The organism is Enterococcus sp. 12F9_DIV0723, from assembly GCF_002174375.1.
Lineage (GTDB): Bacteria > Bacillota > Bacilli > Lactobacillales > Enterococcaceae > Enterococcus_A > Enterococcus_A gilvus.
In genome coordinates this window covers 1,134,916-1,192,586 of sequence record NZ_NIBK01000001.1, presented here as the reverse complement: position 1 = coordinate 1,192,586, position 57,671 = coordinate 1,134,916, and the positions used below count along the sequence as shown (strand labels likewise).

The 57,671-nt window shown below is 42.7% G+C and carries 57 protein-coding genes and 1 tRNA gene; 11 read left to right on the top strand and 47 right to left on the bottom strand.

Features of this window, described 5'->3' with window-relative positions; genetic code table 11:
- Window positions 1-207 precede the first annotated feature (207 nt).
- From trxA to zapA, 4 genes are all read right to left on the bottom strand, one after another.
- Window positions 208-522 (bottom strand): thioredoxin, encoded by a 315-nt coding sequence (gene trxA, locus A5868_RS05795; RefSeq protein ID WP_010781148.1) that lies wholly within the window; start codon window positions 520-522, stop codon window positions 208-210.
- Window positions 523-636: 114 nt separating this feature from the next.
- Window positions 637-2,997: an endonuclease MutS2 gene (locus A5868_RS05790; protein ID WP_086305751.1), complete on the bottom strand. Its 2,361-nt coding sequence runs from the start codon at window positions 2,995-2,997 to the stop codon at window positions 637-639.
- A gap of 59 nt (window positions 2,998-3,056) precedes the next feature.
- Window positions 3,057-3,605, bottom strand: coding sequence for a CvpA family protein (locus tag A5868_RS05785; RefSeq protein WP_086305750.1), 549 nt, complete (start codon window positions 3,603-3,605; stop codon window positions 3,057-3,059).
- 12 nt (window positions 3,606-3,617) lie between these two features.
- Entirely contained in the window at window positions 3,618-4,052 is a 435-nt protein-coding gene (zapA, locus tag A5868_RS05780) for a cell division protein ZapA (protein ID WP_010781151.1), read from the bottom strand.
- 135 nt (window positions 4,053-4,187) lie between these two features.
- On the opposite strand from zapA, the gene rnhC reads away from it, so the two are divergent.
- Entirely contained in the window at window positions 4,188-5,090 is a 903-nt protein-coding gene (gene rnhC, locus A5868_RS05775; protein WP_010781152.1) for a ribonuclease HIII, read from the top strand.
- Window positions 5,091-5,190: 100 nt separating this feature from the next.
- On the opposite strand, the gene A5868_RS05770 is transcribed toward rnhC, so the two are convergent.
- The 6 genes from A5868_RS05770 to A5868_RS05745 form a co-directional block, all read right to left on the bottom strand.
- Window positions 5,191-6,381, bottom strand: a complete 1,191-nt coding sequence (locus tag A5868_RS05770; RefSeq protein WP_086305749.1) for an amidohydrolase family protein — start codon at window positions 6,379-6,381, stop codon at window positions 5,191-5,193.
- 101 nt (window positions 6,382-6,482) lie between these two features.
- Entirely contained in the window at window positions 6,483-7,949 is a 1,467-nt protein-coding gene (locus A5868_RS05765) for an amidase (protein ID WP_086305748.1), read from the bottom strand.
- 241 nt (window positions 7,950-8,190) lie between these two features.
- Window positions 8,191-8,850 (bottom strand): amino acid ABC transporter permease, encoded by a 660-nt coding sequence (locus A5868_RS05760; protein ID WP_086305747.1) that lies wholly within the window; start codon window positions 8,848-8,850, stop codon window positions 8,191-8,193.
- The gene (locus A5868_RS05755; protein ID WP_086305746.1) at window positions 8,850-9,692 is read right to left on the bottom strand and encodes a transporter substrate-binding domain-containing protein; all 843 of its coding nucleotides are present in this window, start codon (window positions 9,690-9,692) and stop codon (window positions 8,850-8,852) included. Before A5868_RS05755 ends, A5868_RS05760 begins: the two co-directional genes overlap by 1 nt.
- A gap of 164 nt (window positions 9,693-9,856) precedes the next feature.
- The gene (abc-f, locus tag A5868_RS05750; protein WP_086305745.1) at window positions 9,857-11,329 is read right to left on the bottom strand and encodes a ribosomal protection-like ABC-F family protein; all 1,473 of its coding nucleotides are present in this window, start codon (window positions 11,327-11,329) and stop codon (window positions 9,857-9,859) included.
- Between the two features lie 261 nt (window positions 11,330-11,590).
- On the bottom strand, window positions 11,591-12,694 hold the full coding sequence (locus A5868_RS05745; protein WP_086305744.1) for an alpha-hydroxy-acid oxidizing protein: 1,104 nt from the start codon (window positions 12,692-12,694) through the stop codon (window positions 11,591-11,593).
- 291 nt (window positions 12,695-12,985) lie between these two features.
- Here A5868_RS05745 and A5868_RS18945 point away from each other — a divergent pair, with 291 nt between their 5' ends.
- Window positions 12,986-13,162, top strand: a complete 177-nt coding sequence (locus A5868_RS18945) for a hypothetical protein (RefSeq protein WP_010781159.1) — start codon at window positions 12,986-12,988, stop codon at window positions 13,160-13,162.
- 68 nt (window positions 13,163-13,230) lie between these two features.
- On the opposite strand, the gene brnQ is transcribed toward A5868_RS18945, so the two are convergent.
- From brnQ to A5868_RS05720, 4 genes are all read right to left on the bottom strand, one after another.
- The gene (gene brnQ, locus A5868_RS05740; RefSeq protein ID WP_086305743.1) at window positions 13,231-14,583 is read right to left on the bottom strand and encodes a branched-chain amino acid transport system II carrier protein; all 1,353 of its coding nucleotides are present in this window, start codon (window positions 14,581-14,583) and stop codon (window positions 13,231-13,233) included.
- Window positions 14,584-15,230: 647 nt separating this feature from the next.
- Window positions 15,231-15,554, bottom strand: coding sequence for a DUF1292 domain-containing protein (locus tag A5868_RS05730; protein WP_086305741.1), 324 nt, complete (start codon window positions 15,552-15,554; stop codon window positions 15,231-15,233).
- Between the two features lie 15 nt (window positions 15,555-15,569).
- On the bottom strand, window positions 15,570-15,998 hold the full coding sequence (gene ruvX, locus A5868_RS05725; RefSeq protein ID WP_010781173.1) for a Holliday junction resolvase RuvX: 429 nt from the start codon (window positions 15,996-15,998) through the stop codon (window positions 15,570-15,572).
- Window positions 15,995-16,264: an IreB family regulatory phosphoprotein gene (locus tag A5868_RS05720; protein WP_010739601.1), complete on the bottom strand. Its 270-nt coding sequence runs from the start codon at window positions 16,262-16,264 to the stop codon at window positions 15,995-15,997. Before A5868_RS05720 ends, ruvX begins: the two co-directional genes overlap by 4 nt.
- 250 nt (window positions 16,265-16,514) lie before the next feature.
- On the opposite strand from A5868_RS05720, the gene A5868_RS05715 reads away from it, so the two are divergent.
- Window positions 16,515-16,982, top strand: a complete 468-nt coding sequence (locus A5868_RS05715) for a TspO/MBR family protein (protein ID WP_086305740.1) — start codon at window positions 16,515-16,517, stop codon at window positions 16,980-16,982.
- 223 nt (window positions 16,983-17,205) lie between these two features.
- On the opposite strand, the gene A5868_RS05710 is transcribed toward A5868_RS05715, so the two are convergent.
- The 4 genes from A5868_RS05710 to A5868_RS05695 form a co-directional block, all read right to left on the bottom strand.
- Entirely contained in the window at window positions 17,206-18,156 is a 951-nt protein-coding gene (locus tag A5868_RS05710) for a DUF2922 domain-containing protein (RefSeq protein WP_086305739.1), read from the bottom strand.
- Between the two features lie 49 nt (window positions 18,157-18,205).
- Window positions 18,206-18,595 (bottom strand): hypothetical protein, encoded by a 390-nt coding sequence (locus tag A5868_RS05705; protein WP_086305738.1) that lies wholly within the window; start codon window positions 18,593-18,595, stop codon window positions 18,206-18,208.
- A gap of 301 nt (window positions 18,596-18,896) precedes the next feature.
- Window positions 18,897-20,237 carry a type I glutamate--ammonia ligase gene (glnA, locus tag A5868_RS05700; protein ID WP_010781177.1) on the bottom strand — a complete coding sequence of 447 codons (1,341 nt, stop codon included), beginning with the start codon at window positions 20,235-20,237 and terminating at the stop codon, window positions 18,897-18,899.
- A 46-nt stretch (window positions 20,238-20,283) separates the two neighbouring features.
- On the bottom strand, window positions 20,284-20,664 hold the full coding sequence (locus A5868_RS05695; RefSeq protein ID WP_010744471.1) for a MerR family transcriptional regulator: 381 nt from the start codon (window positions 20,662-20,664) through the stop codon (window positions 20,284-20,286).
- A 191-nt stretch (window positions 20,665-20,855) separates the two neighbouring features.
- On the opposite strand from A5868_RS05695, the gene A5868_RS18940 reads away from it, so the two are divergent.
- On the top strand, window positions 20,856-21,029 hold the full coding sequence (locus A5868_RS18940) for a hypothetical protein (protein ID WP_176281368.1): 174 nt from the start codon (window positions 20,856-20,858) through the stop codon (window positions 21,027-21,029).
- Window positions 21,030-21,057: 28 nt separating this feature from the next.
- On the opposite strand, the gene A5868_RS05690 is transcribed toward A5868_RS18940, so the two are convergent.
- The 5 genes from A5868_RS05690 to A5868_RS05670 all read right to left on the bottom strand — a co-directional run bounded on the left by A5868_RS05690 (window position 21,058) and on the right by A5868_RS05670 (window position 25,868).
- A complete protein-coding gene (locus A5868_RS05690; protein ID WP_086305737.1) occupies window positions 21,058-22,311 on the bottom strand; it encodes a methionine gamma-lyase family protein in 1,254 nt (417 codons plus the stop codon).
- Window positions 22,295-23,539, bottom strand: a complete 1,245-nt coding sequence (gene hflX / locus A5868_RS05685; RefSeq protein ID WP_086305736.1) for a GTPase HflX — start codon at window positions 23,537-23,539, stop codon at window positions 22,295-22,297. Before hflX ends, A5868_RS05690 begins: the two co-directional genes overlap by 17 nt.
- Before the next feature lie 79 nt (window positions 23,540-23,618).
- Window positions 23,619-24,542: a tRNA (adenosine(37)-N6)-dimethylallyltransferase MiaA gene (miaA, locus tag A5868_RS05680; protein WP_086305735.1), complete on the bottom strand. Its 924-nt coding sequence runs from the start codon at window positions 24,540-24,542 to the stop codon at window positions 23,619-23,621.
- The gene (locus tag A5868_RS05675) at window positions 24,539-25,273 is read right to left on the bottom strand and encodes a glycerophosphodiester phosphodiesterase (protein ID WP_086305734.1); all 735 of its coding nucleotides are present in this window, start codon (window positions 25,271-25,273) and stop codon (window positions 24,539-24,541) included. The genes miaA and A5868_RS05675 overlap by 4 nt, the downstream gene beginning before the upstream one ends.
- Window positions 25,274-25,352: 79 nt before the next feature.
- The gene (locus A5868_RS05670; protein WP_010781183.1) at window positions 25,353-25,868 is read right to left on the bottom strand and encodes a hypothetical protein; all 516 of its coding nucleotides are present in this window, start codon (window positions 25,866-25,868) and stop codon (window positions 25,353-25,355) included.
- Between the two features lie 391 nt (window positions 25,869-26,259).
- Between A5868_RS05670 and clpP the strand changes: the two genes are divergently transcribed.
- Window positions 26,260-26,853, top strand: coding sequence for an ATP-dependent Clp endopeptidase proteolytic subunit ClpP (clpP, locus tag A5868_RS05665; RefSeq protein WP_010739616.1), 594 nt, complete (start codon window positions 26,260-26,262; stop codon window positions 26,851-26,853).
- A 58-nt stretch (window positions 26,854-26,911) separates the two neighbouring features.
- Here the strand turns inward: clpP and A5868_RS05660 are convergent, their stop codons facing one another.
- The 4 genes from A5868_RS05660 to A5868_RS05645 all read right to left on the bottom strand — a co-directional run bounded on the left by A5868_RS05660 (window position 26,912) and on the right by A5868_RS05645 (window position 29,572).
- Window positions 26,912-27,553 carry a lactate utilization protein gene (locus tag A5868_RS05660; protein WP_086305733.1) on the bottom strand — a complete coding sequence of 214 codons (642 nt, stop codon included), beginning with the start codon at window positions 27,551-27,553 and terminating at the stop codon, window positions 26,912-26,914.
- A gap of 112 nt (window positions 27,554-27,665) precedes the next feature.
- Window positions 27,666-28,382, bottom strand: a complete 717-nt coding sequence (locus A5868_RS05655) for a DNA/RNA non-specific endonuclease (RefSeq protein ID WP_086305732.1) — start codon at window positions 28,380-28,382, stop codon at window positions 27,666-27,668.
- Between the two features lie 43 nt (window positions 28,383-28,425).
- Window positions 28,426-29,370, bottom strand: coding sequence for an SPFH domain-containing protein (locus A5868_RS05650; protein ID WP_087654083.1), 945 nt, complete (start codon window positions 29,368-29,370; stop codon window positions 28,426-28,428).
- Window positions 29,357-29,572 carry a hypothetical protein gene (locus tag A5868_RS05645; protein ID WP_010781187.1) on the bottom strand — a complete coding sequence of 72 codons (216 nt, stop codon included), beginning with the start codon at window positions 29,570-29,572 and terminating at the stop codon, window positions 29,357-29,359. The genes A5868_RS05650 and A5868_RS05645 overlap by 14 nt, the downstream gene beginning before the upstream one ends.
- 299 nt (window positions 29,573-29,871) lie before the next feature.
- On the opposite strand from A5868_RS05645, the gene A5868_RS05640 reads away from it, so the two are divergent.
- On the top strand, window positions 29,872-30,408 hold the full coding sequence (locus A5868_RS05640; RefSeq protein WP_254911043.1) for a CPBP family intramembrane glutamic endopeptidase: 537 nt from the start codon (window positions 29,872-29,874) through the stop codon (window positions 30,406-30,408).
- Window positions 30,409-30,809: 401 nt separating this feature from the next.
- On the opposite strand, the gene A5868_RS05635 is transcribed toward A5868_RS05640, so the two are convergent.
- Window positions 30,810-30,880: transfer RNA gene (locus A5868_RS05635), tRNA-Gly, on the bottom strand.
- A 129-nt stretch (window positions 30,881-31,009) separates the two neighbouring features.
- Between A5868_RS05635 and A5868_RS05630 the strand changes: the two genes are divergently transcribed.
- A complete protein-coding gene (locus tag A5868_RS05630) occupies window positions 31,010-31,354 on the top strand; it encodes a thioredoxin family protein (protein WP_086305730.1) in 345 nt (114 codons plus the stop codon).
- 70 nt (window positions 31,355-31,424) lie between these two features.
- Here the strand turns inward: A5868_RS05630 and A5868_RS05625 are convergent, their stop codons facing one another.
- Window positions 31,425-32,063 carry a redox-sensing transcriptional repressor Rex gene (locus A5868_RS05625; protein WP_010781253.1) on the bottom strand — a complete coding sequence of 213 codons (639 nt, stop codon included), beginning with the start codon at window positions 32,061-32,063 and terminating at the stop codon, window positions 31,425-31,427.
- Between the two features lie 202 nt (window positions 32,064-32,265).
- On the opposite strand from A5868_RS05625, the gene A5868_RS05620 reads away from it, so the two are divergent.
- The 3 genes from A5868_RS05620 to A5868_RS05610 all read left to right on the top strand — a co-directional run bounded on the left by A5868_RS05620 (window position 32,266) and on the right by A5868_RS05610 (window position 37,735).
- Window positions 32,266-34,185: an ABC-F family ATP-binding cassette domain-containing protein gene (locus A5868_RS05620; RefSeq protein WP_086305729.1), complete on the top strand. Its 1,920-nt coding sequence runs from the start codon at window positions 32,266-32,268 to the stop codon at window positions 34,183-34,185.
- 66 nt (window positions 34,186-34,251) lie between these two features.
- Entirely contained in the window at window positions 34,252-34,914 is a 663-nt protein-coding gene (locus tag A5868_RS05615) for a C39 family peptidase (protein ID WP_086305728.1), read from the top strand.
- A gap of 457 nt (window positions 34,915-35,371) precedes the next feature.
- Entirely contained in the window at window positions 35,372-37,735 is a 2,364-nt protein-coding gene (locus A5868_RS05610; RefSeq protein ID WP_086305727.1) for a phosphoketolase family protein, read from the top strand.
- A gap of 48 nt (window positions 37,736-37,783) precedes the next feature.
- Here A5868_RS05610 and A5868_RS05605 read toward each other — a convergent pair whose 3' ends face one another.
- Genes A5868_RS05605 through A5868_RS05565 form a run of 9 tightly spaced genes read right to left on the bottom strand, consistent with a single transcriptional unit; the run spans window position 37,784 to window position 45,271 of the window.
- Window positions 37,784-38,419 carry a bifunctional 4-hydroxy-2-oxoglutarate aldolase/2-dehydro-3-deoxy-phosphogluconate aldolase gene (locus tag A5868_RS05605; RefSeq protein WP_086305726.1) on the bottom strand — a complete coding sequence of 212 codons (636 nt, stop codon included), beginning with the start codon at window positions 38,417-38,419 and terminating at the stop codon, window positions 37,784-37,786.
- 25 nt (window positions 38,420-38,444) lie between these two features.
- Window positions 38,445-39,512, bottom strand: coding sequence for a mannonate dehydratase (gene uxuA, locus A5868_RS05600; RefSeq protein ID WP_086305725.1), 1,068 nt, complete (start codon window positions 39,510-39,512; stop codon window positions 38,445-38,447).
- A 22-nt stretch (window positions 39,513-39,534) separates the two neighbouring features.
- A complete protein-coding gene (locus A5868_RS05595) occupies window positions 39,535-39,978 on the bottom strand; it encodes a PTS sugar transporter subunit IIA (protein WP_086305724.1) in 444 nt (147 codons plus the stop codon).
- 17 nt (window positions 39,979-39,995) lie between these two features.
- Window positions 39,996-40,868, bottom strand: a complete 873-nt coding sequence (locus A5868_RS05590; protein ID WP_086305723.1) for a hypothetical protein — start codon at window positions 40,866-40,868, stop codon at window positions 39,996-39,998.
- Between the two features lie 28 nt (window positions 40,869-40,896).
- Window positions 40,897-41,403 carry a PTS system mannose/fructose/N-acetylgalactosamine-transporter subunit IIB gene (locus tag A5868_RS05585; RefSeq protein WP_086305722.1) on the bottom strand — a complete coding sequence of 169 codons (507 nt, stop codon included), beginning with the start codon at window positions 41,401-41,403 and terminating at the stop codon, window positions 40,897-40,899.
- 22 nt (window positions 41,404-41,425) lie between these two features.
- On the bottom strand, window positions 41,426-42,283 hold the full coding sequence (locus A5868_RS05580) for a PTS system mannose/fructose/sorbose family transporter subunit IID (RefSeq protein ID WP_086305721.1): 858 nt from the start codon (window positions 42,281-42,283) through the stop codon (window positions 41,426-41,428).
- Window positions 42,284-42,299: 16 nt separating this feature from the next.
- A complete protein-coding gene (locus tag A5868_RS05575) occupies window positions 42,300-43,142 on the bottom strand; it encodes a PTS mannose/fructose/sorbose/N-acetylgalactosamine transporter subunit IIC (protein WP_010781263.1) in 843 nt (280 codons plus the stop codon).
- Between the two features lie 15 nt (window positions 43,143-43,157).
- Window positions 43,158-44,258, bottom strand: coding sequence for an iron-containing alcohol dehydrogenase family protein (locus tag A5868_RS05570; protein ID WP_086305720.1), 1,101 nt, complete (start codon window positions 44,256-44,258; stop codon window positions 43,158-43,160).
- Between the two features lie 14 nt (window positions 44,259-44,272).
- Window positions 44,273-45,271, bottom strand: a complete 999-nt coding sequence (locus A5868_RS05565) for a D-isomer specific 2-hydroxyacid dehydrogenase family protein (RefSeq protein ID WP_086305719.1) — start codon at window positions 45,269-45,271, stop codon at window positions 44,273-44,275.
- Between the two features lie 211 nt (window positions 45,272-45,482).
- On the opposite strand from A5868_RS05565, the gene A5868_RS05560 reads away from it, so the two are divergent.
- Entirely contained in the window at window positions 45,483-46,343 is an 861-nt protein-coding gene (locus A5868_RS05560) for a MurR/RpiR family transcriptional regulator (protein WP_086305718.1), read from the top strand.
- Window positions 46,344-46,534: 191 nt separating this feature from the next.
- On the opposite strand, the gene A5868_RS05555 is transcribed toward A5868_RS05560, so the two are convergent.
- The 9 genes from A5868_RS05555 to A5868_RS05515 form a co-directional block, all read right to left on the bottom strand.
- On the bottom strand, window positions 46,535-47,569 hold the full coding sequence (locus A5868_RS05555; protein WP_086305717.1) for a proline racemase family protein: 1,035 nt from the start codon (window positions 47,567-47,569) through the stop codon (window positions 46,535-46,537).
- 133 nt (window positions 47,570-47,702) lie between these two features.
- A complete protein-coding gene (locus A5868_RS05550) occupies window positions 47,703-50,363 on the bottom strand; it encodes an HAD-IC family P-type ATPase (protein ID WP_086305716.1) in 2,661 nt (886 codons plus the stop codon).
- 289 nt (window positions 50,364-50,652) lie between these two features.
- Window positions 50,653-51,774: an aminotransferase gene (locus tag A5868_RS05545; RefSeq protein ID WP_086305715.1), complete on the bottom strand. Its 1,122-nt coding sequence runs from the start codon at window positions 51,772-51,774 to the stop codon at window positions 50,653-50,655.
- Between the two features lie 128 nt (window positions 51,775-51,902).
- On the bottom strand, window positions 51,903-52,556 hold the full coding sequence (locus A5868_RS05540) for an HAD family hydrolase (RefSeq protein WP_086305714.1): 654 nt from the start codon (window positions 52,554-52,556) through the stop codon (window positions 51,903-51,905).
- 181 nt (window positions 52,557-52,737) lie between these two features.
- The gene (locus tag A5868_RS05535; RefSeq protein ID WP_086305713.1) at window positions 52,738-53,277 is read right to left on the bottom strand and encodes a DUF4428 domain-containing protein; all 540 of its coding nucleotides are present in this window, start codon (window positions 53,275-53,277) and stop codon (window positions 52,738-52,740) included.
- A complete protein-coding gene (locus A5868_RS05530) occupies window positions 53,274-54,743 on the bottom strand; it encodes a xylulokinase (protein WP_086305712.1) in 1,470 nt (489 codons plus the stop codon). Before A5868_RS05530 ends, A5868_RS05535 begins: the two co-directional genes overlap by 4 nt.
- Window positions 54,744-54,760: 17 nt before the next feature.
- On the bottom strand, window positions 54,761-55,804 hold the full coding sequence (locus A5868_RS05525) for a zinc-dependent alcohol dehydrogenase (RefSeq protein WP_086305711.1): 1,044 nt from the start codon (window positions 55,802-55,804) through the stop codon (window positions 54,761-54,763).
- An 89-nt stretch (window positions 55,805-55,893) separates the two neighbouring features.
- A complete protein-coding gene (locus A5868_RS05520; protein WP_086305710.1) occupies window positions 55,894-56,724 on the bottom strand; it encodes a PTS system mannose/fructose/sorbose family transporter subunit IID in 831 nt (276 codons plus the stop codon).
- Entirely contained in the window at window positions 56,717-57,481 is a 765-nt protein-coding gene (locus A5868_RS05515; protein WP_086305709.1) for a PTS mannose/fructose/sorbose/N-acetylgalactosamine transporter subunit IIC, read from the bottom strand. The genes A5868_RS05520 and A5868_RS05515 overlap by 8 nt, the downstream gene beginning before the upstream one ends.
- Window positions 57,482-57,671: the final 190 nt, after the last annotated feature.

Genomic DNA, 57,671 nt, shown 5'->3' with positions numbered 1-57,671 from the left:
GTGAAAACTTAGACTGACAGCTATCTTTTATTAAAGGATTCATTTTTCCAAAATCGGAAAAATGAGTCCTATTTTCGTTTCGCATACGATTAGGCTAAACAGCCTGTCCATGAATTGGCTAAAAATCCATAACTACTTTTCAAACTTGGTAAACTGCCAAAAGCCTAACTCGCAAAAAAAGCTGGACAAAATGCCCAGCTCATTTTCTTACATGTGAGCTTGGATAAGCTCTTTTAATTGATCCTTTGTATGAACACCGATTACTTTATCAACGACTTGTCCATCTTTTTTCAAAACAAGTGTTGGGATGCTCATGATCCCGAATGATGCAGGTGTTTCTGGATTTTCATCGACATCCATTTTTACGATTCTGAATTCATCTTCGTCGTATTCTTCGGATAATTGATCTAAGATCGGTGCTTGCATCCGACAAGGGCCACACCAAGTTGCCCAAAAGTCGATCAAAACAAGCCCGTTATCTGTTTCTTCGCTAAATGTTTTATCAGTAACTACTTGTGACATTTGAATTCCTCCTATTATAAAATGGATACTTAATAAGTAGGTACCCTTTTTCTTACTAAAAGTAGTATATCACGGTCGCGTGGTCTAGGCTACTGTTCTGCTTACACTTGTAAACTATTTAAAGGTAACCACCGTCGCACCGCTCCCGCCTTGATTTGCTGGAGCAAATTCAAAGCTTTTGACGTTACGATGGTTTTTTAAATAATCTGTGATCCCCTTACGCAACGCACCCGTTCCTTTTCCGTGAATGATCCGAACCTGAGCGAAATTCGCTAACAACGCCGCATCGATATAGTGATCGACTTCGGCGAGGGCCTCTTCATAACGTTTCCCACGTAAATCTAACTCTGGTTTTACTTGCGCACCTGCTCCACGTTGGATTCCGGTTATGACCTGTTGTTTCGGCTCTTCGATTGGCGTCGTCAGTGTCATGTCTTCCTCTGAGACCGTCATTTTCAGAATCCCTAATTGGACTTGCCAATCATTATTGCCCACTTTTTGGATCAAGGTTCCCCGCTGTCCATAGGTTTCTACGATGACTTCATCATTTGGTTTAAACTGTTTCTTCGCCTTCGCTTTTTGCAGCACTTTATTTTTCTTTAACTGCTCGTCTTGTTTTAAATCAGCTAATTGCGATCGTGCATCGATCAATTGATGCTCTTTTACACTGCCTTGGCCTTCTAATTGCATCTGGCGAATGTCTTTGATGATTTTCTCCGCATTCTCCTCAGCTTCGCCAATGATTTTATTCGCTTCTTTGCGTGCTTTCTCCATTTCTTTTTCACGTTCATCAAAGAAATAAGAATAGGCATTTTTTAGATCACGATACAGTTTTTCCGATTCATCCACATAATGACGAATTTCTAAGTATTCAGTTTCTGTTGCTTTACGTTGATTTTCCAAATCTGAGATCATATCATTTAAGTCTTGACTTTCTTCATCAATGATCTGTTTGGCACTGTCGATGACGGTCGAATCCAACCCTAATCGTCTAGAGATCTCAAAGGCATTGCTTCGTCCTGGTACACCAATCAACAAACGATAGGTGGGGCTTAAGGTGTCCACATCGAATTCCATGCTGGCATTGATGGTATTCGGACGATTATAGCCATAAATCTTCAGCTCTGGGTAGTGGGTCGTCGCCATGACGTAAGAAGATTTTGCACCCACTGCATCTAAGATCGCGATCGCTAATGCGGCCCCTTCTTGAGGGTCCGTCCCGGCACCTAGTTCATCAAACAAAACCAAGCTGTGTTCATCAATTTTATCTAAAATAGAGACGATATTGGTCATGTGAGAAGAAAAGGTCGAGAGACTTTGCTCTATCGATTGTTCATCTCCGATATCAGCAAAAACTTCATCGAAGATCCCCATCTCACTTTCTTCTCCCACCGGTAACGGAAAACCTGCTTGTCCCATTAATTGGAGCAATCCCAATGTTTTTAAAGAGATCGTCTTACCACCGGTGTTTGGTCCCGTGATAACGACCGCTTGAAAGTCTTGACCGATCATCAAATCATTCGCCACTGCCTTGTCTTGATCCAAGAGAGGGTGGCGTGCTTGTTTGAAATAAACATGATTGTCTTGATTGATCGCAGGTACCACAGCTTTTAAATTTTTAGCAAACCGTGCTTTGGCATTCATTAAATCAAAACGTCCTAGTACGTAGGCGTTATGCAAAATGTCTTTTCTAGGTGCGACTAATTCCGCTGATAATTCTGCCAAGATGCGTTCAATTTCTGTACGCTCTGCGATTTGCTGCTGACGTAACCGGTTATTTAATTCTACGATCTGTTTGGGCTCCATAAATAGAGTCTGCCCCGAGGCACTCTGGTCATGGACCACACCACCGAAAATACCACGGTATTCTTGCTTCACGGGAATCACATAACGGTCATTTCTCATTGTAATGAGACTGTCGCTCAAATATTTTGCATTCTTTCCGCGAATCAAGCCATCTAATTGTTCTCTGATCGTTTGCTCGCTGCGTCGGATTTGACTGCGAATGGTCCTCAATTCTGTAGAAGCTTCATCTCGCACTCGCCCGTCTTCTTCGACTGAGCGACGAAGTTTGCCGCTTAATTCAGGCAACGTCGTCAATTGCTCCTCCCAGAAATACAAACGTTGAAATTCCAGTTCGCTATCTTTCAGATCCTCAATGAAACGAACCAGCTCACTTGTCGTGGATAGAACACGCGAGACTTCCGCCAATTCAAGTCCGTTCAAGTTTGCACCAATCTCGATCCGCTTCATGTGTGGTTTGATATTGTTTAATTTAGGGATTGGAAGACCGCCACGCAAACGTTGGACTTTCATTCCATCTTCGGTTTCATCCAGCCACGCTTGAATCGTATCTTCGTCGTTAGAAGGTGTCAATTGGCGAATCTCTTCTTCCCCTTGCTCGGTTGTCAAATGTTGCTGAATCATTGTTTTTACTTGTTCAAATTCCAATGTTTTTAAAATACGTTCATTCATTATTTCACCTTCTATACATAAATAAACCGAAACCTGTCAAACAGCGTCCCGGTTTTTCTTTATCCAATAATTTTTGTGACCCACAGATTATTAAATTGCGAGCTCAGGAACAAAGAATGTTCGATCATAAAGCGCGCATACCAGCTGCCTTCTATTTGGTTTTGAACAACAGCCATTGGAACGAAGCTTACTAGCTTCAGGATCAGGAAAATCCCGACGTAGCATACGATCAATTGCAGTATTCCGGCAACGATGCCATCGTATTGAGGGATCATCACCTTGTACAATAAATCCTTAAAGAAAATGGCTATCAGATGCGTCACTAACCATCCGGCGATCAAGATCATGACAAACGCCACACCCGCGTAAAATGCTTTGTCCAAATTGAACGCTTGCTCCACTGAGTAATACAGCATCTTAGAATCGTTCGTAACGGATGGATACGGCACAAATAATTCCAAGTGGGAACCGAGTCTCTGATAAAACATTCGTGCAACGATAAAGGATAGAAGATAACCCACTACAAAAACGATCTGGTAAGCTAGTCCTCGTCGATACCCTCCATAAAAAGATAGCAGTAGTGCAAATAAAATTACCAATGTTAACATAGTATCCCTCACTTATTTATTTGCCGCTCTTTTTTGAATCTCACGTTTACGGTTCTCATTAACGATTTGTTGCGCTTCTACGTGATTTCGGATCGGAACGTTTTCTTTTCCGTTCTTCCGCATGATTTCCTTTGCTTCGGCTTCGATTGCTTCGATTTTCTTGATACGATTCTCTAATTCGAGATTATGGGCGGCTTGCCCTTCAAGCGTATAACGCTGCTTTTCTAACTGCATTAAGGCTTCTTGCTTCTTTAATTGATCTGAGACTGCATTAATCGCCAATAACATCGCGGCTTTCTCTTGCGTGATCTCAGGTGATAACGACATGATCTCATTTAACTGCTCATTGACTAAGGCTGTAACCATATCCATATGTTGCTTGGTTTCCTGTCCAATGATAGTATAAGTCTGACCGGCAACGATTGCCTTATAGCGATTTTGCGCCATATCGATCAACCTTCCTAAAACGATTTTTTTAATAGTCCAGTAACAAAAACACTAACATATTATATGCTAAAACCTTTCATATGTACAACTTTCATCAATTAAAAGCGAATTAACTTAAAGAAAAGAGAAAAAATTATGAGTTCTGCTGTATTAAAATTAACCAAACCCGAGATTCAAAAGCTAAAAAACTACTATGCCGATTACCTATTACTTAAAAAAGTGCCGTATAGCGAATTTTCTGCCAAAAAAAATGGTGTGAGCATCACTGCCTATACCTCTGGAAAGGTCCTCTTCCAAGGGAACAACGCGGAACAAGAAGCGGCTCGTTGGGGAAAAACGGCGCCTGCTTCCGCTAAAAAAAGCAGTCGTCTGCCTAGCGATTTTGCTTCCCTTGCCGTTCTTGGCAGCGATGAAGTTGGAAATGGCAGCTATTTTGGCCCCTTATGTGTCTGTGCTGCTTATGCAGACAAAGAACACTTGGACGCACTAAAAACATTAGGTGTAAAAGATTCAAAAATGCTGACAGATGACCAAATCAGAAAAATGGCAACGGCGATCAAGGAGATGATCCCCTTTCGCCTGCTGGTAGTCACGCCTGAGAAATATAACGATATCCAGCCAAAATACAATGCTGTACGCATGAAGGTCGCGTTGCATAATCAAGCGATCCGATTATTATTAGAGGACATCGCACCCACAAAACCTGATGCTATCTTGATTGATCAATTCACTCCCGAAGCCAATTACATGAACTATGTAAAAAAAGAAGCTAAGAGGGTCGAACAAAAAATTTATTTCGTGACTAAAGGAGAACAATACCACCTGGCTGTCGCAGCCGCGTCTATCATCAGCCGGGCGAGCTTTCTTGACGAACTAGACCAGGCTTCACAGGAGCTTGGCATGAAGGTCCCTTCTGGCGCTGGCAAGCCGTCTGACGAATTGGCGGCCAAGTTATTGCAAAAAGGCGGTATTGATCTACTACGCAAGTATGTGAAGCTGCACTTTGCGAATACGGAAAAAGCAAAAAAAATGATTTGAGTTACCAAGCGTAATCCCCTATCAGAAAAGTGTTCCTCCTTGAGTACCGATGCCTGATCGAATCTTTTGAGAGGCACGCCTTTGCTGACAGGGGGTATTTTTACATCTCTGCTCCTGATAGATACACACGCTGGACATTTCTTAACGCTTCAATGTCTGCTGTAACGTCTCCTTCTACCACCAAAATATCCGCCTGTAAGCCGGCCTTTAATTCGCCAGTGGTGTCAGCCAAATCAAAGACTTTTGCCGGATTTTGGGTGGCTGTTTGGATTGCTTGGACGGGGGTCAGACCATAGCGGACCATCAACCCAAGCTCCTCCACGATCGGCACACTCGGCGCTTCCAGCATGACCATATCTGTACCCGCTAAAATCGTTAGCCCCTCATCATAAATCGCTTTGAAATTTTTCGAATACGCTTCAACAGAACGCTCAAAGAAACCTAAATGATGGGAGTAGGTTTCAGTCGACTGATTTGAATGATCGATCCCTGTTTCTTGGACCTTTTGATTGTACTCTGCCAAGAAATGATAGGCGAACATCGTAGGCGTCCATGATTGTTGCTGTTGAATCATTTGTTTCGCTTGCTCGACTGTTAAGAAATTGCCATGTTCGATCGTATCAAAGCCTGCGTCAATACACATTTGGATTCCTGGCTGTGTTCCTGAATGGACAACACATTTCATACCGAGTCGGTGAGCCTCTTCCACCCCCGCCGTTAATTCTTCCTGAGTAAACTCGCAAATGTCATCACGATTCGTTGTTAACAGCTTGATCCAATCAGCGCCATCCTTCTTTTGACGTCGGATCGTGTGGCGGATATTTTCCACACCGTCTACTTCTTCGATACCATCCTCGTGTCCATGGCCTCCGGTGATACAGATTCCCCGATCCGTATGCAAAATACGTGGTGCCTTGACGTAGCCTTTTTCAGCAGCTAAGCGCAAAGTCTCTAATAGAAATTGCGGCCCGCAGCAATCTCGAATCGTCGTTACTCCTTTGGCTAAACACATTTCTGCTTGTTTCTGTGCATAGTAGGCGATCATAAAGTCATTGTAGCGATGCAGATCCGGCTGCGTCCAATAATAGCCTAAATGAATGTGCGCATCCATCAGGCCTGGTAAGATCGTGCCGTCGCTATACTCGTGAACCTCTGCCTGAGGGTACTCAGAAGCTAGTCTTTGGGCTTCTCCTACAGCCACTATTGTACCCTCTGAAAAAACTACACCGCCCTTCTCGATCACCGTTTCACCGTCACCAGTAATTACTTTTCTTGCTTTCAATAAAATCATTTCTATCCTCCTGTTAAACGTTTTCAATAACTAGTTTAAGTGTACCAAAAGAACCGCCAAAATTGGTAACCAATTTTGGCGGTTCGAATCAAGGATCAGCGTTACTTGTTTGCTTGATAATATTCAGGTAATTTGAAGCCGTATTCTGTCTCAAATAATCGTCCGATTTGCAGAAGCAAGTCTTCTCTTCCCCGTGCAGCAGTGAATTGAATACCCAAAGGCAGTCCTTTTTGCGTCAAGTAGGTGGGCAAGCTAATTGCGGGTTGCCCTGTGAGATTGGCTAATTGCGTGTAGGGGGTGATCTCCAGGCTTCGTTCAAACATGCGATCAATGACATGATGCAGCTCATTTTCCGAAAGACTGGCGGCAGCTTCTAATGCATCTCGAATTTCATCGCTTTGTAGATCATCGTCTATTTTAGGCGCTGTCGTTGCGGCCGTCGGGGTCAACAGAAGGTCATATTCTGTAAAAAGCTGCTCCATCTTAAACGCCGCATCATCCCAAAAGTTCAACGCGCGAATATAATGACTGGCAGGGATTTTCTTCCCATATTGATAGATTCCCCAGGTCATCAACTCCATGTCGTTCTTCTCCACTGGGCGGCGCAGTCCTTGCTCAATTCCAGAGAACATCGCTGCCGTTTCCGCGCCATTCATCAAATAATAGCTAGCGATCAATTCCTTCCCATCCACCGGATAATCGATGATCTCGACTTGATGTCCTTGCTTTAAAAGAAAATCATGCGCTTTTTCTACTGCGCTGGCGGCTTCTGGGGAAACCGTGGAATCAATCGGCGAATCAATAATGACTGCGATCTTCAGCTGCTTTTTTTGGGCGGCTTTATGGTGTTGCCAAGCAGAGGCAGGTGCTTGATAAGGAGCCGCACTAGAGATATCTCGCATCCCATAAAACAGCTTTTCCGTATCCCGCATCGAAACCGTTAAAGCGAAGTCGATCGCTGCTCCCTGCCAACCACGCCATCCACTCGGGCCAACGGGCATCACTCCCCGTGTGGGCTTGAGGCCAATCAATCCACTAAAAGAAGCCGGTATTCGAATCGAGCCTCCGCCATCGCTAGCACCTGCAATAGGGACGATACCTGCAGCTACAGCACTTGCCGCGCCGCCGCTTGAACCGCCGGAGTAATAATCAAGGTTCCATGGATTTCTAGCCGGTCCATAAATTTTCGCATCTGTAATGTTTTTAAACCCAAATTCAGGCGTATTCGTCTGTGCAAATGGAATAAGACCGTTTGCGAGCAGCTTGTTCGTATAATAACTATCACTGTTGGCGCGATGTGCCATCAACAATTTTGATCCTGACGTACTCAGCCAGCCTTTTTTTTCCTGTCCCAGCATTTTTAACGGAATCGGCAATCCGGCAAAGGGGCGCGTTAAGACCTCTTCTTGCTGCTGATATTCCGTTAATGCTTCTTGATCCATCACGGTGACAAATGCATTCAACAGTGAATTTTGTTTCCGAGCTTTTTCTTCAAACAAATGCAACAACTCTTGAAAAGTGATTTCTTTTCTGCGTAATTTTTCTGCCCAGTAAAGACCATCTTTCATCCCTAACACCTCAATAACTTTTTTATTTATTATCACAAATTTTTTTTCATAATACTAGCAACAGACTCGATAGAACCCTCGAAAGGAAAAAGGTCTGATAGAAAAGAGTTCCTTCCTTTCTATCAGACCCAGCTCTCGTGCTATACAGATCATTTTCTATTTTTTCTTTTTGAAGCCTCTGATCGTCGGAATGATTTTTCACATGACACGAAAATCCAGACTCTCATCCATTCCAACATTCTTATACATATTTTTGCTGAAAATACTTCTCTAATCGATGCTGCAGGTGGCCGATCCCTATACACAGCAGCCAATAAATCAATGCAACTAAAATGTACATTGATAAATAGTCAAATGTTCGCCCACCAATGATCTTTGCTTTTTGAAAGATATCGGGCACGGTGATCATTGCCGCTAGCGATGTTCCTTTAAGCAGGTCCATTGCGACGTTGCCCAACGCTGGGATCGAAATACGAACCGCTTGAGGCAAGATAATGTAACGCATGGTGGGGAAAAATCGATTGCCTAAAGCGTAGGCTGCATCCCACTGACCACCATTGACACCCGCAATTGATCCACGATAGATTTCTCCAATAAACGCACTACTGGTTAGACTAAAGCAAATAACTGCTGCGACCACTGCATTTAATTGATAGGGTAAGCCAAAATAGAGTAAAAACAACAGAACCAGTGCAGGGGTGCCCCGTAAAAAGGATAAATAAAATCGCACGAACAGTTTGATCGGCAGCCATGGAACGAAGCCTAAAATAGTTAATAAAATACCCAAAAGATTTCCGAAGAAGAATGCCGCCAGACTGATCCCTAATGTATACCCCAATCCACTCAGTAGAAAGGGGACAGATTCGATCATCAAAGGGATATCGATCGTAGGGATGTACATTAGTCCGCTGACACTTTCTCAGTGACTTCTTGTTTAGGCTTCACCGAAACGTCCGTTCCGAAATATTGTTCTGATATTTTCTTCAGCGTGCCCTCTTCTTTCAACTCTTGAAGCGCCGTATCAATTTTTGATTTTAGTGCTTCGTTTTTCTTATCGAATAAGAAGCCGGTCTCGTTTGCATTAAAATAGACATCTTCCAAAATTTTCACCGGAATATCAGGCAACGCTGCGACAGACATTTTCTGCAAATAGTAGTCATTTAAGATCACATCGGTCCGACCATTCGCCACGTCCGTTAAATACTGATCGTTGGTGGCATTGTCATACGTAACAGCTTTCGCTCCATACTTCTCAGCAATCTTCATATAGCTTGTGTTCGGTTCTCCCGCTGCTTTTTTCCCTTTCAAATCCTCTAAGGAATGAATGCCGGAATCATCACTTTTCCGAACGATCATGCTGTCAAAGGAATGTTTGATTGGTGACGATAAGGCAAATTTCTTGCTGCGTTCTTCTGACATTCCAAAATCATTCGCAGCAAAATCTGCTTCTCCACGATTGACTGCGGTTACCTGACCATCCACATTGTATTCCTTAAAATTAATTTTCAAATCTAATTTTTTAGCGACTGCTTTCGCCACGTCTACGTCATAGCCAATCAACTGATTGTCCTCGTTGTAATACGAAGATGGAAAAAGTGTGCCTGATGTTGCGACTGTCAGTTCCTTTTTCTCTTCTACCTTTTTCCAACTCGTATCTTCACTTGTTTGACCTTGCCCATTCCCGCAAGCAGTAAAAAGCAGTCCTGCCACCACAAGTGCTAAACCCACAAATCCTTTTTTCATTGTTCTCGTCTCCATTCATTTGCTGATAAATTCTACTCACTCATTTTGTTATAGCATATAAAAAACAGAGATTGATAGAAAACTGCTCATGAAAAACAGCTTATAATACAGATTAATCAGAGGAATAAGTGTCATAGCACACCCATTTAAATAACTACCATCATTTAAAACTGAGTATTTTTCAGTTTAAAATCACTTATTTCAAAAATTTCATCAGCAATTTTTTCTACAAAATAGGGATCGTGGGAAGTAACTATCACTGTCCCTTGATAGGACAAAAGCAAGCGTTCGAGGGCTTCCACTGTGGTCAAATCAATAAAATTTGTAGGTTCGTCTAGAATTAGTACATTGGATGGCTTCACAAATAGCAACGCGATTTGAAGCCGCGTAGCTTCACCGCCACTCAAGTTTTTGATCGGCTTAGTCATCTCCAATTGAGAAAACCCCAGATTATGCAAAATACTGCGAACGAGAGCTTCCTTATAGCTTGTATGCTTCATTGAAAATTCTAAAAGTGACTGACTGTCCATCATTTTATAGGACATTTGTTGGTAGGTGGCAAACAAAACTTTCGGCGATACTACGATTCCCTCTTCATTATTCAGGATACTTTGAAGCAGTGAGGTTTTTCCACTGCCGTTTTCTCCAACAATCGCAATCCGCTTCCCCAGAGGAAATTGAAAATCACAGGATTCAATCAGCAATTTCCCACCCCGCTCTAGTTGAAATGCTTCTCCTCGGATTGGAAATTTATTATGAACGGCTTGTATTTTTGAAGGTGGAAACACGATCTCTCGTCGTTTCTCAAACCTCTCGACTTTTTCCAATTGCGCTAAGCGGCTTTCCATCGCGGTCACGGACTTTTGTAAATTTTTTTGAACCGTATCTTTCTGTTTCGACGAGGACAAGCGATCTGGTCGGATGTTCTGCTGACTCTTTTTCGTTGAAACCTTGGTGCTTCTTTCTGCTTGCTCCTTCTTTTTACTGACTGCTGATTCCAATCGTTTCTTTTCCTTTATATATTGTGCCGCTTCTCTTTGATTCACGAGATTTTTTAATTCTTTCTGCTTACAGTAATCTTCGTAATTTCCAACGTATTCCTTGACCTCGCCAGCATCTATCTCCCAGATTTTCGTCGCCAGTTGATTTAAAAAATGACGGTCATGGCTAACGAACAACAGCGTTCCGTAGTAATAACGCAGCTCTTCAATCAACGTCTGTATACTTTTGCGATCAAGGTGTGTTGTGGGTTCGTCCAGAAGCAAGCCCGGTTTGTAACCGGAGAGCGTTTGCGCCAGACGGTATTTATTTTCCTCCCCGCCACTCAACGTACTGGCAGGATTCTTAGGGACAGAGAGTCGGGCTACCAATTCCCAGTCAATCTCTTCGAAATTGGTCCATTCATTTATTTCTTCGATTTGAGTAAAGAAATTAAAGTCGATTTCTCTCTGGACCTTACCGCTATCTGGATTCATCTCCCCTTTGATCAGTTTTAAAAGAGTCGATTTCCCTTGACCGTTTGCTCCGATGATCCCGATACGATCTCCCTCATAGGCGGATAATGAGTCGATTGAAAAAATTTTTTTGGCACCAAAACGGTGTTCTATTTTTGTTAATTTTACAGATAAATGTTCCATTCGTTTTCTTCTCCTTTTCGCTAGGAAAAGGAAAAAGTGTACAAAAAAGGGCCCAGTCTCAGACTAGGCCTCTTTCGTTCTTTTTAGAAAAGTATACACTGATCCCTTGAAATTGCCGTACCTAGACTTTTGAATTCATCGTTCATTAGTTATTCAAAAAGTTTTTACGCAATTTCATTGAAGCAGTCATTTCTTTTCCTCCTCGTGTTCGGTTAATAACAAGATAGCATCCACAAAATAGAAAGTAAAGAATAATACGTTTTACAAATAGCGATTTTCTCTTAAAACAATGCCTTTAATGTCTTCAACCGTTTGTGTTCCAGCTAGCTGCATGACCATTTCCAGTTCTTTTTTGAAGAAATCGAAGACCTGCTGAACGCCTGTTGTTCCGCCCAATGCCAAGCCATAGATTGCCGGACGGCCAATAGCAACCAGATCTGCTCCAGAAGAAAGAGCTTTAAAAACATGCTGCCCGCGACGAACCCCGCTGTCAAAAACGATGGGGGCCCTGCCTGCTACGGCCTCCGCCACATATTGCAGGGAATCAAAGGAAGCCGGACCGCCATCTAGTTGGCGCCCACCGTGATTCGATACCCAGATACCTGAAGCGCCGGAGCCAAGAGCGCGTTCTACGTCTTCTTCTGACTGGACGCCTTTAACATATACCGGCAGATCTGAATAGCCTGCGATAAATTCAACATCTTTTGGACTTAATTTTTGTTTCGAAGAGCCATAAACGGCATCCATTGTTTGACCGATCCCTGATTGATAGGCTTGAACGATCGGCATGGCTAACGGAAATGTAAATCCGTTTCGACGATCGGTTTCACGATTGCCTCCTACTGTCGCATCCGCGGTCAAAACGATGGCTTTTGCGCCGTTACGTTTCGCCATATCGATGATATCGCGGTTGATCCCATCATCTTTACTCATATAGAACTGAAACCATTGAGGTGCCTTTGCCCCGCCAGCCTCGCGTATTTCTTCTAATGTACAGGAAGCGTACGAGCTCGCGGTATAAATCGTCCCGAATCTAGCGACCCCCTTCGCGGACGCCCGCTCGGCTGCCACATTGGCTAACCCGTGGGCAGCGACCGGAGCCATAATGATTGGTGCCGTCAGCTCTTCGCCTTCAAAGGTTACTCGCGTATCTGGTAACTCAACATCTCGTAGTACGTGAGGAATGATCAGTTTATGATTGAATGCCTTTTCATTTTCTTGATAAGTAAAGACATCCCCTGCACCACTGCTGATATACCCGTAGCCGCCTTTAGGAATGACTTCTTTAGCCCCTTCTTCTAAATCATTCATATTAATAAAATCAATTGCACCCTCTGCTGTGCTTGCTTGATAAATCTTTTCCATCAAAATCCCCGCCTTCAATTTGATAACGTTTACAAAATAATGGTACGCCTCTCTAGAAACGTTGACAAATGATTTGTTCGCCCGCTTATTTTGATTGATTCTCAAAAAAATAATTTGATATTTTGCTCATTATCCCGCTTTTTATTCAAATTGTCGTTTTCGTTCACGAGTCTTTTTTGACCTTTTAAGACAAAAAAATAGTTTTAACGATTCGTTCGTTTAAACTTGAAGGGGTAAAAGGACACCTTCAAGAACGGCCACTCGTGAAAATCCAAGAAAGTGAGGATGCTTATGAAAAAAACTATCCATGATGCTGTCGCTATCGGAATTGTATGCTTTCTTGCATCGCTAAGCAGCTATATCGCAAAAGGAGAATTAACTTTTGCTACGTTTATTTATTTGATCCTCCCCTCCTTTTTTATCGTTACCTTTGGCTCGATGCTCTTGATGACCTTATCCAAAAAGTAACCGACGATCAAAAAAAGCCTTCCATACATAAGAAGGCTTCTTTGTTTTTGATTCTTTTATCTTGAAGATCACTCCGCTAGTTTTCTCTCCTTGATCAGAGCGTACATTCCCCCAATTAGAAAGCCGACAAAGGCTGGCAACACCCATCCCATACCTATCGTAAAGAAGGGTAAATAGTGACTGACAAACTTAAGAATGGACACAACGATCGGATTCGTTGAAATGGCTGCCGGACTCGCTGCTAAGGCATCAAAAATCGCTGCGATAGCTGTTAAAGCTGTTGTTGCCTGATACACAGGTTTTCTATCCTTGAACAATGGACTCAAAATAGCAAGCAGGATCAGCGTCATGGCCAAGGGATAAATGAACATTAAAACAGGCAGAGAGATCTCGATTATTTTTGTTAAGCCAACGTTGGCAAAAAGGCAAGGAAGAACACTGGCAAGAACAATAAAAAAGCGATAACTGAACTTAGGGAACAGTTTGACAAAGGTCTCCGAAAAAGCTGTTACAAGCCCTATGGATGTTTTTAAACAGGCTAAGATAACAATCGCTGCGAGTAAAATACTCCCCACCGTACCGAGATAATGATTGGCGATCTGTGCTAATGCGATCCCGCCGTTTTCACTTATAGCAAATTTTCCTAAGCTCATGGCTCCTAAGTAGGATAGCAGTGTATAGATGATTCCCATTAATACGATACTGATCGCACCCGATTTGATCGTTCCTTTAGCGATCTGATTCGGCTTTGTTACTCCCATGGATCGTATCGTAGTAACGATGATGATTCCGAATGCTAAAGAAGCCAAGGCATCTAACGTATTGTACCCTTCGGTAAAGCCCTTTAAGAAAGTCGCCGTTTGATACGCTGGTTGGACAGGTGCCGTTTCAATGGCGCCTAATGGATGAAGAAATCCTAGAAATAGCAACCCGCCGAGTAGAATAAGAAAAATGGGATTCAAGAATTTACCGACATAATCTAATATTTTTGATGGCTTACGAGAGAACAACCAGGTTATTACAAAAAACAATACGCTGAACAGCGCCAAGCCAATCCCGAGATGATCGTTTGAAACAAACGGAGCGATTCCAATTTCAAAGGACGTCGTCGCCAAGCGGGGCAGGGCGAAAAAGGGTCCGATCACTAAGTAAATCAGAAAAGTAAAAATAAATGCATAGTTCCTACCAACCTTTGAAGCCAAATCTAGAACGCCCTCACTTTGAGAAAGTCCGATCGCTATGATCCCTAAAAATGGCAACCCAATTCCTGTAACTAAAAAGCCGAGATTGGCTAAAAAGATATTGCTCCCCGCTGATTGCCCCATGTTGACCGGGAAAATTAAATTGCCGGCACCAAAGAAAAGCCCAAAAAGCATTGACCCTATATAAATATATTGCTTAAACGAAAGTTTTTTCTCCATAATTTCTCCTCACTGTGACCGTAAATAATGATGCCATTCATTTTACACAACTATCTCATTACTGACAAAAATTTTGAATAGGTATACCCGTTCCTCGATTCCCCTTCGATTCAAAAAGCATGAGCCCGATTCCCTAAAAAAGAAGATACCTAGATTGGTGAATTTAAAAAAGCAGCGTTCGAATTTTCCCATAAAAAAAAGAGTCCCTTTTAAAAAAAGGAACTCTGAACGTTCGATGCTCGATAAAAGCTATTTTACGTATAGCTACGAGATGATGGATCACGCTTCCTTCCCCCGACTGGCTCGGTTAGTAGGAACCTTTATCCATCCATCTGGCGGTTTTTTGCTATTTCTCATCATTGTTAACATCAAATGGATTAACTTTGTGCTTTTGTGATTATTTCTCATTACACACACATCCTTTTCTGTTAGCCTAGCAATATTTTTAGGAAGGTTTCTTCCCTACTTTTATTTTACACCATCTAGATAAGGCATCCCTCAAAGCAACTCAAACTTTACGTAACCTATACAAAGACTTTACATTACTGACCGGATTTTTCTCAAATTTATGCGCGATTGAGCCTTCCTCGTTTTTTGCTCAAAAAAAAGAGAAACCTTTTGTATCAAGGTTTCTCCTAGTATTATGCTTATTCTTCTTCTTCTGTCATGAACGTATTGAAAACTTCTTCAATCATATCCCATTCAGCATCTGTTTCGATTTGTTGCAATTCGCCTTCACTGCCGTCTTCATTTTCAACGTATGCGTAAGCTTGCAATTCAACGTCTTCATCTTCAGGTGCGCCTGCTGGATAAAGCAATACATAATTGCGGTTAAATTCTTCTTGACCATCGATCGTCAATAAGATTTCATACAGCGTTTCATTTCCTTCATCATCCACTAAAGTGATGACTTCATGTTCGTGGTCGTGATCATGTTCATGATCGTGGTCGTGTGTGTGTTCGTGTGCCATAGTTATTCCTCTTTTCTAAAGTTTATTGCTGTTGCGATCAAGATAATTTTGTAAAATCATGACTGCTGCAAGTTTATCGATAACTTTTTTTCTTTTCGAACGAGAAACATCTGCTTGTTCTACTAGCATCCGTTCTGCTTGAACAGTAGTTAATCGCTCGTCTTGATACTCAATCGGCAAGTCAAAGAGTTCTTTGATTTTCTCAGCATACGCCATGGAGGCTTCTGCTCGAGGACCGATTGAATTGTTCATATTTTTAGGAAGTCCCACAACAAATTTAGTGACTTGGTACTGCTTCACTAATTCGCCTAGCCGTTCAAAGCCGAACTTCCCCTTTTCTTCGTCGATTCGGATGATCTCGACTCCTTGAGCCGTCCAGCCAAATGGATCACTCACCGCGATCCCGACAGTTTTCGAGCCGACATCAAGTCCCATCACTCTCATCGAATATCTATACCGTGATCTTTCAAGTAATATTTTACCAAAACTTCCATAACTTCATCGCGTTCATGACGACGAATCAAGTTTCGTGCGTCTTGATAACGAGGAATATACGCAGGATCTCCTGATAATAAATAGCCGACGATTTGGTTAATCGGGTTGTAGCCTTTTTCAGCCAACGCGTTATAGACGATCGTTAATGTCTCGCTGATCTCTTTCTTACGATTGTCATCAAAATCAAAACGGACTGTTTCATCTGTGTATCCCATTTTCTCACACCTCTCCTTGGAATTATCAACAATTATATTTTACTAAAAGAAGACAAAACTTACAAATTTTGCAAGTTGCCAATCTCTTGGCTTTAGAAAATCTTCCGAATTATTATAACACGCTTTTGCTTTGTTTAGGTCAGTTTTCTTAAGCATCTTTTTTTCTTTTAAATAGAATGCTCGTTATACTGAAATAGTACTAGCTTTTATGAAGGAATGATTCGTAAAAAAAGGACAAAGGAGGATTATTATGTTAAATAGATTTTTTAAACTACTCGCATGTATCATCGGAGTTGAATTGATCGGATCATTGTCCGGTTTTTTTGCGGGAGATATTCCCGCAGTCTACGCACAATTGAACAAGCCCTTCCTGGCACCACCTGGAAATATCGTGGGAATTATTTGGACAGTTCTCTATGCATTGATCGGTTTAGCTTTATTTTTAGTGATCGACAGCAAAGAACCAAAAAAAAAGACGCGCTCGTATATTCTTTTTGGAGTGCAGCTCGCACTCAACTTCATATGGAGCATCTTATTTTTTGGCGGCTCTCATTTTTGGATCGCGTCATTTATCAGCTTGTTCCTTTGGTTTTCAATCATTTTCAGTATTCGAGAGTTTCGAGGGATTTCTAAAGGCGCGGCGATTTGTTTTGTCCCGTATCTTGTATGGATCACTTATGCGACCTATCTTTCTTTTGGATTAGCACTCTTGAATTAACACTCAAAAAGACATCGGATTTCGTTCCGATGTCTTTTTACTGTTCAAAATAGGAAACGGCATTGTTTTCCCACTCTAAATAAATGCCTACTTTGACTAGGAATATATTGAAAAAACACCATGACAAATAACCCCACTACGAGTGAGCACATTCCCCTTTTTCCTTCTAACGACACTCTCTTTTATCCCAACGTTGGTTTTTTGATCAAGTATCAGAAATTCGTTATTCTCGCTTCCGAATACGCTTTAGCAGGCGATGACGGGTACGACTGACGATTTGCTTACCTTGAATCGGCAAAGAGTCTCCCTCTATTTTTCTTGGTGTGGCCCCACAAGAATAGGGTACAGGCTCCTTCTCCATATGCTCCTCTGAACGTACAGGCGTTTTTGGCGCATTATCAATGACTAGCTCATCCAATGCCGCATTTATCGGTAAAGAGGCCATGGTTACCCAATTCGTTTGTTCCTTTGTCTGCTCCAGCGGATCGATTTCTGGATCTATTCGTTCTTTTGTAGTTGTTTCTTTCATTACTTTCGTTTCCTTCATTTCTTCAGAGAAACTACTACCTGATAACGTATGGGCGGAATCCGGCACTCCCTCCTCTTCCTCCGACAATGAAGAGACGACCAATAATTTCGCTGGTGTTGTTTCACTATCGATGAAACATTCCTTCAGTGTGGCCTTTGCAGGAAGACACGAGGTCACCACTCGGTAGTTTTGTTTCTCGGACAACGTCGTCGGATCGATCCCATCCGGCAGTGCGATCAATTGGATCAACGTTCTCGGATCAGGTTGCTCTTCAATGATCGTCAAGTCTTGTGGGAGTGTGAGCGTTTCCAAAACATCGGCTGGTTCCTCCATCGTATACCCCATTGCTGCTGCCATTTCGGAGAGCTGCGCAAAGAAATCTTTTTCCTCTGTTTTTTGTTCCTTTTTTCTTTCTTCTTTAAACAGCACCGTATCTGTCCGTTGGATCATTTTTGCTTCTAGGAGTTCTTTATATAGACCGATGCCGTCTTTTTCAAAAATATCCAGCTTGGTCAGCTTCGTTAGTGCAGCCTTCACTTTTTCAGCCGGCTTATTTGGATCAAAGCCCTTCATACGAAAATGATGTTTTTTCCCCTCACTGTTCGCAAAGAGAGCATCTAATGTAATCGTTGTTGTCGTAAACATTTCCTTCCCCTCCTTTGTATTTTTTAGTCTCTTCTTGTGAAGGCACCCCTCATGATTCTGCGCATCCAATAATTTCTTCATCACACATTTGTGCTTTGACCACTTCTGGATCTTCTTCGTTATACGTAAGCACAGGAAATAATTTTGCCGTTAGTAATTGCCAATCTTTCCCGCTGAAATAATCAATAAAATATAAATAAAATCGACGCATGATCTTTGTTGTTCGTGTCCGTAAAAAGATGCGATACACCACGCTTGTCAACATTCTAGAGAAATCAAAAGCTTCCCCAGTCAGTTCGTCCCGCACTTGTAGTGCAATCAGCATTTCAATCGTTGTCTTTTCATCATGAGTCTGATAATAGAACGCATGCAATCGTTTTTCTAATGTCCGTCGCTGCAAGGTGAAAAGCTTTTGTCTCGCTAACCCATAATCTTCCATCCTTCACTCGACCTCCTTTTTGTCCATTTTTCCTTTTCGTAAGATATCTTCACGAAAAAGGTACTGCTATTTTTTGAAAACGTCAACACCAAATTATTTATTGGAAGTAACTTATAACGAGCATCTGAACCTTGCCTCCAATGTTCCTTTAACATGCGTTGGATAAAAAGGACGCAATTATTTTTTTCTTTCTTTTTTCTTAATCCGCAACAATCAAATTCAGTCATTTTTCTTTGAAATCGTTATTTTTTGGTCAAAAAAAGACCCTTGAGGATGTCCTCAAAGGTCTTGCGAGTTTGGATTAGTAAAGCTCTAGATATTGATCGCGTTCCCACTCAGAAACAGTTTGACGGAAGGCTGCCCATTCCATACGTTTTGCTTCATTGAAGTTTGTGTAAATATGGTTTCCAAGGGCATCCACCATGATTTGATCTTCACGCAATGCTTTGATTGCATTGTGGATCGTTGATGGCAAATCATAGATTTCTGCTTCTTTACGTTCTTCTTCCGTCATCACATAGATGTTGCGGTCAACTGCTGCTGGCGGTGTTAATTCGTTACGGATTCCGTCTAAACCAGCTTCCAACAGAACAGCCATAGTCAAATATGGATTAGCTGCAGGGTCGACTGAACGTAATTCTAAACGAGTAGACAAGCCGCGAGATTCAGGGATACGAATCAATGGCGAACGGTTGCGCCCGCTCCATGCTACATATACGGGGGCTTCAAAGCCGGGAACTAAACGTTTGTAAGAGTTTACGATCGGGTTACATACTGCCGTGTATGCACGCGCGTGTTTCAATAATCCTGCTAAGAAGTGATAAGCAGTTTTACTTAATTTCATTGGGCCGTCTTCGTCATAGAAAACATTGCCGTCTTCATTGAATAAGGACATGTTGCAGTGCATACCAGAACCATTGATGCCGTATAAAGGTTTCGGCATGAAGGTCGCGTGAAGACCATGCTTGCGGGCAATTGTTTTCACTACTAATTTGAAGGTTTGGATGTTATCACACGCTTCGATCGCATCGGCATATTTAAAGTCGATTTCATGTTGTCCTGGTGCAACTTCATGGTGAGAGGCTTCGACTTCAAACCCTAAGCTTTCAAGCTCTAACACGATATCGCGACGGCAATTTTCACCTAAGTCAGTCGGTGCAAAATCGAAGTAGCCGCCTTTGTCGTTCAAATCTAATGTAGGATCGCCATTTTCATCCATTTTAAATAGGAAAAATTCTGGTTCTGGTCCTAAGTTGAATGATGTAAAACCAAATTCATCCATTCCCTTTAAAATGCGTTTCAAGTTCCCGCGAGGGTCCCCTGGAAACGGCGTGCCATCTGGACTGTAAATGTCGCAAATCAAACGTCCCACTTTGCCGTGATCACTTTCCCATGGGAAAATCATCCAAGTAGACAAATCTGGATACAAGTACATATCGCTTTCTTCGATCCGAACAAAGCCTTCGATAGATGAACCGTCGAACATCATTTTATCATCTAGGACTTTATCCATTTGGCTCACAGGTACTTCAACGTTTTTGATCGTCCCCATAATATCTGTGAACATCAAGCGTAAAAATCGGACGTTCTCTTCTTCAACAATTCGTTTAATATCCTCTTTACTTAGATCTTTTTTCGGCATAATATCTAATCCCTTCCTCGCACTTCATTTTTTTATTCCACAACCGCTACAGCTTAGGCCCTTGCGATTGGTATGGATTTTGTTGTTGAAAACCGCCTTGCGTCAGCATCTCATCGTAGAAAATACGACGAACATCTTTATCAGTCAATGGTGGTTTCTCTTTGGCCGCTTTGACCTCTTCTTGGCGCATTTGATAGACACGCTTGATTCCCGCCATATTTAACCCATCGGATAAATAATCCTTGATTTCAAGCAGCACATCAATGTCATTTAGAGAATACATTCTACGGTTGCCTTCACTTCGTTCCGGATGAATCAATTCTTGCTCCTCATAGTACCGGATTTGCCTTGCGGTCAAATCTGTCAGTTTCATAACTGTACCAATTGGAAAAACTGCAAGCGAACGACGCAATTCTTTTTCCCGCATACCATCTCCTCCTTGTATTTTGATGTTGAAAAAAGGATACCATCCGACGAACCAATCGTCAAGGCATAATGTTAGATTTTCTTACATAGAAATTAAAAACGTTCGGATTTAGAGAGAAAAGCTTGTATTATCAAGGTTTCTGTTTTATAAAAGTATCGTATACTCATTAAAAAGAAAAGGACGTGAACGCTTTGGCTCGTTTCCAAAACGGTGAGACCGTTAAAATAAAAAAAGACCAACCGATGGCTGGCTATTTAGGGATCATCATAAATTACAACAAAGAGACCCATACCTATCTTGTAAGATTCAACCACGAACAGCAGCTTTCCTTTCCTGAAACTGCTTTAGATAGAAAACAGGCCTAAAAAAAAGAGCTCAAGGTTGAGCTCCTTTTTACTGATGGTAGACTTCATTCACAGCGTTCGTTACTGCAACTTTGACGTGTTCAAATGTCAGACCGCCTTGAAGATATAACGAATAGGGTTCACGCAAAGGACCATCTGCACTCAATTCGATGCTCGCTCCTTGAATGAATGTCCCCGCCGCCATAATGATGTCATCCTCATAGCCTGCCATATAAGAAGGAATAGGGGCAACATAGGCATCAATGGGCGAATATTTCTGAATCGCTTGGCAAAACTGGATCATTTTTTCGCGATCCCGAAAATCGATCAGTTGGATCAAATCCGTACGCGGCTGATCCCACTTAGGGGTGGAGGCCAAATCGTATTCTTCCAATAACGCGGCAGAAAAAACAGCGCCTTGAATCGCTTGGCTCACCACATGAGGTGCCAGGAAAAATCCCTGTAACATATCAAAGACACTGCCAAGCATCGCACCGCCTTCAGCACCTACACCTGGTGTTGTTAAGCGATAGGCACAACGCTCGATCAATTCCTGTTTCCCAGCGATATAGCCGCCTGTTTTAGCGATTCCGCCACCAGGATTTTTGATCAATGACCCCGCCATCAAATCGGCACCCACTTGTGTCGGTTCCAATAATTCAGCAAACTCTCCATAACAATTATCGACAAAGATCACGACATTCGGCGCGATCGTTTTGACAAAATCACACATTTCTTTGATTTTTTTTATCGTAAATGAGGGCCGTGAGGCATAGCCTCGTGAACGCTGGATCGCAATCACTTTTGTTTTATCCGTGATCTTCGCTTTGATCCCTTCAAAATCAACAGCACCGTCTTCCAATAAGTCAACTTCGTCGTAACCGATGTTGTATTCCTTAAACGACCCGATTCCATTGCCTTGTACGCCGATAACTTCAAGTAATGTGTCGTAGGGTGTTCCGGTAATATAAAGCAGATCATCCCCAGGACGCAGCACACCAAATAACGAGGTGGCGATCGCGTGTGTCCCAGAAACGATTTGAGGGCGTACGAGTGCAGCTTCCGCGCCAAAAGTTTGTGCGTACACGGCTTCCAAAACATCCCGTCCCTGATCGTCATTCCCATACCCAGTAGAAGGTAAAAAATGGCTTTCCGAAACATGATTCTCTCGAAACGCGGCCAAGACTTTCGCCTGATTTGATAACGCGACCTCCCGCACTTCTTGCAATCGACCAGCGATTTTTTGATCGACTCGGTCGACTTTTTCAACTAACTCTGGTGCTAGATCAGTTGTCCAATTCATCATCCATTCTCCTAATCCAGAGAGAATTTTTCTTAGCAAACCCACGGACAACATAGTGTTCGTTTTCTTCATCAAAGGTTTCACTCAAGACAAGGGTCTCTCGTTTCATTTCACTTAATGCCTGGCCTTCATCCGCATTCAACGTTACTATATAAGGCTCTAATAAATTCATGATCTCCTGCTTGATGGAATCCTCAAGTAATTCCTTGCCTCTGTTGGTCTTTGCTGAAATCAACACACTTGGAAACAAGGTCGGAGTAAATGTAAATTCATCAATACGGTCGGCTTTATTGTAGATCGTCAGCATAGGGATAGTCTCCATGTGTAGATCCTTCAATAAGTCATTTACTGTCTTTTCTTGTTGCTGACGGTCCTCAGCACTAGCATCAACGACATGGAGCAGCAAGTCCATGCCGCGGCTTTCTTCCAGCGTGGACTGAAACGCATCCACTAATTGCGTCGGCAAATCTTGAATAAAGCCAACAGTATCCGTGATCGTCGTTTCCATTCCTTGAGGAAGATGCCAACGCTTTGTCAAAGGGTCCAACGTCGCAAACAGCTGATCCTCAGAATACGTATCTGCATTCGTCAGCAGATTTAGAATAGTCGATTTCCCGGCATTCGTATAGCCAATCAACCCCATCTGGAAAACGCTGGATTGCTGCCGTTTTTGCCGGCTTCGTTCCCGATGCGCTTCGACTTCCTTCACTTCTTTTTTGATAGCAGAGACCCGACGACGAATATGACGGCGATCGGTTTCTAGTTTTGTTTCCCCGGGTCCACGTGTCCCGATCCCACCACCGAGCCGCGACAAGCTTTGCCCTTGTCCAGTCAGTCGAGGCAATAAATACTCTAACTGTGCCAATTCTACTTGCAGCTTTCCTTCTTTAGAACGTGCTCTTTGGGCAAAAATATCTAAAATCAGCTGAATACGATCAATCACAGGAACACCAACCCGCTCCTCGATGGTTTGGCTTTGACGCGGCGTCAATGCATGGTTGAAGATGACCAGCTCTGCTTCATGGGCGTCTACCAATTGTGCCAGTTCTTCTACTTTTCCTTTACCGATGATCGTTTGACGATCGATTCTTGGACGTTTTTGGGTCAATGAAAAAACTATTTCGCCATGAGCCGTTTTGGTTAGTCCAGCCAACTCATGCATCGATTCCAAAAAGTTATACTTGGTCTCATCTGTTTCGACGCCGACTAAAATGACTCTTTCTGACAATTCGTTTCCTCCTAAGTAATGCTGCTTTATTTTTTAAAATAAAAAAAGACTCTTTCTGCTTCTTAACGGTCGATTTCTTCTATTGTTCCTCGCTAGACAACCATTTTTCTATAGCTGCTTCGACCTCGTCAATTGCTTCTGGATGTTGAACCAGATCATACCAATGAACCGACATCCGATTTCGAAACCAGGTCAATTGACGTTTTGCATATCTTCGTGAATGTAATTTTACTTCCTCGATCGCGCTGTCCAATGAACACTCGCCTGAAAAATAGGGGAAGAATTCTTTATAGCCGATTCCCTGTGCCGCCTGAACTTCTGGAGTCTTTGCTAGTTGCCTTGCTTCTTCAAGCACGCCTTGCTCCACCATTAAATCCACACGTTCATTGATTCGGCGATACAAGCGCGTACGCTCCGTGTTCAAGCCGATCAAAAAGCTGTCATAAAGTTCTTTCGGTTGTTCTTTCGGTTCTAAAATAGAATGGCCCGTCAATTCAAACACTTCCAGTGCTCGAATCATTTTTTTTCGATTATTGTAATGGATTTTTTCCGCAGCCAATGGATCTTTCGCCTGCAGGAGCTTCCACAGGGCTTCATTCCCTTCAGCTTCAGCGATCGCTTCGTATTTTTCTCTTAATGACTCGTCCGTTCGTTCGCCTTCACTTCCAAGTTTGTAGTCCCATAACAACGATTGGATATAAAGTCCTGTTCCGCCGACAACAATGGGGACTTTTCCTCGATCAGTGATTTCTTGAATCACTTCTCTAGCCGCCTGTTGGAAGTCGGCTGCAGAATAGCTTTGGTCTATATCTCGCACATCTATCAAATGGTGCAAAACGCCAGCCTGTTCTTCTAAAGTCACTTTTGCAGTCCCGATATCGAGGCCGCGGTAGACTTGCATGGAATCGCCGCTGATGATCTCTCCGTTAAACCGTTTGGCAAGGTCGATGCTCAAGCTCGTCTTGCCAACTGCTGTCGGTCCCACGATTGCAATTACTTTCATTGCTTATACCTGCTTCTCGCACGAATCGCTTTTTCCGGAAAATCAGTGATGATTCCAGCGAGGTTCTTTTCATAACAAGTCATCATCGTCTCGTACAGATTTGGCGTCCACGGACGGATGGTTTTCTCATAGTTTTTGGCGATTTCCGGATTCTGTTTGACCCAATCATAACTAGGATGCAAGCCCTCAATAAAATCAGTATCTAGAACGATTTGGCTTTTTTCTAAGTCATTTTTTTGAATCAGATCATATTGAGCATCCGGTTCAAATTGATGCATGATGTGCAGCGAATCAATATTGAAACTTGCATACCAATACGTAAATGGCCACTCTTTACTAGTCATGACCGCCGATATTTTTTCTTCGATCCCAGGATAATGGAATTTATTTGTTTTGATCTCAATACACAAAAAACCGCGAAAGCGCATTTGCAGCAATAGGTTCAAGACTTCCTGCAAGGTCGAAATCTTCGTTGCTTGGTATTTTTCATCAAACCAGCTTCCAGCATCTAGTTTTTTTATTTCCTTTAATGTCAACTCACGGATCAAGCCCTTTCCGTCAGTCGTTCGATCAACGCTCTCATCATGAATCACGACTAACTGCTGATCCGCAGTTAATTGAACATCCAGTTCGATCCCGTCTGCACCGGCTCGCACTGCTTCCATAAACGCAGGCAATGTATTCTCTGGATGAGTTCCAGCACTCCCGCGATGAGCAATAATTACTGTCATCTATAGTCACCTCGTCCGTAGTCAACGATCATTTTTCAATAACCTGATATAAGTCTGCTCACGAGTATTCGTGAATGTATTATTGTACGTTAAAATAGCGTAATGGTTGTTTTGTTGACCGAGATAATTTTTGTTTTTTCTCGTTCAATATTTCTAAAAGTTGTTCAGAGAAGGTCTCCATGACAATGCGCCCGCCTTTATAAGTATAGCCGCCGATTTTGACCGTTTCTTCAGGGGATAAAATAACTTTTCGATGGGAAATATTTTTGAAGAATTCTTCAATTAAATAATTTGGCAAATAAAAATTATTTTGCGCTGTGAATGAGTTCAAGTAGATAAAGTCATCAATCGTAATGTAGCAATCATCAAATGAATTAAAGGATACATATTCTTGCATCATCACATTGCGCTTTGATAAAACCTCATTGATTTTCTTGTTTAAAAGGTTGATTGTTTCGATTTCTTTGACCTGATGTTCCAGTTCTCTTTCACGAATATGGCGCGAATCAATATATCTAAAAACAAAGTAGACGGCGATCCCCGTCAAGCCTGCCCCGATCAATACACCGATTAGTCCGATTAATGCAATTTCCACATTTGTTCCCTCCCAGTTCCTATTAAGGACTATTTCTTTAAAAACACGTCGCTGTTCACTATGTGATCCCCTTGAAAATTTTAAAAAATGAGACGATCGCTTTTAAAGATATAAATAAAAAAAGCTCGTCTAATTTATAACATTTTTTTGTGATATACCATTTTTTAAAGGATACACGATGAAAATAAAATTAACGAATGAATAGTTTGTTCTTTTCGTTATTAATAGTACCATATTTTCGTGTTTCTAGGATAGTTTGATACGTCTTAAAAATCGAAGCCTTCCATTTGACCAAAACTGACCAACGTTGTATACTTTCTTTAAGTTTTAGCAATCCAACCTCGTTTGTGCTAAACTAAATTACGAACACTATTTTTAAGGAGGATTCACTATGAATTTAGTCCCTACAGTCATTGAACAATCATCTCGTGGCGAACGTGCTTACGACATTTATTCTCGTTTATTGAAAGACCGCATCATTATGTTAAGCGGTGAAGTGAACGATGATATGGCGAACACTATTATCGCCCAATTACTTTTCTTGGATGCCCAAGACTCTGAAAAGGATATTTATCTTTACATCAATTCACCAGGTGGTAGCGTATCTGCCGGTTTAGCGATTTTTGACACAATGAATTTTGTCAAAGCCGATGTGCAAACCATTGTACTTGGTATGGCTGCTTCTATGGGAAGCTTCCTGTTGACCGCTGGCGCGAAAGGCAAACGCTTTGCATTGCCAAACGCTGAGATCATGATCCACCAACCTCTTGGTGGTGCGCAAGGACAAGCAACAGAGATTGAAATCGCTGCTCGCCACATTTTGAAGACCCGCGAACGTTTAAACAACATTTTGTCTGAACGTACTGGTCAACCGATCGAAGTCATTGAACGTGACACAGATCGTGATAACTTCATGTCTGCCGACGAAGCAAAAGCTTACGGTTTGATCGATGAAGTAATGGAAAACAGCAGTTCTTTAAGCTAAACACAGAAAACCGAGGAAAATTCCTCGGTTTTTTTTGTGTTCTCTATAAAATACTCTCCTATAACCCAACATCTTCAAGGATCAAAAATAAAAGGATACGGTCTTTCTCCATCGAGCGGCGAGTAATCGCGATCGTATTGCAAATGCATTCTGTGTTCAGACAGTCTCCGCAGGTACCTTTCTTTATACAAGGTGTCTTTTCTAACCCTAAACGGTGGGCATTCAATGGCGCCGTGTTTTTGCGAACCATTTCTAAGGTAGTCTCAAGATTCCCATACACTTTTCTCATACTGATAAATGCGATTACTTTATCTGGTCCATACGTTAACGCAGCTACCCTGTTGCCAACACTATCGATGTTTACCAATTCTCCCTCTTCAGAGATCCCGTTGATACTAGTCAAAAAATAATCAGCAGTCAACGCTTGCTTCATCACCTGATGCCGCGCCTCCACCGAATTCGTTTGTTCGCGATCAATCATTTTCTGATCTCGCTGATACAACCTTTCAATTATCCCAGATTGTTCCACTGTAATAGAGCCGCCAAGCCCTACTGTCTTGTTCGGATCAATCATATCTAACGCATGATCTGTTGCCTCCTCTAAATTTCGACAAATGATTGGTTGAAATTGTCGGCGCGCTAATTTTTTACTAAGCGTCATTGCTGCAGCCAGATAACGTTCCCGTTGGTACTCTTCCATTGTTCGTAACCCTCTCCTTTAGCTTCTTCTTTATTCTCAAGTAAATTTCTCATAATAACAATAGGATAACGACTTTTTCTAATAAAAAATCACCCAAATTTGGGTGATTTCTTTACTCCTTTTGCGAATAGCCTGTTTGATAATCAATCGTAATGCCTTCTTGCACATTATAAACAAAAAGGTTAAAAGAAATTTGATCATCTTCGATACTTTCCGCCTCCATTTGAATGCCTCGCGCAACCAATTCTTCCCCTTTGAAATAAGGCGTCACCCGATAACGGACATGGTGATTGGTTTTACGTATATAATTTCCGATTTCCTTTTCGTGATCGTTCATCCCAGGGTCATTCAGTGAAGCTGTTCCCGTCATCAAGTTTTTAAGATTGTTATTTTCTCCTGAAAATTGATAGGCGATCAAATGGGCTCGATTATACAATGGCTCATCGTTGTAAAACTTTTGATGCCAGCCGGTCGGTTTGACAAATAAGCGTTCCCGTTCTTGGTGGGGCATCAATTCTTTTCCTAACATCGCATTTGCAACGCCAACTCGATTCAACGCGTCGAGATCAGAAAAGCTTGTCCAAGTACGCTGCTCAAGAGAAAGATCCTTTTTAGAAAAATCCGGTTGGTTATGATTTATCTCAATTGTTTGATGCTCACCGTCATACTCAGGAATCTCTGATAATTGACTTATAACGACTTCCTTGTTTGAATTTCCTGATTGGCTTTCCGGTGCTATCTGGGAATAAAGTCCATATATCCCGGCTAACGCAATGACGATTGCGGAAATAATTTTTGGTGCTTGCTTCTTTGCTGCGATGGTTCTCAACTCCTACTTTCTACTATTAGTGTCTCCCATCACACGAATCTCTTTAGTTCGTTTGTTTCCAAATTTTCTTGATTGCCGGTACATTGCCGAGTTCGGTTAAATTACTTGGCATAATAACAGTATTGCCATTGTTTTCAACCACGTGCTTGAAGGCTTCGATCCCCAAGTAGGCAATCATTTCATCCGTCAAATTACTTTCAGCAATGGCTTTATTGATTTCTCTGATTCGAGAAGTTTCCGCTTCGGTGATCTTTTCAATCCGTTCCGCCTCTGCTGCTGCATCGATTTTCGTCCGTTCGGCGCGGGCATCTGCATCGATTTTGGTTTGTCTTGCTCGAGCTTCTGCATCGATCTGCATTTCAGAGGATTTTGCTTCAGACTCTAAAATCACAGACTGTTTTTTCCCTTCCGAAATGGTGATCAAGGATTCTTTGTCTCGACTAGCAGTAATTAACTTATTCATCGAATTGATGATCTCGTTGGAAACCGAAATCTCTCCGATATTGATCCGATCTATGGACAAGCCATAACCGGCCGTAATGTCCTTCACACTCTCGTAAAGATTAACATTGATTTCTTCTGTGCCGTTTAATACCTCGTTCAGTTCCATTTTACCAATGATGCCTCGTAAATTGGATTGGCAATCTTGGATCATAGACGTGACAGAATCTTCATTATCATACACAAAAGCCCGTGCATCTGTCACGTGATATTTTATCGCTTCATCGATCTCTACGATTACATTGTCTCGAGTAATCACGCTTTGCGGTTCGATCTGAATAGGCGTTTGCTTTAATGACACACGACGGCGCACAACATATAAAATAGGGATCAGAAAATGCAGTCCCGGGTCGATTGTTTTTACATACTTCCCAAAGCTTTCTACGACCTTGACTTCCCCTTGCTGAACAATGACTACCAACTGACTAATGATAAACAAAACGACGACAGCTATGATTATAAATAAGATAATATTAACGATGAACAAGATAATTCACATCACTTTCTTCTAAATTATTATTGATGACAACAAGCAATTCACGACTGGTAAAATCAATGACCTCCAACATGTCGCCTATCTCTGGTGGCCCGTTTACTACTTTAAAATCATACCAACTGCCTAGAATTCGGATTGTTCCAATAACACTTGTTCCCTTGCTGCGAAAACATTTTCCCATGGTCTTTTGCATCTGATAATCCACACTCTCTCAACCCCTTTTTATTAGCTTCCTTTGATTATACCAAAAAGTTACCAAAAGAAATTTTTCTTTCGTTCATATTGCTTTACACTTCTTGCCTATTTTTTTACACTTATGCAAGAAAGAGAGGTAACGATATGGAAGCAACAAAAAAACAATGGTGGGGGCTTCTGATAATCCCTTTGGAATTATTGATAGGCGACTACCTTTTTCCGCTCCTTCATCTTGATAAGGACCCAAAAATTTCTTTGTTAAGTTCAACTGGTTTATTTCTAGCAGGTTTTCTGATTATGATTTACTTATTTCATGATTTTCTAAAGGAACAGTGGCAACTATATCGTCATAGACTTTTTCTTAAATTGCTGTTGAGTATCGTCTTAGTCGCGATCGCTTTCTTTATACTTAGTTTCGTACGCAGAATGATCCCTAGTGAACTTCTTCAGCTTCGCAGTTCAGAGAACACTTCTGGGCAAACACTAAGCGCTGGATGGGCCGTCTTGGCCGCTGTCTCACCCTTTATTGCTCCCTTTGCTGAAGAATTGACGTTTCGCTATTTATTGCTAGGAAAGTTTTCCAATGGATTTTTACGGATCGTCATGCTTTTTGTTCAAGGAATCTTATTCGGGCTGGTTCATTGGAACAATTTTAACGGGAATGTCTATGCCATGATTCCCTATATGGTATTGGGTGTTTACTTAGGCTTGATCTATTTATTTACTAAAAATATCTGGGGATCTATTATGGTTCACTGGATGTTAAACACCATGAACTCGATGTTTCCCGCTCTTCTACTGTTTGTATTAAGCTTTTTTGGAATCACCACGTAATCCTCCATATCGGGGGATTTTTTCGTGTCTCTTACCGATACCATTTTTAGAGTTTAGTCACCAATATCGTCTTGTCCACCTAAGAACGCTACAGCATTCAAGGAAAAGATTTTTATGAATCCCCATAAAAAAGCCTTCATTAAACGAGTTTTCTTCGTTTACCAGTTAAAATCACAACTAATCATCCATGCAGAATTCGCTTTAAAAAAAATATAAAAAAACCAACGCTCAGCCACAAACGTTGGTTTAATAAGGATAAATACCCCTGAGTGGGAGAACCCTCCCACATCACCTTTAGCATACATCAAGCACAGATTGAATAGCAAGAGTCCGTCAAAAGAAAAGTAAAAAATACCAAAAGCACCGTGACTGATCACAATCAAGTCCACGATGCTTCAAAAAGCGGGTGACGAGAATCGAACTCGCGACGGAAGCTTGGGAAGCTTCTGTTTTACCACTAAACTACACCCGCAGTACATTAGAGAGTATAACGCTTTTTATGAAATCAAACAACTATTTTTCTCAAACAACTAAATTGACAATTTGACCAATTCTGATTATCTTACAGATAGTAAGTATTTTTCAGGAAAGGATGTTTGCCATGGAAAAATTGAGCATGGTTCAAGAGTCTTTATCTAATGAAGCAAATAATGTCGTGTTCATCTCTTCTGAAACTTGCAGCATCTGTCATGTAGATGAACCGAAAGTAAGAAAGCTTGCCGAAGAGGCATCTATTCCTTTTCATCATTTAGACATTCTGCACGAACCAGAATTGGCAGGCTTTTTTGAAGTTCTGACTGTCCCTGCCGTTTTAGTCTACCACGACGGAAAAGAAATTGCGCGTCAATCCCGTTTTATTGATTTCACCACTTTAAACGAGTTATTGCAGCAATTGCCAAAAGATTCGGAAACCACGGACTATCAAACGCTATTCGGTGAGCAGTAAGCGAAACATTTGAGTTTCAACACCTCTATAAGCTAGACAGCAAAAAAACTGAGCACAGGCTCAGTTTTTTTTATTTGTCGTTATTGTTGTGGTGCAAGAAATAAATCAAGGTTTGCAATTCATTGGTCAGATCCACACTTTGGATAATAACATCCTCTGGTGCAGTAAGACGAGCGGCTGTAAAGTTTAAGATTCCTTTGATTCCAGCTGCCGCTAATTGATCCACCACTTGTTGCGCTTGTTGTGCTGGTAAAGTCAGAATAGCGATTTCGATTTGTTGCAATTTGATCTGTTCGACCATGCTGTCTAATGGGTACACAGGGATGCCATCAACGATACGTCCCACGATATCTTCTTTAACATCGAAGGCGCAGCTTACACGGATGCTGTTGCTTTGATGGAACTTGAATTTTAACAACGCGCTTCCCAAATTACCGACACCGACTAATGCGACGTTGGTCAATTGGTCGTCATTTAAGATTTTACCGAAGAAATGCATCAAATCTTCGACATCGTATCCATATCCGCGTTTCCCTAATTCACCAAAGTAAGAAAAGTCCCGACGAATCGTTGCGCTATCGACCTGGATCGCCTCGCTTAGTTCTGTAGATGATACTTTTGTTTTTCCAGCATTATTTAAAATACGCAAATACCGATAATATAACGGCAATCGTTTAACAGTCGCTTTTGGAATTGAATGTTCTTTCACAATAACTCTCCTCTATCAAAAATTTTCGTAAATGTTGAGTACTGCACTATAATAGCAAGAATCTTAGTGAAAATGCAACGCACTTGCTCGAAATTTTGTGAAAAAATCACGATTAACTGAAATGACCGCTTCCAATCGCAAGGTCTGCGAAAATATGATAGACTTAATCCATTCGGAAAAATAAATTTAAGGAAGATATCCAATGATTTTATTACAAGCAAATCAAATTGCTCGCTATTTTGGCGCAGACACGCTATTTGAAAATATCCATCTTGAAGTCGCCAGCAAAGCACGGATCGGTCTCGTTGGACGAAACGGTGCGGGCAAATCGACACTACTAAAAATTATCGCCAGTATCGAAGCACCCGATGCGGGGCAAGTCATCAAAAATAAACAAGCCACGCTGGGCTACCTCGCCCAAGATACGGGGTTGGACTCAACAGAAACGATCTGGAACGAAATGCTGAAGGCTTTTGAAAAAGTCCGTCAAATGGAAGCACGAATGCGGGAAGTCGAAATCGCTATCGGTGATACCCCAGAAACTGAGGCTCGCTACGCTTCTTTATTGAAGGAATACGATCAACTGCAGCATGATTTCAATGAACAGAACGGGTACGGCTATGAAAATGAGATTCGAAGCGTCCTTCACGGGTTTAAATTCGATGACAGTTTTTACGATAAAGAAATCAGCACTCTTTCGGGTGGTCAAAAAACGCGTCTTGCTTTGGCTCGTATGCTGTTAGTAAAACCAGACATCTTGATTCTTGATGAACCCACCAACCACTTAGACATCGAAACACTGGCCTGGCTGGAAGATTATTTACAAGGCTATGCGGGAGCTCTTTTAATTGTCTCTCACGACCGTTATTTTTTGGATCGCGTCGTAAACGAGATTTATGAAATTTCTCGCCATAAAATTCGCCATTATAAAGGAAATTACTCTCGTTATTTAGACTTAAAAGCCGCGCAGCTTGCTAGTGACTGGAAGGCGTATGAAAAACAACAGGAAGAAATCGGAAAGCTTGAAGATTTCGTCGCCCGCAATTTAGTCCGCGCTTCAACGACAAAACGCGCTCAAAGCCGCCGCAAAACATTAGAGAAAATGGATCGGCTAGACCGGCCGGATGGCAAGGAAAAATCAGCAAGATTCATGTTCGATATTGATAAAATTTCAGGCAACGTGGTCCTGCAAGTTGAAGAAGCTGCAATCGGCTATGAGGATACGTTGTCCGAGCCAGTGGATCTAGATATTCGTCGTGAGGATGCCATCGCCCTTGTCGGACCAAACGGGATCGGAAAATCTACGTTATTAAAATCCTTGATCGGTCAGTTGCCCTTCATCAAAGGGACTCCCCATTTTGGGACCAATGTGACGATCGGATATTACGATCAAGGGCAGGCGGATCTCCATGGAAATAAAACGATTTTAGCTGAGCTTTGGGATGAACATCCGACGACCCCCGAAAAAGAGATTCGAAGTGTTTTAGGTGGTTTCCTATTTAGTGGTGAGGATGTCGAAAAAACAATTCCGCTACTGAGTGGTGGAGAAAAAGCTCGTGTGGCTTTAGCAAAACTATCAATGAACAGAGAAAACTTTTTGATACTGGATGAACCTACCAACCATTTGGACATCGACAACAAAGAAGTGTTAGAAAACGCGCTGATCGATTATCAGGGCACCCTGCTCTTTGTTTCTCATGACCGTTATTTTATCAATCGCATCGCAAACAAAGTGATTGAATTATCTCCAGAGGGCAGCAAATTATACCTTGGTGATTATGACTATTATTTAGAGAAAAAAAGAGAAGAAGAAGAAATTGCTGAATTGCAAGCGAAAGAAAATGACCCTGTCGAAGTGCCTAAAAAGAAATTTCATCAGGACAAAGAACAGCAAAAGCTGATTCGCAGCTTACGTCGTAAAATCGAGTCGATCGAGGAAAGCCTCTCGTCTTTAGATGAAAAAATTGATGCACTTGAAACACAAATGAGTCATCCGGATATTTTGAATGATCATGTTCAATTATTAGAATTGACGAATGAATTGGAAACTGCTAAAGCATTTCAAGAAGAGCAGCTCGCAAGCTGGGAAGAACTCAGCTTGGAATTAGAAGAATTTGAATAAGTACAACTTTTGCCCGATGGCACCTCTCTCCTTTTTTGTTTTACTATAGGAGTGGAGGTGTTTTTTATGAAAAGACGATCTCGTCCCTTTTCTATTTTATTAGGCATCGTTTTAGTGTGCGCAAGTTTAGGCGCCCTCTCGTTGAAATTTTTTCCATTTAGCAATAAAGCAAATAGTCAGCAGAATTTTTCTGCTTCTGCCAATCAATACCTGCAAGAACATGGTCAGGATTTTTCATTGATTTTACAGACAGATCCGCGATGGTCCGGAAAAGCATATGGCAGCGGTTCTGATAGGAATGATTTAGCCACAAATGGCTGCGCGATCACTTCTTTAGCCATGATTCTTTCCTTTCAAGAAAAGCGAACAGTCTATCCAACAGAAATTCTGCAATGGAGCGGTGATCGCTATTATGAGAATGGACAAGGAACTGCATGGTCTATATTCCCTGCTTTTGCTGAACATTACGGTCTGACTGTTCAGAACCTTGGGAAGGATCAAGGAAAGATCCAGCAGTATTTGAATCAGAACCAGCCATTGGTGGTATCTGTCACCCCTGGTGAGTTTACAGAAGTCGGGCACATCATGGTGATCAAAAAGGATGTCCAGAGTGATCAGCTTATCGTTTATGACCCGAATGACAGCCCGGAAAAAAATCACTACATGCAAAAATATTCACTTGATTCCCTTTTGCCGCAACTCGCAAACGTATGGGTATATACAAAATAAAGCTGGTGCTTACGCACCAGCTTTATTTTTGGGGGTTCCTGCTTTCACAGGGGAAAAGAATTACTTTAGGGTTACGTTTATCTTACGTCAAAGATTTGAAAAAGCTATGAGCTTTTTGATGCAAAGTAAGAAAAAAATGTGGCGTATTTATGAATGTCTGTCAATTTACCTCTTCTCCTTTTTTTACACGGTGCCTCTAATTCCTCTTCATTAATGAACGTTTGTTTCTCTTTCTTAACAAAATAATAAGCGATTTTTTTCAGTATGAGGAATTGTTATTAAAAAGTTTGTTTAATATATCACAAAAGCTTTTCTTTTATCCCTCCCGTTATGTTAATTTGTGATAATAAATAATTAATGTAAAAAATACCAAAAAAAGGTTTACAAGCGATTTGAATACGGGTATATTGTGTGTGTAAACATTAAAGTATTTTATACTTAAAAAGGAGTTTTATCTATGTCAAACAACTTAGATTCTCAAGAGTACCTGAATAAAGTCGATGCATGGTGGCGCGCGGCCAACTATATCTCCGTCGCTCAAATGTATTTAAAGGACAACCCCTTATTAAAGCAACCGATAAAAAAGGAAGACGTTAAAACCCACCCGATCGGTCACTGGGGAACTATCGCTGGACAAAATTTCGTTTATGCACATTTAAACCGTGTGATTAATAAATATGATTTGAATATGTTTTACATTGAAGGGCCTGGTCATGGCGGACAAGTGATGGTCTCAAACTCTTATATCGATGGCAGCTACACAGAAATATATCCTGAAATCACTGAAGACGCTGAAGGGATGAAAAAACTATTCAAAATGTTCTCCTTCCCTGGCGGTATTGCTTCTCACGCAGCACCAGAAACACCCGGTTCCATTCACGAAGGCGGCGAATTAGGGTATTCCCTTTCTCATGCGACGGGGGCCATTTTAGACAATCCTGATGTTATCGCAGCAACTGTGGTTGGAGATGGCGAAGCGGAAACTGGCCCTCTATCTAGCGGCTGGTTCTCAAATGTCTTTATCAACCCGGTCAATGACGGAGCGGTATTACCGATCCTTTACTTGAATGGCGGAAAAATCTCGAATCCAACGATCCTTTCACGTAAAAGTGATGAAGATTTGGCAAAATATTTTGAAGGCCTGGGCTGGAAACCTTACTTTGTAGAAGGTACGGACCCTGAAAAAGTGCATCCGATCATGGCAAATGTACTTGATGAAGTCATTGAAGAAATCAAATCGATCCAATCTGAAGCGCGTAAGGGAAATGCGGAAGATGCTGAAATGCCTCATTGGCCAGTGATCATCTTTAGAACCCCTAAGGGCTGGACTGGTCCAGAAATTTGGAACGGAGAACAATTGGCCGGCACTTTCCGTGCGCACCAAGTACCGATCCCTGTAAGTTCTGAAGATATGGAGCATGCGGATAAATTGGTGGATTGGTTAAAATCGTACCGTCCAGAAGAATTATTCGACGAAAACGGAAAAATTGTGGCTGACATCCGAGCGCTCTCTCCTAAAGGCGACAAGCGTATGGCAACAAATCCAATCACGAATGGCGGAATCGATCCTAAACCAATGGTGATGCCTGATTGGAAACAGCATGCGATCGATACGACTGTTCCAGGTGCAGTGACTGCACAAGATATGATCGTCTTCGGCGAACAAGCACGGGATATGATCACAGAAAACCCAACAAACTTCCGTATTTTTGGTCCTGATGAAACAAAATCAAACCGCTTGAACAAAGTTTTCGATGTTACGAATCGCCAATGGTTAGAACCAAAAAACAGTACGGATGAATGGCAATCCTCAGTGGGTCGTGTAATCGATGGCCAGTTATCGGAACATCAAGCAGAAGGTTTCTTGGAAGGCTATGTACTGACTGGTCGTCACGGATTCTTCGCCAGCTACGAATCTTTCTTGCGTGTCGTAGATTCTATGCTGACACAGCACTTCAAATGGATGCGTAAAGCCAGCGCACATTCTTGGCGTAAAGAATACCCCGCATTGAACTTGATCGCGACTTCGACGGTCTTCCAACAAGACCATAACGGCTACACCCATCAAGATCCTGGTGTATTGACTCATTTAGCTGAGAAAAAACCTGAATTTATTCGTGAATATTTGCCCGCTGATGCCAACAGCTTAATGGCGGTAATGGACAAAGCGATGCAAGACAAGCAAGTGATCAATTTGATCGTCTCAAGCAAACATCCACGTCCGCAATTTTATTCTGCGGATGAAGCCGAAGAGTTGGTGGAAAAAGGACTTAAAGTCATTGATTGGGCAAGTACTGACAACGGGGCAGAACCTGATTTAGTCATCGCCGCAGCTGGTACAGAACCTAACTTAGAATCATTAGCTGCTGTCTCTATTTTGAACAAACAATTTCCAGAATTAAAAATTCGCTTTGTCAATGTTGTAGACATCTTGAAATTGCGTCATCCAGATATTGATCCGCGTGGTCTGACAGACGATGTATTTGATGCGATCTTTACAACCGACAAACCAATTATTTTTGCTTTCCACGGTTATGAAGGCATGGTACGTGACATCTTCTTTGACCGTCACAATCACAATATCCATATCCATGGCTACCGTGAAAATGGGGATATTACAACACCATTTGACATGCGCGTCTTCAGTGAAATGGATCGCTTCCACTTAGCACAAGATGGTGCCAATGCCGTTTACGGTGAACAGGCTGAGAACTTCTCACAACAAATGGACGACACGCTGCAAAAGCACCATGACTTTATTCGTTCAGAAGGAAAAGACTTAGTTGAAGTAGAAGATTGGAAATGGGCACCTCTAAAATAAAAAAAATAAAGCATCAGGAGCCGATCATTTGATCACTCCTGATGCTTTTTACATTTGTTCTACTAATGATTGTAAGATTCGGTCCATTTTCTCTCCATTGTCTTCCATGATGACCTTTTCCGAAAGAATGAAGGAGCCGCCTACACCGATCACGTGAGGATTATCCAAATACGAAACAAAGTTGTCTTTAGTGATTCCGCCAGTCGGCAAGAATTTCATATCGTAGAAAGGGCCGCTTAATGCATTGATAGCATCCAGTCCCCCGTAAATATCCGCCGGGAAGAATTTCACAACTGTAAGGCCATAATCTGCCGCAATTTGAATGTCCCGCGGTGTTGCCGTTCCTGGAAAAACTGGAATTTCTTGCTCTAAACAAAATTCGATCACTTCAGGTACCACTGCTGGAGACACCACGAACTTCGCACCATTTTCCACAGCGATTTTTGCTTCTTTCAACGTACGGACAGTTCCTGCCCCTACCGTTAATTTTCCTGATTCTGACAGTTTCTTGATGGCTTCTGCCGCACGGTCGCTGCGAAACGTCACTTCGATCAGCGGAACTCCGTTTTTCAACAAAATCTCTTCCACCTTATCTAAATACTCAAGATTCGTTGCGGTATAGAGCGGCAACAGCTTTGTTTGTACCAACTGTTCATACACTTCATGCTTCATCGTTACTGACATGTTTTCCTCGCTTTCTATCCAACTGCTAGCTTTTGCTTTTTACGATCGCCTCGTGCAGTCCTTGCATATACGTGATCCCCATTGCTCGGTCATATAGTCCGTATCCTGGACGTGCGACTTCACCAAAGAGCGTCCGTCCGTGATCCGGGCGAATCACGCCATCAAAACCAACTTCAATTAGCGCTTCCATGATCGCGTACATATCCAATGACCCTTCCGCAGATGGATGGGCGGTTTCTTTGAACTTCCGGTAACCAAGAAATTCCACGTTGCGGAAATGAACAAAGTTGATTCGATCCCCGATTTCGTGAACGATCTTCACCATGTCGTTTTCAGGATCTGCACCTAGGGCACCCGTACACAACGTAATGCCATTGTAAGGAGAATCCACCATGCTGATGATTCGTTTTAGATCAGCTAAATTTTTCGTAATACGTGGGAACCCGAAAATTTCCCATGGCGGATCATCCGGATGAATCCCCATTCTCACGTCTGCCTCTTCACAGACAGGAATGATTTTTTCAAGGAAATACTTCAAATTCTCGAATAGATCCTCTTCCGTCACGCCCTCATACATCTCAACTAATGAATTAAATTTGTTCAAACGTTCTTCTTCCCAACCGGAAAGCTGGAAGCCTTTTGACTGGCTGCTGATCAGCTTGTACATATCTCCCGGTTCCATATTGTCTACAACCTCTTGATCATAGAGCAAAGCCAAGCTGCCATCTTCATTTTCATAATTAAGGGTTGTTTTTGCCCAGCCGAAAATCGGTTTGAAGCTGTAGCAAATCAAATCCACCCCACACTCAGAAAGGTTTCGGATCGTTCGAATGTAGTTATCAATGTAATGGTCCCGTTCATCGGTGCCGGCCTTGATCGCATCATGGATCGCGACACTTTCAATGCCTAGCAACGCCAATTCTTCTTTTTCAATCGATTCTTTCAGTTCCTGAATTTCTGCAACTTCCCATACATCTCCGGGCATCTTATTCAACAATGTGCCAACGACACCATTGATACCGGGAATCTGCCTTACATGATTTAAAGGAATGGAGTCGCCTTTCTCTCCATACCATCTAAAGCCCCATTTCATAAGTTTTAGTCCCCTATCCTAATTAAAAGTCGTCTTCTTCGTCTGTTTCTTCCACTGATGAGATATGCCAAATAGCCAAGCTGTCTGTCCCTTGTGCCATCACTGCTGGCGCAGCTTCTTCTATAGGTGTACTTAGAATTTGATGATTGATCGTTTCAAGCAGCATCGGTAAATTAACGCCGCCGATGACATAAACGTTCGCTTGAAGCGCAGCCTCTAATTCGTTGGTGATCAAGACTGACTGATTGTACGGGCTGGCGCTTACTAAGTCCGTTAAGACAACGACTCCTTCGCCGTTATCAACTTCCTTTATAGCCGCCTCGATTTTTCCGCCTAATTCCTGAACATCGTCCCCGGGATTCAAATTCACGGTCGCGATGTTGTTCGTAGTCCCAATGATCACTTCCGCAGCATCTTTTAAGCCATCACTTAAGGTGCCATGTGTGGCGATTACGATTCCTAGCATAATTTCCTCCATTTCTCTCACTGAAACAAACTTGTTACAGCAGTAATATTTTTCATATTCAGCTTTTTCTCTTTTAAATCTGCGGCATCTAAGTAAAAAGCCGCCTTGTCTTCATCTCTTCGTGCACTGAAAAGATAGCTTACTTTTTGATTTGCCGCCTGATAATCAATGTCTTCTATTGCTTTTTTGCTACTGGGTGTCTCACCGATCAAATGTAACGGGGCTGAAGCCCCTACGCTGTCTAAGTAATAAATCTGACACTGACGACTGACCTGCTTTTGTAATTCGTCTAATCCTTTGCTGCCGTAGCTGCCTTCATCTAAAAAGGCATAGGCGACTTTTTCTTGTCGCTCATCGGCGATCATCTTCAACATCGCTAAAATCGACGAGGTGTTGCGAACCAATGTTTTCCGCTTAGACAATCCTTTCGTGACTTTTCCTAAGAGAACAAAATAAGCGCCGTAAGCAGCCACTATTATCAGTGTGCCGAGTGAATTCAATTGAAAGGAATGAGGCGACAGCCCCATGTAGACCAGCGTGCCTATGATCCCTAAAAGAATTGCCAAAATCGTGCTCACTAAAATGTAGGTCGTCGTCTTTTTCGCTTGGTCCTTACGATCAAACAACTGGTAGGAGCCAAAGCTCTCAGGAGGAGTATCATAGAATGTACAGATCACACGTTCTGCCTTTTCGACATCGCCGACATAGACGTTCCGAGATGCGTATTTCTTTTGCTGATCGTACTCGATCACTCGAATATCTTCGCGCATCTTTGCGATATCCGTGACTAAAGCGCTAAGAAATCTTTTTTTGCTTTTCTCTGTTCGACGTAACCGATAAACATATTGGTATCGAAATAGCCAATCGTTGAAGATCTCTGTTTGCTCCATGTTTACTCTCTCCTGTCTTTCATTTTCTCTATAATCCGAATTGTTTCAAGACATCCTTCAAGCTTGATTTAGGTGCAGAAGGTGTCGCTTGGAAATAGATATCTTCCACACCGTAATTTTCATTCATGTCCTTTAAGCGTTCTGCGTCCTCTTTGTTTAAGTACACTGATTTTGTGACCAACAAATCCTTCTCAGGATCTTTTTGAGCGATCCCGCCAATGTTCAACTCTTTCATCGGTACACCATGCTTTACCAGATCATAAATGACACTGACTGTCTTGGTGATCAAAATACAGTTGTATTCTTTAAAAGTAAATTCATCCCAATAAAACTTCGCTTTTTCCGGTGTGATCACAATCGTTTTCTGACCTGTCCGACTGCCGGCATTCTTGTAAAGATCCCGCATAAATTTGTCTTTCGCTACCACTTCATCTACAACAAAAATTGAATTGACCCCACTTTTTTGTGATAAAGTCATCATTACTTGTCCATGGATCAATCGTTCGTCTACTCGAGCTAAATTCACTACGCCCATTTCATACACATCCTTTTTCTATTTATAAGATTCCGATTCCAGCTAAAATGATCAAGATCAAGGTCAGCCAAAGCAATGCTTGTGTTACTTTCAGACCCTTCTTCGTATAGAACCAGTACACCCCCATCACGACAACTAAAGGCAAGATGCCCGGAACGATCTGATCAAGAATCTCTTGAATAACGAATTTCCGTCCAGAGATGGCAAATTTCAATGTGGACTCGACTTTTACGTAGTTCCCGGCAAGAATCCCCATCATGAACAGACCCAGTACCGAAAGTGCTTCGATCGCTGTTTGGACACCTGTACTTTGCATCAAGCCTGTCGCATTACGCCCCATAGTGAAGGACTGTCTAGCAAAGAATACGCCCAGTGCGGCTTGGTAAAGTGCGAAGCAAATAAATGGGAACAACGCACCTAGCGCACTTCCTTGTTGTGCCCAAGGAACGGCGATGGCGATGAAGATATATTGGACCGTCCCTGAATCGATCGCATCCCCGATCCCGGCTAACGCCCCCATCAACCCTGCCTTCGTGTTGTACATCAAATCATCTTGCATCAAAATTTCTTTATTCTCATATTCCTCTTGTGCCCGTTGCTGCTCCATCGAAGACATCAAGCCAGTGATGACCCCGCCACCCCAGCTTAGCTGCGTATTAAAGAAGAGCAATTGGCGTTTGTACGCTGTTTTTAATGCATCATCGTCTTTATACAACTTTTTTAAGATCGGCATCATCGCATAAAGCAGCGAAGGCGCCAAATAACGTTCGAATGAATGCGGGATCTCATTGGCAAAATGCCATCTCAAGTAAGCTTTTGTAACGTCTTTACTGGTGATTTCTTCTGGTGCTAAACTTTTATTTGTAGATACTTCAGTCATCGTCTTTTCCTCCTAATTAGAATCCATCATCATAGTCGTCGTCATCGTCAAAGGTCGCAGAGGAACTTTGTCCACCAGCATCCGCTGCTGGCGCGATTCCCTTGCCTTTTTGCGATTGAACGAAGATCAACGCGATCAGAATACCGAAGATTGCGTAAGTAACCATCGTGATCTCAAGTGACTTGAACACTACACTCATGAAGTAAGCAAGGAAGAAAAAGACCATATAATCTTTCCGACCAATAACATAAACGGTTGTGGCGATTCCTATTGCAGCTAATCCGCCCCCAACTACTTCAAGAATATGAATGACAACTGTTCCTTCCAATGCATTGATGACATCAGCAATGATCGGTGCTCCTAAGTAAAGAGCAATAAATACTAGTGGTACGAAAAGCAAGAATGACGCAATCGTCGGATAAAGGATGATCGACCGCTTCATTGCTTTGGCGTTCAAATCTTCCACTGCTTTATCCGTGTATTTCCCTAAGAATGTGTTGATAAAGAAACGGAATTGGTACAAATAACTTCCTAATAATCCAACCGGTACGGCCACTGCGATCGCAGCTTCCGGTTTCAAGTTTCCCAACAAAGCGACGGGAACTGCAATTGCCGCAGCAATCGAAGGTTCCGCTGGCATGGAGCCTCCTGGCGAGAACACACCCATATAAATCATTTGCAAAGCAGCCGTAACGATCATCGCCTGAGCGACATTTCCCATGATGATACCGACAACCAGTCCAGTCATCAACGGGGAGAAACGTAGCGTGAGTGTCGCGCCCCCTCCTAGCCATCTTGACATTACCGCAGCGACCCACAAAGCAATCAACAGACTCTGCATTACACTTAAAGTATCCATATGATCCTCCTTCTTTTAACTCTTATTGATATAATTTTCTAATTCTATGACTGATTCCTTCAATAATTCACTAGTCATTGGTATTGGCACTAAGTGAACTTTTTCCTTTGAATCTACAAAGGCCACGATCTTATCGATCACTTCTTCTGCTGGAAAAAGCCCCATTTGTGTTAACGACATCGGCAACTGCAATTCCTGATAAAAAGGGATCAGTTCATCGATTTGGTCCCATTTTTTCTCGACTGCCAATTGATAAAATATTCCGTAGGCTACTTTTTCTCCGTGCAGGAAATCATGACTTTCTGGAATAAATTTACTCATGCCGTCATGCATAGCATGGGCAATCGCGTTTCTCGCATACTTGTCACCTAAACCGCCAACTAGCCCCGCGACACCAAAAACGATTTCCGATAAATGAATGAATTCTTCAGTTGCCTCTCCCGCCTCCATATCCATGATGGCTTTGGACGAATCCTTCATGATCGCTGTTTTACAAAGTTTTGCCGTGTATCCAGCAACCTGCAAAAAGGGCTCATTTAGAAGATGCTCCTGCGCCAAAATTGCTTCTGATTCGTACCATTTAGCGATCGTATCTGCCAATCCGGCAATGAAATATTTCGTAGGCGCAGTTACTACCAGCTCGGGATCTGTGATAAAGAACGATGCCTGTCGCAGAAAGTGTTCGCTTCTCCCTTCTGATTCTCCATTTTCCTTGTACATGACAGAAAGCGGCGTCCAAGGGGCACAGTTACTAGCAAGTGTTGGGATCACCCCAAAGTTCACATTTAGGGTATGTGCTGCATAGCCAACCAAATCCGTCAGCTTTCCGCCTCCCACGCCAATAATGAAATCGATTTGCGCTTCTTTGACTACGTTGCTGATTCGTTCGGCTCCGTAATAGCTGCATTCACCTGTGTACCGCAAAAAACGGAAGTGATACGCGGAGTCATTAAGGAAGCGCAAGAAAGGTTTCGCCTTCTCAAAAGAGATCCCCCCATGGACGATCAATACATTTTTTGCAGAAAATTCCGTTAGCAATTCTGGTACGAAGTCAATCGCTCCAACGTGGTAACGATAAAATTGCGGACCGACCTTGACCTTTAAATCCGTTAACATCCATACCCTCCTTTTTAACTCACACCTATTCTTTCTCCCTGAACAGAGCGTTCAGGAATTTTCCCTGCGACAACATCTTCGACATCTCGAAGGCATTTCGCACCCATTTCTTGTAAACACTCCATCGTATAGGCTGAGGTATGTGGTGTCATGACGACATTACTAAAAGCGAGATAAGGATGATCCTTGCGGCCCGGCTCTTCTTCTAGCACATCGGTAGCGACCCCAGCGATTTTCCCAGATCGTAAAGCGCTGACAATTGCTTCTTCATCTAATAACGCACCGCGTGCGCTGTTTGAGAGGTAAACATTGTCTTTCATCTGAGCGATCTCTTTTGTAGAGATCATGTGGTAATTGTCCTCATTCAAGCTGGCGCAAAGACAGATGATATCGGATTCCTTCAGCAAGTGCGGCAAATCCACTTTCTTCGCTCCATAGCTTTCGATGTGTAAAGCAGACTTGTACGGATCATATGCTAAAACATTGCAACGGAAGCCATTTCGAAGGGTTTCGACGACACAGCTCCCAGTATTGCCGACACCAATGACACCCACTGTTTTATTAAACAAGGTACGACCCACGAAATTCGCACGATCCTCCCAGCTATCATTTTTAACACTCGAATCTGCTTCCACGGTCTTTCTCAACAACGCTAATAAATTGGTGATATTGTTCTCCGCCACTGCATCTCTTTCAACCAAAGCGGGAATGATCGAGACGAGGGTGTCATGCTCTCTTGCTGCTTCAATGTCAATATTGTTATACCCAATGCCATGCCTTGTAATTAAAATAAGTTCATCTTTGTGATCAAAAAATTCTTTCGTAAAAAATGGTGTGACACTCGCAATAATGATATTGTAGCCCTGCAACAACTCCGCTAATTCACGTCCGCCGATTTCTCCATCTACTGTAAATGCTTCGACTTGACCGATTTTTTCAAGACGTTCTAATTGATCATGAAAAATCTTTCCGAAACTGCTTGAATTAACGATCGCTATTTTGTATTTTCCCATTTTTAAAATCCCTTCTAGTTTTGCTTGACCTTGTTACGCCTGACAAACGAACCACATCTTCTTTCTTTTTTATCGGTTGATCGCTCCTTTCGTCATTTCCGCGATGGACATTCAGTTGAACCTTTTCGGGAATCGGTTTCTGATAACGCATTCAACTTTATATTCTTAGTATCTTATGAGTAAACAATTATTAGATGAAGGAGGGATATTCATGTCTAGCCCTATTCACTTACAGATCAAGTCTATGTACAAAGACTTTAGTCCTAAAGAGCAAGCGATCGCTGACTATATAGTAGAAAATCCTATTAAAGTCAGCCACAGTTCGATCAGTGATCTTGCTGCCGAGCTAGGTATTGCAGACTCAACATTCTTTCAATTTACAAAAACATTGGGATTTAATGGTTTTAAGGATTTTAAATTAGCTTTATTAAAGCAGGAAAATGATCTGACTGCAGTCACGATTCATGAAAATGTTCAAGAGGATGATTCCGAGTTGGTGATGGCACAAAAAGTGTTTGACTCGAATATGAAGACCTTGACGGATACAAGAAAGCTGCTGAAGGAAGAGGAGTTGCAAAAAGCGGTTTCGATGATTTCTGATTCAAGAAGACTCTATTTCTTCGGCGTTGGCGGATCAGAAATCGTCGCGACAGATGCGTACCATAAATTTCTGCGTTCCCCTATTCCTGTCGGTCATAGTACGGATTACCACATTCAACTGATGGAAGCTTCTTTACTTACAGAGGAAGATTGTGCACTGTTTATTTCTCATTCAGGAAAATCGAAAGAAACGATCCACATTGCGGAGGCCGCAAAGAAAAATGGTGCCAAAGTGATCGTTGTAACGAGCCAAGTGAATTCGCCGCTGGCAAAATTGGGCGATGTCGTGTTTATTTCGATCTCTGAAGAAATCGAATTTCGTTCCGAAGCTCTGGCTTCACGTATTGCGCAGCTAAGTATTATTGATTCACTCTATGTCATACTGATGTTCTACTATCGTGAGAACGCGCAAGACACGATCTCAAAAGTTAGAAAAGTCATCTTAAGCATCAAAGAAAACAAGGGCGATTGATCCAAACGCTCTATGCCTCCCTTCTGTCAGCTAGTCGCTGCACAGGAGGGAGGTTCTTTTATACAATAACTTGCTATACTATTAGTTTACCTGCTTTTTCTCTGTATATTCCTTTATAGAGCGCCTTTTTATTTATCGACTGTAAAAAAAAAGAACCTTAAGCTTTTTGCTTAACGTTCAATGAATATCTTTTATTTAAGATGAAATCCGTACCTCAACGCATCCTCGGGATCAATGAAGTAGGTCGCCTGACTCGTGATATAGGCACTTCCGGTAATTTTCGGAACCACAGCCCGATAACTGCCGACCGTCTTCTCTTCTAGAAGTTCCCCAACGAAACGACTCCCTATGATACTCTCATTGATAAATGACTCATGCAGTGTAAGCTTCCCTCGAGCGTACATCGCAGCCATCATGGCACTGGTTCCCGCTCCGCAAGGTGAACGATCCACTTGATAATCGCCAAATACGACGACGTTGCGATTCTTTAGTTCATCAGTATCGATCGTTTCATAAAATTCGCAAGTAACGACTTCCGTGATGTCGAGATTCGGATGCTGGATGTCAATGTCTCGATTAATCTTCTCCAGCAGTTTGATTCCAATTGCCGTCAACTCAGCCAAATCAGACGAACTCACCTGCAATCCTAATTGACTGGCTTCCACCAAAGCCATAAAATTTCCGCCAAAAACAAGATCGTATTGAAACAAATGATCATCAATCTCAATCGTTTGCTTTTCTTTATACAAGAAAGATGGGACATTGATAATACTTACTTCTTTTGCCTTTCCTTCTTCAACCGCTACCCTGGCTTCGATCAGACCCGCAGGTGCTTCGAGAGTAATCGCCGTATACGGCTCCGACACTTCAACGAGGCCCGCCTCCACCAAGGCTGTCGCCGCTCCCATTGACCCGTGCCCGCACATCGGCATATAGCCCGTCCCCTCCATAAAAATCACTCCAAAATCCGCTTTTGGATCGATCGGCTTTGTCAACAATGCACCGAACATGTCCTTATGCCCTCGAGGCTCATCCATCAATGCGCTGCGGTAATGGTCATGATTTTTCGCCACATCCTGCATTTTCTCCAACATTGTATCGCCTTTGGGCTCAGGAAATCCATCTAGAATGATTCGAGTAGGTTCCCCTTGCGTATGCGTGTCGATTGCTGTGATCTTTCGTTCAAAGTGCGCCTCGTTGATTTTCGGCTGTTTCTTTTTACTCATTTCCCTTTCGCCTCCGTATCCGAATCCTTCGCAACGTTTTTATACTTCCATTATAGAGGATACGCGATCCGTTGTGATCGGGTAATTATAAAAAGAGCTGGACTATCTTCAGTCCAACTCTTAAAACACTTCTTTAGTTATACAACTCGTGCATTTTTGACGCTTGACGTTTCAACCGAATCCATTTATCGATTTCAGTAATCACTAAAATCATCAATCCGGCCAACAGCGTAATGCCCCACTCGACCACACTCATAGAGGCGGTATGGAAGACGTGCTGCATAAACGGTACATAGGTAAGAATCACTTGCAGCAGAAGCATGACCCCGATAATCAAGAAGGCCGGTTTATTGCTGAAGAATTCTTTTGATAAAGCAAATTTAGAGGTACGAATATTGAATAGGTAGAAAATTTTGCTGATAACAATGATATTCACCATCATCGTGCTGGCCGTGACTTGATCGACGCCTTGGGCCAACAGCCAGTCATGGGCGATGATACTGATGAGCGCCATCAAAATCGAAACGTAGCCCATTTGAAAAATATCGTGTTTGTTCATTAAACGGCTCCCCGTTTTTTGCGGCGGACGTTCCATGATTTGGTCTTCTGCCGGCTCAAAAATAAAGGCGAATTGGATCGTGATGGCTGAGACCATGTTGATCCACAAAAGCTGTGTCGCCTGAAGCGGCATTTCCTGCTGCATTAGGATCGTGAAGGCAATGATCAGGCCTTCTGCAAAGGACGTGGGCAATAAGAATAAGATGCTCTTCTTGATATTGTCATAGATCCGGCGCCCTTCATGGATCGCCAAGGACATCGTCGCAAAATGATCATTGGTCAGAATCATGTCCGCGGAATCTTTCGCTACGTCCGTCCCTTGAATTCCCATCGCTACACCGATATCTGCTCGCTTCAACGCGGGGGCATCATTGACCCCATCTCCAGTCATTGCGGTCACTTTGTCTTTTGCCTGCAAAGCTTCGATGATCTCCAGCTTATTTTTCGGTGTCGTTCGTGCGAATACTTGGTGGGAAACGGCGGTTTCTTCTTTCTCATGCTGAGAGAGTTGATCCCACTCTTGACCAGTGATGACTCGTATCCTTGGTGCCAATCCGAGCTTCTCACCAATCGTCTTGGCAGTCAGCGGATGGTCTCCGGTGATCATTTTGACCTCTACTCCGGCTTTACGCATGTCCTTTAATGATTCAATCACTTCTTCCCGGGGCGGATCAATGATCCCGGCCAAACCGAGTAATGTGATTCCTTCATACAAAAGCTCATGACTGATTTCGTCTAATTCAGGCGAAACTTCTTTATACCCAACTGCGACCACCCGTTTTCCAGTCTCTGAAAGGTCGCGCACGATCTTAGACCACGAATCGTCCTGCAGTTGCGCCATTGGAAAAAGCTTATCGGGCGATCCTTTGATGAAAATCAGTTGTTTGCCCTTCGCATCTTTGACTAATTTCGCAATGTAGCGATATTCTGAATCAAAAGGCAGCATATCGACTTCCTCATAGCTGGATTCCTGTTCTTCACCAAAATACTTATGGTACAACGTCAGGAAAGACCCGTCTGTCGGTTCTCCATTGATTGTCCAACGATCTTTTTCTTTGTTCAGCAACGTGTCGTTGGCTTCATATCCTGCCTCTAGGAACAATTCAAGTGTCTCATCCTTCTGAACTTCACGACCTTCTTCCGTGATCCTTCCCTTTGGTTCATAACCATTCCCGCTCACCTCATAGTGATGACCCGCCAGAAAAACATCTTTAACAGTCATTTCGTTTTTCGTCAATGTCCCTGTTTTATCAGTGGCGATAACGTCCACGGAACCTAGCGTCTCAACCGCAGGCAATGTCTTAACGATCGTATGCTTGTTTTTCGCCATGTCGCTGACACCCATCGCCAATATCACGGACGTTGTGGCCGGCAACCCTTCTGGGATCGAACCTACGATCATTGTAACGATCGCCAATGATAAGACCGATAATGAATACGTCTCTAGTAACAGACCAAAAATGAATAGCAACACCGCCGCACCGATCACGACATAAGAAACACCTTTTCCAAGTCCGTCGATCTGCTGCATCAATGGGGATTTACGCGTCTTCACTTGACCAACTTCCATCGAGATCTGACCAATTTGTGTCTTTTCGGCGGTTGCCGTGACCACGCCCAATCCGCTCCCGTTCGTTACGGAGGTGGAGGCAAACGCTCGATTGAGTTGTTCGGCTAACGGAACGTCTTCAGTCGGAAAATCCTCTGCTGTTTTCTCGATCGAATCGGCTTCACCGGTCAGTGAAGCTTCTTGAATCCGCAAATTGTCGCTATCAACGATTCGTAAATCTGCGGGCACCCGGTCTCCTGCTTCTAAGAAAACGACGTCTCCAACGACCAGCTCCTCCGTCGGGATATCCATTCGTTGCCCTTCACGATAGACCGTTGCTTCTGCAGCAAGCATTTCCTTGATCTTTTCTAACGCGTCCGAGGCATTTGCTTCTTGATAATACCCAATCAGCGCATTGATCACGATAACGAATCCAATGATTACAGCATCAGAAGAATGCCCCATCAAGACCGTTAATAACGCTGCTACGATCAGGATATAAATGATCATATTATGGAACTGGCGGACAAACAGCCGCCACTTTGGTGTTTTCTTCGTTTCCAGCTTGTTCGGTCCATCTGCCAGCAACCGCTTCTCTGCTTCACTGACTGTCAGTCCTTGTTCAAAATCCTCATTCAAATAATCTTTTTTTAATTTGTGAATACTCTGGTGATAGTCTTCCTTCATTCGTTCTCTTCTCCTTATTTTTGAATACGACAAAAAAGCACCTTGCTTTATACAACGCACTGAAATAAGCCTGCCTATTCTTTTTGAAAATAAGGAATTTTTTGTTTTAACAACGACGTCTGTTCGGCGTCAGGGTCCATGTACCGCTCACCTCCACTTGTTTTAGTAAGTTAAATCTAACAAAACTAAAAATTTTCGTCAAATTTATTGAATGAATTTAATAAAAAAGCAAAATATAATTAGATAAAGAAAGGCGATCCTTCTCGTTCAAAGGATCGCCTTTCTTACACTAGATCGTTGCTAAGTAATCAGAAAATTTATCGAGACCCGCAATCAGCTCTTCTGTCTTACAGCCATAGCCGATTCGAACACACCCTTCAAATTCGAAGCATTCTCCCGGCGTAAACAACAAGCCATGGTTATTAATCAAATCAAGACAGAGCTCTCTGCTTGATCGATCAAAGTCATAATACAGCAGTGTTACCGTTCCAGCCTGAGGTTTGACATAAGAAATATGCGGTTCCTTCGATACCCACTCGTCCAAAATTTTCAAGTTGTCTCGAATGATCTTTTGATTACGAGCCAACACTTTCTCTTTGTTCGCTAAAGCGATCGCCGCCAATTCCTCATCAATAAGTCCGCAGCTGATCGTGTTGTGGTCCCGATGAAGGATGCATTGCTCTAGTGCTTCTTTGTCCTTCGTCGCGATCCAGCCTAAACGCAGACCGGCCAATGACCAGACCTTAGACATGCTGCTGACGCTGATTCCTTTTTCGTACATGTCCGCGATCGAGGGACTTTCAACATCCGCCTGTGTCAACCCGCGGTACGTTTCATCAGAGAGGATGTACGCACCTGCTTCTCTAGCAATCGCGATGATTTCTTCAAGCATCTCTCGATCCATCAATGAACCGGAAGGATTGTTTGGATTGTTGAGAATGATCAGTTTAGTTTTTTTGCTGACCATCTCCTTTAATTCTGCGATGTCTGGCAGAAAATGATTTTCAGGTGTCAGCACGTGCTGCTTCACAGTCGCTCTAAACGACGCAGGGATCGAGTATAGCTGCTGATAAGTTGGCAATACGGCGACTACTTCGTCCTCAGGTTCAACTAGTGAATACAGCACCAAATGATTCGCGCCAATCGCCCCGTGAGTGGTCGTGAGCTCTTCTTCTTTGATTGTTTCATAAAGAGAGGCGATTCCCTTTTTAAACACCGGATTGCCGAAAATATGCCCATAAGTCAAACGCTTTTGCGTAAGTTCACTCAACGCCTTTTCCTTGTCCAACCCAGCGATCTCAAATAACTCGTCCATACTGATCGAATCAACACAGGTCTCCCCTGTATTGTAAATGGCTTTCTCTTCATGCTCATTCATCCATAATTCCACTTTAAACGGCTCTATTTTCATTTTTTGCTCCTCTCCTTGATGAAAATACTGTTATCAAACTTTCATCGTCCTTTTATTATAGAGGATAGGCTTCCATCTAGCCAACAGGATTTTACTTATACGTCACAAAAAAAGCAGCTCTCGGCTGCTTAGTCTGAAGAAAGCGTCAATCCATCCAAAACTTCAAAAAAATCAATGCAGCTGCTTTCGACTAGCTGTTCGATCTCCGGCGTAGGATCAACAAAATTTTTAATATGAACACAGGACAATCCGGCATGAACAGCCGACAAAATCCCATTAGGAGAATCCTCATAAACGATGATCTGCTCCACAGGCTGTCCAGCTGTCTGGATCGCCTTAGCATAAATCTCCGGATCGGGCTTTCCTTTGATTACTTGATCGCCATAGACACCAAACGCAAAGTAGGATGCCAACCCCGTGTTCTCAAGAATATTCTCGGCTTCCTTTTGATAACTGGATGTGACGATTCCACAAGTGATCGCCCGTTCCGATAAATACTCTAAGTACTCACGACAGCCCTTCGTCATCGGAAAAACAGCGTCTTTTTGTGCCTGTTTGCTTCTACACATAAATTCTTTAAACAAGTCGTCAAACATCGGAATCTCGCCAAAGTGCTGTTGAAACTTCTCTTTTAACACCGATGTCGGCGACCCGACCACCTGCTGATAAAAATCCTTCCCAAGCTGATAGCCCTCCCGAGCCATCAATTCCTGCCAAATAGAAAAATAATAGCGCTCCGAATCAATCAACGTCCCATCCAAATCAAACAATGCGATTTTCATTTTGCCCTCCTACCCAAAGAGCACCGAGCCGAAGCTCGATGCTGGTTTTATTTATGAAAAGTTTATCGTATCTTGATCCACTTGTAACTCCTTTTTCAAAGATAGTCCAAAAAATTGATGGCTAGAACAATTTCCATTCAAACGGTTCTGTACGGTTTGACGAATACCTGTCTCAAATCCGTTAACAAGGGATTTTTTCTGTCGTTTTCTTCACTTCACTGACGATATTGTTTGCTAGTGAGTGCATCGTCTTATACGCCATACTGTCACGATTGATGTAATTTGGAATTAAAAAAATTTCGCGGGTTTCCTGCTTGAGGGTCAGAACCACTTTGATCCGGCCCAATTGTTGGAGCTTTTTCTTCACGTACTTTTCTTCATGTTCCTCTAACAACTGACAATTTACGATTTCAGCATAAGGATAAATTTCTGGCTTCAACTTTTCTTTGGCATATTTCTTATGGTTCGGTAAACAAATCTTTCCACTCGTGTCATCGAAGAATATCAATTGGTTGATCTTTCGAGTTATTGTAAAGGTCGGTTCCGCTTGAGCATCGGTCGTATCAACGAACAGTTCCAGCAGTTCCGCTTTTGTTTTTGTTTTGATTGTTTGTGTAAAATTTACACTCGCCTTTTCGTAGCAACTTTTGCAGACGTACCCTTCTGCACATTTAAATTTGACCCATTTTAATGCGTTATTACAAATCACGCACGCTCTCATCCTTCTTCACCTCCGAAAAGTGATAAATGTTGGCTCATTTTTAAATAGTGTTTGTAGCATTGGTCGTAATCCGCTATAAGTGATGGGGTTGGCAGGACCATCTGAGAGTCGATGACTGGAAAATCAACGCTACCTTCGGTTCCAAGTATGGCTAAAATGGCTGCCCCGTGGACAGCTTCTTGAGAAGTCAGGACTCGTTTGATTGGATAGCCAAGGACATTCGCAAAAATATTGATCCATAAGGGACTTTTTGCCCCTCCTCCTACAATAGTGAAGTAGATAGGCTCCTCCGAATTTTTCATGGCTAGGAATAACTGTCGGATCCCAAATGCCAATCCTTCAAGTACAGCTAAATACATCCCGCTTCTTTCCGTCTCTAACCCCAATCCAATGAATGCACCTTTCAGATCTGGATTTCCAAAAAGCGTTTTTTCACCATTCATATGGGGGAAAAAGAATACGCTGTTTTTTCCTAACAGCGCAGGAGAAATCTGCTCTTGTTCTTCAGTGTACTCTTCAGTGTGAAGAATTTTTTCCAACCACCAACTATTGATTTTGGCACCTGCTTGAACGGTTCCTTGTGTGATGATCGACTGGTCTTGCTTTTTTATCTTCGCGACAACATTTTTCCCTCGTTGTTTGAGGTGATGGTGGCGATCTGGAATGACGACCACGCCAGACGTGCCTAAAGAAATCAGCGGCTGTTCATTTTCAAAACAACCGGAAACGATCGCTGAAGCCACATTGTCTCCTGTTCCAGAAACAACGGGAAGCCGCTCCTTGATCCCCAGCTCTTTGCAGACAGTATCCGTCAATGTCCCTATTATTGTTGAAGCAGGTTGGATGACTGGAAAAAGTGTTGGAGATAAATCAAATAATTCTTGCACTTCTTCGGACCAAGAATCGCTATGTAAATCAAACAAAGAGGAAGTGGAGGCATCGCAAAAATCCGTCGTATACGTACCCGTCAATTTTAATTTCACGTAATCCTTCGCAATCAAAAATTTCGAAAGCCGAGCCGCAGTTTCTGGCTCATTCTCCTTGACCCACAACAAACTGGCTAACGGACTACCTGTCGAGACGATTTTGCTAATGTGAGCCGAAGCTTTCTTGCTTTTCAAGACCTCTTTGATCAGCGGAATTTGCTCTTTTGTTCGATTGTCATTCCACAGAATTGCCGGACGGATAGAACAGCCGTGTTCATCAACAAACACGGTCGTATGCATCTGCCCGGTAAGCCCGATTCCCTTGACTATTTCAGCAGGGATCTGGCGGAACAATTCCTTCAACCCTTTTAGTGTGATGGCTGCCCAAACATCGGGTTCGATCTCCGTCCAGCCTTCGTGGGGTGTCGAATAGTCATAGGCATATTGTTTTTCGAAAACCGTCTCCAATTCTTTGGTCACCGCAGCCAGCTTGATAGCTGTCGTGCCGATGTCTATTCCGATATAAACCGAGGTATCCATGGGTCTCCCACTTTCTTTTAGTCAAAGGTAACGATGGTTTTTAAAGTATCTGGTCGCAAAGCATAGTCAAAAGCTGCTGTCGCTTCGGTATAATCAAAGGTTTTTGCAAGCAGCGGTGTGACATCCACGATCCCCTTGGCGATCAATTGAACCGAGCGGTAAAAGGTCGGTATCTTTGGACTGACCGTACCTGTGATCACCTTTTCATAGGAATGGATCATGCCCATATCAGTTGGCACTGGCTCATTCGGATGCAGCGAACTAAACATAAACGTCTGTCCTCCCGTCGCTGTAAAATCCATCGCCTGCTTGGCAATTTGAGGGATCGCTGTCGTATTGAAGACGACTTCTGCGCCCCGCCCTTCTGTCTGCTCCTTAACAAAGGCAACAGCATCCACTTTTGTTGGATCAAAGGTACTGTCCGCGCCAAGTCTTTCTGCCAGCCTTCTGCGTTCCTCATTTGGTTCACTGAGAATCACACGCGTTCCAGATAATTTTGCCAACATCACATGGAACAACCCCATCACCCCGCCGCCGATGATCACGACATCTTGGCCAAACCGCAGCTGCGCGCGTTCTATACTGTTTACCACACAGGCCAACGGCTCAGTAAAAGCACTGTGGGTATAGGGGACTTCTTTCGGATATTTGTAAAGATCACGACTTTTTACTGCAATGTATTGGGCCATCCCGAAAAAACCGGAAATCCCCTCTGGATTTTGAAACGTCGTCGAATTAGCGACTTCGATACACAAGTTTTCCCGTCCCGTCTTGCAATAATGACACTCGCCGCAAGCGGGGATAATGTATTTAACGACGTGATCCCCCACTGTAAAATGTGCTGGGTTCACTTCGCTGCCTATCTCAACGACCTCACCACTAAACTCATGCCCCCCGACTCGGGGATAAGTATAGGACGTGTCCCCTAAGTAATCCCGCAGGTCATTGGTGCAAAGACCGTTGGCTCTGACTTTCATCAGTACCTCATCCTTTTCGATCTCAGGCACTGGAAGTTCTTGAATCTCTAGCTGTTTGACACCTGTTTCAACAATGGCTTTCATTTCTTGTCCTCGTTCCTATTTCTTAGTCATAGATGATAAAATTCACGCTTCTCAAATCCTTTATAAAGCAATTTGAGAAACGTCCCTCTCTAACCTAAAATTCCGAAAAATCCTGTGACGATCCCGACAACAACGATCAGTCCAATAATTTTTAGTGACGACCATCCACGTTTCATCAAAAGATAAATCAACATGGTGAAGGCAAAGGGCAAGATATTCGGCATCACAGCATCTAAAAATTGCTCCTGCACTTTAAAGGTCGTCGTTGAGCTGACGATTTTCAATGCAACGTGCATTTTCACATAACTGGAAATCAAGCCGCCCATTACCATACAACCCATGATCTCCGCGCCCCTCAACACTTTGTTCAAGATCCCTTTTTCCAGGAAATCCATCACAGCATCGGCACCGGCTCGATATCCAAACATAAAATTGGCATAACTCATTCCCCACGCAATCGCAATGATCGCTACGGCATAGATGATCGAGCCCCAGATCGTTCCTTTTAATGTCAAATCAATACAGATCGCCAATAAGATCGGGATCAATACCCCTTGGAAAATCGTATCACCGATCCCGGATAGCGGGCCCATCAACGACGTTTTCAAACTGGTGATAAATTCACTCGGAATCGCGACTCCTTTGGCTTTTTGTTCTTCCAGTGCGATGATCATCCCGATAATACATGAACCAAATTCAATATGTACATTGAAGAATTCGATCTCACGTTTCATCATTTCTTTTTTCTTCTCCGGGTCATCATTGTGGAGTCGTTTAGAGATTGGAACAAAAACATGGGCAACTGCCTGACCCATCATCCGCTCGTAGTTGTAGCAGGTTTGCGGTAAATTTTCCCAAATCAGCCATGAGCGGAATAAATCTTTTTTACGAATCAAACTTCCTTCAGCCTCTTTACTCATAGATTTCTTCCTCCTCTGAATCTGATTTGTGACCAGTAGCTTGAACATAGATCAATGCGGTCAATCCTGCGATGACCCCTAAAGGCAGCAGGTCCAACCCTGAATACGTCGCCAAAATAAAGCCTAAAAATAGAAAGACGCGCGCTTCGCCTTTAAAAATGTACTGCAAGGTGATCGCTACCCCTAATGCCGGCATCATGCCTCCGATGACGGTGAAAATCGTTAACGCCGTACCACTCAATGCATCAATAAATCCAGAAATATAGCTGGCACCAAAGTACGCTGCTAATCCACAAGGGATGATCGTCATGAGCGCCGTCATGAGCTGTGGATAGAGGACATTGGCACGCCAAATCTTGTGATACTCGCCTTTTTCGATATAATTATCTGCTACGTGGACAAAAACCGATCCGAAGGTCATTCGACCATACCAGACGATCGTCCCTAACAAACCGATCGGGACTGCCACAGATAAAGCTGTCTTCGCATCAAGTCCGCCTATGATCGCAAAAGCCGTTCCCAAGATGCCGGCCAATGCCATATCTGCCGGCATCGACCCGCCTGCTGAAATAAAGCCTAAATAAACCAAGTTGATCGAAGCGCCCGTCATTGCACCCACCAATGGATCGCCTAAAATAATTCCTGTAATAAGTCCGCATACTAATGGCCGCTGCAACGACCACAACCCAACAAAGGGAAGATTTCCTATCGCTAGGAAATAAACGACCCCACACATAAAAGCTTGAAAAACTGACATACATTTTCCTCCTTATTCATAATAATGTAGCTATTTTTTTACAAAAATAGGTTCGATTTTCATGCCGTATACCATCCAACTTTAGTGCTTCATATCAAGTGTTTTTCATGATGCAAGAGATTCTCACTTCTATACAAAACTGCGAAGAGTTGGACTGGCATCCTTATTCATAATAATGTAGCTATTTTTT

Bases quoted from the DNA above. Each gene is read 5' to 3' on its own strand.
- A5868_RS05585 (WP_086305722.1), bottom strand. From the start codon at position 41,403: ATGGGCGTAGTGAATTTAGCTCGAGTAGACGAACGATTGATCCATGGA.
- A5868_RS05570 (WP_086305720.1), bottom strand. From the start codon at position 44,258: ATGTTAACGGATTTAAAGGTCAAGGTCGGTCCGCAATTTTATCGTTAC.
- A5868_RS05530 (WP_086305712.1), bottom strand. From the start codon at position 54,743: ATGGATACCTCGGTTTATATCGGAATAGACATCGGCACGACAGCTATC.
- A5868_RS05565 (WP_086305719.1), bottom strand. From the start codon at position 45,271: ATGGGAAAATACAAAATAGCGATCGTTAATTCAAGCAGTTTCGGAAAG.
- A5868_RS05790 (WP_086305751.1), bottom strand. From the start codon at position 2,997: ATGAATGAACGTATTTTAAAAACATTGGAATTTGAACAAGTAAAAACA.
- A5868_RS05615 (WP_086305728.1), top strand. From the start codon at position 34,252: ATGAAAAGACGATCTCGTCCCTTTTCTATTTTATTAGGCATCGTTTTA.
- A5868_RS05715 (WP_086305740.1), top strand. From the start codon at position 16,515: ATGTTAAATAGATTTTTTAAACTACTCGCATGTATCATCGGAGTTGAA.
- A5868_RS05630 (WP_086305730.1), top strand. From the start codon at position 31,010: ATGGAAAAATTGAGCATGGTTCAAGAGTCTTTATCTAATGAAGCAAAT.
- zapA (WP_010781151.1), bottom strand. From the start codon at position 4,052: ATGGCGCAAAATCGCTATAAGGCAATCGTTGCCGGTCAGACTTATACT.
- A5868_RS05525 (WP_086305711.1), bottom strand. From the start codon at position 55,804: ATGAAAGCCATTGTTGAAACAGGTGTCAAACAGCTAGAGATTCAAGAA.
- trxA (WP_010781148.1), bottom strand. From the start codon at position 522: ATGTCACAAGTAGTTACTGATAAAACATTTAGCGAAGAAACAGATAAC.
- A5868_RS05690 (WP_086305737.1), bottom strand. From the start codon at position 22,311: ATGAATTGGACAACTGATCTAGCACCAGAGTTAGTTGAAAAAGTCGAC.
- A5868_RS05640 (WP_254911043.1), top strand. From the start codon at position 29,872: ATGATTTACTTATTTCATGATTTTCTAAAGGAACAGTGGCAACTATAT.
- A5868_RS05550 (WP_086305716.1), bottom strand. From the start codon at position 50,363: ATGAAGGAAGACTATCACCAGAGTATTCACAAATTAAAAAAAGATTAT.
- A5868_RS05520 (WP_086305710.1), bottom strand. From the start codon at position 56,724: ATGAGTAAAGAGGCTGAAGGAAGTTTGATTCGTAAAAAAGATTTATTC.
- A5868_RS05620 (WP_086305729.1), top strand. From the start codon at position 32,266: ATGATTTTATTACAAGCAAATCAAATTGCTCGCTATTTTGGCGCAGAC.
- uxuA (WP_086305725.1), bottom strand. From the start codon at position 39,512: ATGAAATGGGGCTTTAGATGGTATGGAGAGAAAGGCGACTCCATTCCT.
- A5868_RS05540 (WP_086305714.1), bottom strand. From the start codon at position 52,556: ATGAAAATCGCATTGTTTGATTTGGATGGGACGTTGATTGATTCGGAG.
- A5868_RS05720 (WP_010739601.1), bottom strand. From the start codon at position 16,264: ATGGGATACACAGATGAAACAGTCCGTTTTGATTTTGATGACAATCGT.
- A5868_RS05660 (WP_086305733.1), bottom strand. From the start codon at position 27,553: ATGGAAGAGTACCAACGGGAACGTTATCTGGCTGCAGCAATGACGCTT.
- A5868_RS05760 (WP_086305747.1), bottom strand. From the start codon at position 8,850: ATGTACATCCCTACGATCGATATCCCTTTGATGATCGAATCTGTCCCC.
- A5868_RS05770 (WP_086305749.1), bottom strand. From the start codon at position 6,381: ATGATTTTATTGAAAGCAAGAAAAGTAATTACTGGTGACGGTGAAACG.
- A5868_RS05705 (WP_086305738.1), bottom strand. From the start codon at position 18,595: ATGGAAGATTATGGGTTAGCGAGACAAAAGCTTTTCACCTTGCAGCGA.
- A5868_RS05575 (WP_010781263.1), bottom strand. From the start codon at position 43,142: ATGGATACTTTAAGTGTAATGCAGAGTCTGTTGATTGCTTTGTGGGTC.
- A5868_RS05610 (WP_086305727.1), top strand. From the start codon at position 35,372: ATGTCAAACAACTTAGATTCTCAAGAGTACCTGAATAAAGTCGATGCA.
- A5868_RS05515 (WP_086305709.1), bottom strand. From the start codon at position 57,481: ATGTCAGTTTTTCAAGCTTTTATGTGTGGGGTCGTTTATTTCCTAGCG.
- A5868_RS05645 (WP_010781187.1), bottom strand. From the start codon at position 29,572: ATGCAAAAGACCATGGGAAAATGTTTTCGCAGCAAGGGAACAAGTGTT.
- ruvX (WP_010781173.1), bottom strand. From the start codon at position 15,998: ATGAGAGTGATGGGACTTGATGTCGGCTCGAAAACTGTCGGGATCGCG.
- A5868_RS05560 (WP_086305718.1), top strand. From the start codon at position 45,483: ATGTCTAGCCCTATTCACTTACAGATCAAGTCTATGTACAAAGACTTT.
- A5868_RS05535 (WP_086305713.1), bottom strand. From the start codon at position 53,277: ATGAGAGCGTGCGTGATTTGTAATAACGCATTAAAATGGGTCAAATTT.
- miaA (WP_086305735.1), bottom strand. From the start codon at position 24,542: ATGAAAGTAATTGCAATCGTGGGACCGACAGCAGTTGGCAAGACGAGC.
- A5868_RS18945 (WP_010781159.1), top strand. From the start codon at position 12,986: ATGAAAAAAACTATCCATGATGCTGTCGCTATCGGAATTGTATGCTTT.
- A5868_RS05605 (WP_086305726.1), bottom strand. From the start codon at position 38,419: ATGTCAGTAACGATGAAGCATGAAGTGTATGAACAGTTGGTACAAACA.
- abc-f (WP_086305745.1), bottom strand. From the start codon at position 11,329: ATGGAACATTTATCTGTAAAATTAACAAAAATAGAACACCGTTTTGGT.
- A5868_RS05755 (WP_086305746.1), bottom strand. From the start codon at position 9,692: ATGAAAAAAGGATTTGTGGGTTTAGCACTTGTGGTGGCAGGACTGCTT.
- rnhC (WP_010781152.1), top strand. From the start codon at position 4,188: ATGAGTTCTGCTGTATTAAAATTAACCAAACCCGAGATTCAAAAGCTA.
- A5868_RS05675 (WP_086305734.1), bottom strand. From the start codon at position 25,273: ATGACAGTAATTATTGCTCATCGCGGGAGTGCTGGAACTCATCCAGAG.
- A5868_RS05745 (WP_086305744.1), bottom strand. From the start codon at position 12,694: ATGGAAAAGATTTATCAAGCAAGCACAGCAGAGGGTGCAATTGATTTT.
- A5868_RS05545 (WP_086305715.1), bottom strand. From the start codon at position 51,774: ATGAAAATAGAGCCGTTTAAAGTGGAATTATGGATGAATGAGCATGAA.
- clpP (WP_010739616.1), top strand. From the start codon at position 26,260: ATGAATTTAGTCCCTACAGTCATTGAACAATCATCTCGTGGCGAACGT.
- glnA (WP_010781177.1), bottom strand. From the start codon at position 20,237: ATGCCGAAAAAAGATCTAAGTAAAGAGGATATTAAACGAATTGTTGAA.
- A5868_RS05785 (WP_086305750.1), bottom strand. From the start codon at position 3,605: ATGTTAACATTGGTAATTTTATTTGCACTACTGCTATCTTTTTATGGA.
- A5868_RS05730 (WP_086305741.1), bottom strand. From the start codon at position 15,554: ATGGCACACGAACACACACACGACCACGATCATGAACATGATCACGAC.
- A5868_RS05595 (WP_086305724.1), bottom strand. From the start codon at position 39,978: ATGCTAGGAATCGTAATCGCCACACATGGCACCTTAAGTGATGGCTTA.
- A5868_RS05765 (WP_086305748.1), bottom strand. From the start codon at position 7,949: ATGAAAGATGGTCTTTACTGGGCAGAAAAATTACGCAGAAAAGAAATC.
- A5868_RS05590 (WP_086305723.1), bottom strand. From the start codon at position 40,868: ATGGAGCAAACAGAGATCTTCAACGATTGGCTATTTCGATACCAATAT.
- A5868_RS05695 (WP_010744471.1), bottom strand. From the start codon at position 20,664: ATGCGGGAAAAAGAATTGCGTCGTTCGCTTGCAGTTTTTCCAATTGGT.
- brnQ (WP_086305743.1), bottom strand. From the start codon at position 14,583: ATGGAGAAAAAACTTTCGTTTAAGCAATATATTTATATAGGGTCAATG.
- A5868_RS05710 (WP_086305739.1), bottom strand. From the start codon at position 18,156: ATGTTTACGACAACAACGATTACATTAGATGCTCTCTTTGCGAACAGT.
- A5868_RS05555 (WP_086305717.1), bottom strand. From the start codon at position 47,569: ATGAGTAAAAAGAAACAGCCGAAAATCAACGAGGCGCACTTTGAACGA.
- A5868_RS05580 (WP_086305721.1), bottom strand. From the start codon at position 42,283: ATGACTGAAGTATCTACAAATAAAAGTTTAGCACCAGAAGAAATCACC.